At 62.2% G+C, this 42,678-nt stretch carries 24 protein-coding genes and 3 pseudogenes (1 of these 27 only partly in view); 14 read left to right on the forward strand and 13 right to left on the reverse strand.

Annotated elements, in window-relative coordinates; genetic code table 11:
* From FHY18_RS20790 to FHY18_RS20800, 3 genes are all read left to right on the forward strand, one after another.
* On the forward strand, positions 1-347 hold the end of the coding sequence (locus FHY18_RS20790) for an alpha/beta hydrolase (RefSeq protein WP_259159637.1). It extends 706 nt beyond the left edge of the window; 347 of the gene's 1,053 nt are visible here — the last part of the coding sequence; the start codon falls outside the window, past its left edge; it ends in the stop codon at positions 345-347.
* Positions 344-1,963 (forward strand): carboxylesterase/lipase family protein, encoded by a 1,620-nt coding sequence (locus FHY18_RS20795; RefSeq protein WP_259159639.1) that lies wholly within the window; start codon positions 344-346, stop codon positions 1,961-1,963. The genes FHY18_RS20790 and FHY18_RS20795 overlap by 4 nt, the downstream gene beginning before the upstream one ends.
* Positions 1,964-2,148: 185 nt before the next feature.
* Positions 2,149-3,129, forward strand: coding sequence for a rhamnogalacturonan acetylesterase (locus tag FHY18_RS20800; RefSeq protein WP_259159643.1), 981 nt, complete (start codon positions 2,149-2,151; stop codon positions 3,127-3,129).
* 498 nt (positions 3,130-3,627) lie between these two features.
* Here the strand turns inward: FHY18_RS20800 and FHY18_RS20805 are convergent, their stop codons facing one another.
* The 8 genes from FHY18_RS20805 to FHY18_RS20840 form a co-directional block, all read right to left on the reverse strand.
* On the reverse strand, positions 3,628-4,170 hold the full coding sequence (locus tag FHY18_RS20805; protein WP_259159646.1) for a hypothetical protein: 543 nt from the start codon (positions 4,168-4,170) through the stop codon (positions 3,628-3,630).
* 229 nt (positions 4,171-4,399) lie between these two features.
* Entirely contained in the window at positions 4,400-4,867 is a 468-nt protein-coding gene (locus FHY18_RS20810; protein ID WP_259159648.1) for a metallophosphoesterase family protein, read from the reverse strand.
* Positions 4,868-5,034: 167 nt separating this feature from the next.
* On the reverse strand, positions 5,035-6,588 hold the full coding sequence (locus FHY18_RS20815) for a PepSY-associated TM helix domain-containing protein (protein WP_259159650.1): 1,554 nt from the start codon (positions 6,586-6,588) through the stop codon (positions 5,035-5,037).
* Complete coding sequence (locus FHY18_RS20820) at positions 6,585-6,857, reverse strand: hypothetical protein (protein ID WP_259159652.1); 273 nt, start codon at positions 6,855-6,857, stop codon at positions 6,585-6,587. Before FHY18_RS20820 ends, FHY18_RS20815 begins: the two co-directional genes overlap by 4 nt.
* Positions 6,847-7,146 carry a hypothetical protein gene (locus FHY18_RS20825; protein WP_259159653.1) on the reverse strand — a complete coding sequence of 100 codons (300 nt, stop codon included), beginning with the start codon at positions 7,144-7,146 and terminating at the stop codon, positions 6,847-6,849. Before FHY18_RS20825 ends, FHY18_RS20820 begins: the two co-directional genes overlap by 11 nt.
* Positions 7,147-7,535: 389 nt before the next feature.
* The gene (gene glgB / locus FHY18_RS20830; RefSeq protein ID WP_259159654.1) at positions 7,536-9,719 is read right to left on the reverse strand and encodes a 1,4-alpha-glucan branching protein GlgB; all 2,184 of its coding nucleotides are present in this window, start codon (positions 9,717-9,719) and stop codon (positions 7,536-7,538) included.
* A gap of 11 nt (positions 9,720-9,730) precedes the next feature.
* Positions 9,731-13,081: a maltose alpha-D-glucosyltransferase gene (gene treS / locus FHY18_RS20835; RefSeq protein ID WP_259159655.1), complete on the reverse strand. Its 3,351-nt coding sequence runs from the start codon at positions 13,079-13,081 to the stop codon at positions 9,731-9,733.
* Positions 13,078-16,191, reverse strand: a complete 3,114-nt coding sequence (locus FHY18_RS20840) for a maltotransferase domain-containing protein (protein WP_259159656.1) — start codon at positions 16,189-16,191, stop codon at positions 13,078-13,080. Before FHY18_RS20840 ends, treS begins: the two co-directional genes overlap by 4 nt.
* Positions 16,192-17,083: 892 nt before the next feature.
* Between FHY18_RS20840 and FHY18_RS20845 the strand changes: the two genes are divergently transcribed.
* The 11 genes and pseudogenes from FHY18_RS20845 (at position 17,084) to FHY18_RS20895 (ending at position 37,595) form a co-directional block, all read left to right on the forward strand.
* Positions 17,084-18,826 (forward strand): ShlB/FhaC/HecB family hemolysin secretion/activation protein, encoded by a 1,743-nt coding sequence (locus FHY18_RS20845; RefSeq protein ID WP_259159657.1) that lies wholly within the window; start codon positions 17,084-17,086, stop codon positions 18,824-18,826.
* A gap of 22 nt (positions 18,827-18,848) precedes the next feature.
* Complete coding sequence (locus tag FHY18_RS20850; protein ID WP_259159659.1) at positions 18,849-31,559, forward strand: hemagglutinin repeat-containing protein; 12,711 nt, start codon at positions 18,849-18,851, stop codon at positions 31,557-31,559.
* Between the two features lie 11 nt (positions 31,560-31,570).
* Positions 31,571-31,969 (forward strand): hypothetical protein, encoded by a 399-nt coding sequence (locus FHY18_RS20855; RefSeq protein WP_259159661.1) that lies wholly within the window; start codon positions 31,571-31,573, stop codon positions 31,967-31,969.
* Between the two features lie 105 nt (positions 31,970-32,074).
* Positions 32,075-32,230, forward strand: coding sequence for a hypothetical protein (locus FHY18_RS20860; RefSeq protein ID WP_259159662.1), 156 nt, complete (start codon positions 32,075-32,077; stop codon positions 32,228-32,230).
* A gap of 35 nt (positions 32,231-32,265) precedes the next feature.
* Positions 32,266-33,308, forward strand: a pseudogene (locus FHY18_RS20865) (hemagglutinin repeat-containing protein).
* 41 nt (positions 33,309-33,349) lie between these two features.
* A protein-coding gene (locus tag FHY18_RS20870) for an IS3 family transposase (protein ID WP_259159664.1) occupies positions 33,350-34,458 on the forward strand; the annotation gives its coding sequence in 2 pieces (ribosomal slippage) (positions 33,350-33,611 and positions 33,611-34,458; 1,110 coding nt in all).
* Positions 34,455-35,027 (forward strand): hypothetical protein, encoded by a 573-nt coding sequence (locus FHY18_RS20875; RefSeq protein ID WP_259159665.1) that lies wholly within the window; start codon positions 34,455-34,457, stop codon positions 35,025-35,027. Before FHY18_RS20870 ends, FHY18_RS20875 begins: the two co-directional genes overlap by 4 nt.
* The gene (locus FHY18_RS20880) at positions 35,024-35,320 is read left to right on the forward strand and encodes a hypothetical protein (protein ID WP_259159668.1); all 297 of its coding nucleotides are present in this window, start codon (positions 35,024-35,026) and stop codon (positions 35,318-35,320) included. Before FHY18_RS20875 ends, FHY18_RS20880 begins: the two co-directional genes overlap by 4 nt.
* Before the next feature lie 329 nt (positions 35,321-35,649).
* Positions 35,650-35,936: pseudogene (locus tag FHY18_RS20885) on the forward strand (transposase); the annotation flags it as partial.
* Between the two features lie 194 nt (positions 35,937-36,130).
* Entirely contained in the window at positions 36,131-36,511 is a 381-nt protein-coding gene (gene cdiI / locus FHY18_RS20890) for a ribonuclease toxin immunity protein CdiI (protein WP_259159671.1), read from the forward strand.
* 508 nt (positions 36,512-37,019) lie between these two features.
* Positions 37,020-37,595: an immunity 42 family protein gene (locus tag FHY18_RS20895; RefSeq protein ID WP_259159673.1), complete on the forward strand. Its 576-nt coding sequence runs from the start codon at positions 37,020-37,022 to the stop codon at positions 37,593-37,595.
* A 511-nt stretch (positions 37,596-38,106) separates the two neighbouring features.
* Here FHY18_RS20895 and FHY18_RS20900 read toward each other — a convergent pair.
* From FHY18_RS20900 to FHY18_RS20920, 5 genes and pseudogenes are all read right to left on the reverse strand, one after another.
* Positions 38,107-38,370 carry a hypothetical protein gene (locus FHY18_RS20900; protein ID WP_259159675.1) on the reverse strand — a complete coding sequence of 88 codons (264 nt, stop codon included), beginning with the start codon at positions 38,368-38,370 and terminating at the stop codon, positions 38,107-38,109.
* Positions 38,371-38,472: 102 nt separating this feature from the next.
* Complete coding sequence (locus FHY18_RS20905) at positions 38,473-38,826, reverse strand: hypothetical protein (protein ID WP_259159676.1); 354 nt, start codon at positions 38,824-38,826, stop codon at positions 38,473-38,475.
* A 539-nt stretch (positions 38,827-39,365) separates the two neighbouring features.
* Positions 39,366-39,923, reverse strand: coding sequence for a hypothetical protein (locus tag FHY18_RS20910; protein ID WP_259159679.1), 558 nt, complete (start codon positions 39,921-39,923; stop codon positions 39,366-39,368).
* Positions 39,924-40,256: 333 nt separating this feature from the next.
* Positions 40,257-40,709 carry a hypothetical protein gene (locus FHY18_RS20915; protein ID WP_259159680.1) on the reverse strand — a complete coding sequence of 151 codons (453 nt, stop codon included), beginning with the start codon at positions 40,707-40,709 and terminating at the stop codon, positions 40,257-40,259.
* 1,390 nt (positions 40,710-42,099) lie between these two features.
* Positions 42,100-42,447 (reverse strand): annotated as a pseudogene (locus tag FHY18_RS20920) (SymE family type I addiction module toxin); the annotation flags it as partial.
* Positions 42,448-42,678 lie beyond the last annotated feature (231 nt).

Genomic DNA, 42,678 nt, shown 5'->3' on the forward strand with positions numbered 1-42,678 from the left:
CCAATGCGCATCTGGGTTCGCGCGAGCGCCTGCTCGGCAAGGCGCCCAGCGCTGCACAGGTCGGCGCGTATTCGCCGCAACGGCACGTGGATGCGCGCACGCCGCCGACGTTCTTGCTGCATGCGCAGGACGACACCGTGGTGTCGGTACGTAACAGCCTGCTGATGCACGACGCGCTGCTGCGCGCCGGCGTCCCTAGCGAACTGCATGTCTTTCCGCAGGGCGGGCACGGTTTCGGCACAGCGGCCACCAGCGGGTTGACCGTGGCGGCGTGGCCGCAGCTGGCACAGGCATGGATTGCGCACCTCGGCAAGGCACCGGCTGCCGCGCAGGACGCAGCGCGATGACCGCGCCATCCACGCCCGACGTGCGCCGACGCACGCTGTTGCGCAGTGGATTGCTCGCCAGTGCCGCCGCCGCGTTACCGGGTTTCGCCGGTGCCGTGCCGCCACCGCCGCGCGACGACAGCGCTCCGCTGGCCCAGGTGCGTAGCGGTGCATTGCGCGGCTATCGCGAGCAGGGCATCTGCGTGTTCAAGGGCATTCCCTATGGCGGCGACACCGCAGCGCGGCGCTTTCAGGCGCCGGTGCCGGAAACGCCCTGGCAGGGCGTGCGCGATGCCAGCGCTTTCGGCGCCGCTGCACCGCAGCCCAAGGCCAGCGAACCCACCAGCGAGGACTGCCTGTTCCTCAACGTGTGGACGCCCGCCCTGCGTGATGGCGGCAAGCGCCCGATCCTGTTCTATATCCACGGTGGCGGCTACACCACCGGCTCCGGTAGCGACCCGCTCTACGATGGCGTGCGCCTGTGCAAGCGCGGCGATGTGGTGGTGATCACCGTCAATCACCGGCTCAACCTGTTCGGTTACCTGTCGCTGGCGCAACTGGGCGACGCCAGCTTCGCCGACTCCGGCAATGCCGGGCAGCTGGACCTGATCCAGGCCTTGCAGTGGGTGCGCCAGCATGCGGGCGAATTCGGTGGCGATGCCGGCAATGTCACCGTGTTCGGCCAGTCCGGCGGCGGCGCCAAGATCGCCACGCTGATGGCCATGCCCGCCGCGCGCGGCCTGTTCCACCGCGCCTGGACCATGAGCGGGCAACAGGTCACCGTGGCAGGGCCGCGCGCGGCCACCCAGCGCGCGCAGCTGCTGCTGGACGCGCTGAAACTTGCGCCGGCCGATCTGGCGCGCCTGCGCAGCGTGCCGGTGGCGCAACTGTTGGCTGCCGCGCAGGTGCGCGACCCGTCGCGGGTGGAAAACAGCGCGCTGTACTTCGGCCCGGTGCTGGATGCGCGCAATGTGCCGGTGCATCCGTTCTGGCCTGACGCACCGCTGCAGTCGGCGACGATTCCGATGGTGATCGGCAACACCCGCGACGAGACGCGCGCGTTTCTCGGCAATGATGCGGCCAACTTCGCGCTGACCTGGGACACCTTGCCCCCCAAGCTGGAAGCGCAGCAATACGTGGATCTGTTGCCGCAGGTGGTGATTGCCGAATACCGCCGCCTGTATCCGCACTATTCGCCGTCGGAGGTGTTCTTCGCCGCCACCACCGCCGGCCGCTCGTGGCGCGGCGCGGTCGAAGAGGCCCAAGCGCGCGCACGCCAGGGCGCACCGACGTGGGTGTACCAGCTGGATTGGGGATCGCCACTGGATGCCGGCAAGTTCGGCGCCTTCCACACCCTGGATATTCCGCTGGTGTTCGACACCATTGCCCAGCCCGGCTCACGCACCGGCGATGGCCCCGCGGCGCAGCAGATGGCCGAGCAGATGAGCGCCGCCTTGCTCGCGTTTGCGCGCCACGGCGACCCCAATCAGCGCGGCCTGCCGCGCTGGAAGCCGTATTCGCTGGAACGTCGCGAGACGCTGTTGTTCGATGTGCCGAGCCGGCTGGCCAACGACCCGCGCGGCGGCGAACGACGGCTCTACCAACAAGCCCCCTTCATCCAGCGCGGGACGTTCTGACCACGTCTGTTCTGCGAAAACCAATGGACGTGCCGGATGGTCGCCACTCGCATGGGGAGGTTGTGCGTTGAAACGCAGGGAGTCGGTGATACATGCCGGTCCAGGCACCGGCCGCGCCCTGGCTGCGCTGCGCGGCTGCGTTTATTCGATCTTGCAGCAGTGTTGATTCGATCTTGAGGTGATCCATGCGTTGTGACTGCGTTGTTTCATCGCTGCTGCTGACTGCGCTGGCAGTGGCATGCCTTCCGTTCGCTGATGCCGCCGCTGCCGCGCTGGTCGACACGCCGCGCGCGTCTGCGGCATCCACCACCGATACCTCAAGAAACAAGGCACCAGCCGCGGCAGCCGCGTTTGCCGCCAGCAAGATCGTGCTGGTGGGCGACTCCACCACCGCCGTGCAGGGTGGTTGGGGGCCGAGTTTCTGCGCCCAGCATGTGACCTCGTTCCTGAGTTGCGTGAACCTGGCGCGCGGGGGCCGCAGCACCTCCAACTATCGCGCCGAAGGCTCGTGGGAGATTGCGCTCAAGGAGTTGCGCAGCGGTGGTTACCAGCAGGTGGTGGTGCTGATCCAGTTCGGCCACAACGACCAGCCCGGCAAGCCGGGGCGTTCGACCGACCTGGCGACCGAGTTTCCCGCCAACCTGCGCCGCTATGTTGCCGAGGCGCGTGCTGCCGGCGCCGTGCCGGTGCTGGTGACGCCGTTGACGCGCCGGCAGTTCGAACGCGGCCAGTTGCTGGACGACCTGGGCCCCTGGGCGGAGGCCACGCGTGCGGTGGCGCGCGAACTGCAGGTGCCGCTGATCGATCTGCACGCGCGCAGCCGCGCACTGGTGCAGGGCATGGGCCCGGTGCTGGCAATGCGCCTGGCGCAGCGCCCGGCCGATCCTGCGCAGGTGCTTGCCGCGCAAGCGGGCACCACCATCGGCAAGACGCCGGCGCAGACGGTTGCGCCATCTCCCGCATCCACCTCGCCGTCGAAGAACGCGCCCACCACCAACGCCGCTGCCACCGCGCAGGACAACGCCAGCGCCGAGCCGATGGGCCAGGCCAAACTCGCATTCGACTACACGCATCTCGGCCCGGACGGAGCGGACCTGTTTGCTGCGATCATGGCCGACGAACTGGCGCAGCGGCTACCTGCGCTGCGGCCGTTGCTGATTCCCTAGAGCCAAGCCGGCAAGGGCCAGACCGGCCAGAAGCCGGCGCGGGCGCGGGCGGCAAAGGACGATGGCCTCGAGTTGCATGTGACCAAGCTGCAAGAACCCAAGCAAGGAAGGCGTTGTCTTGGGCCGCGCTTGTGGGTTTGTCGAGCACCGCTTGGGATGGGTCAGTCGTTTCAGACGATTGCTACGCGACTACGAGCGACTGCCTGAAACCTTATGTCGGTATCTTCAGGATCCCCATGCTGGGAAATACAGCAACGCTCTTTCAACATTCATAACACGCTCCCGGAAGGATCTGAGCAACGCCCCCGTGAGCTTTCAACCGACAACTGAGACAATCTCCATCAAGCACAGTATGGTTTGTCAGCAGATCGAAGACAGGCTCCTGATCGCGGCGTCTGCCAGGGCTTCTTGCGCGGGAAACCGATGATTCTTCCTTAGATAAATCCATCTCCGCCATCAACCCTCACCGACTAGAGAATGGATTCCAAACCTGGCGTGCTACGGAAAACCGGAGAAACGCTGGTATACCCAGTAAAGCCTTGACGTCTCGGTGTCATAGGCCATGACGTTGATTGCCTTTAAAGAAGCTGGAGTGTTCGGACCAAGATCATCCGCTGGGTTCGGCACCAAGGCGAAGAAAAAGCGCGACGAATTTATTCCAGGTGCGACAGGACACCCCTGGAGGTCATCTGGCGGCATTTCGAATTTAAATACATCAAATTCATCATACGTGTCAGGACCTCGGTGCCAAATCCCGCGCGCCGCGCGACCTTGCCAGAACGCGTCCGGAATATTCGCCACATCGACAGCGTACAAGTAGTACATGTCTCCGAAAAAGTAATCGTTTTTCCCGCAGACCTGCGGTATCCCGCGCAAGGACGTGACCTGCCCAAGTCCACTGCGCTGCAACTGTTCGTGCATGCTGACGATGGCATCAAGGCGTTGCTGTAGTCCCAAGACCATCCACAGCTGCACACCCGCTGCTGCGACGATCCCGCATACCAGCACAAGACGTTTCAATAGCTTGATCAGACTGCGCATCGATCACCCGAGAGTCGATGGCATTACCATCGCATGGCAGCGCCCGCCACGCTAGCGACCGGGATTTCCAGCGGCGTCGAATTAGCTGGCAAGGTTGCGCTGGGGTCGCAGACCGTTGCTTGCGCCTGCGCGAGCACAGCATCTTCGGATAGCACAGCGGCAGGCCGGCGGAACGTGCGCGTGCTGCCAGGGCTCTCCAATCGCCACTCTATTGCAGTCGCCCATGGAATCAATGCGATTGGAACACCTGCAATGCCGCACGCGGCGGGCCATCGCCCAGCCACAGCGTGCCAATGCTGATCGGCAAGCTGAAGCGACGGGGACCGGCGCTACCGGGATTGATGTACAGCACACCGTCGTGCGTCCGTATCGATGGCTTGTGCGAATGCCCGCTGATGATCACATCTGCAGCAACATCCGCTGCCAGCGTTTTGAGATCGTGCAGCACATGGATCCGCACGCCTGCGATCAACAGGTCCAGCGTTTCCGGAAGCTGCGCTGCCCAGGGCTTGTTGTCGATATTGCCGGCGATCACATGCAGCGGTGCCAGTGCCTGCAGGGCGGTGAGGATCTCCGGCTTGCCCACATCGCCGGCATGGATGATCGTCGCGCAGCCCTGCAATGCAGCCACCGCCTCGGGCCGCAGCACGCCGTGCGTGTCGGAGATCAGGCCAATGCGTAAGGCTGAAGCCGTCATCGGTTATGGGTGAGGGTGGCGGGCGATGAGGATGCACTGCCGGGTGATGCCCTCGCGTCAACGTGCTACGGAGTCGAGGCGGCAGCACCTCCAGCAGCCCAACCCCGCCATGGCAGCTGCCGCCCGCACCGTGGCGTGCCGGGTATCAGTCGACTCAGGGCATAGCCTCAGTGCGGTGCACGCGCTTTCCAGGCCCAGACGCTGTTGGGATCGCCCTGCAGTCCGCGCCGTTTGCTTGCACGCGCCAATTGCCAGTATGTCCATGCCAACACCAGCGCAATCAGGTCCACGCCGAGTACCGTGGCGTCCTGCCATGGCAGTACCAGGCCGCGCGCGGAAACACAGCTGGCCAGCGGAATCAGCGCCGTCAGACCTGCGCAGACCAGCAGGACCTCGTGCGCACCACGTGCGGTGGGGCGGATCAGCGCCCACACCAATACGGCCGCAAAGACCGCGTAATAGACGTAACCCTCCTGTCCGGCCGGCAACAAACGCGCCGCGATGAACAACACCGAGATGCCGGCCACGCTGCCCAGACAGACACCGACCGTGAGCCGCGCCATCGCATGGGTGCGGCGTGGCTGCACGGGTTGGCGGCGCTTGCGCCGGGTTTCGATCCACAGCAGGTTGCCGCTGTAGAACAGGAAGGCACCGCCCAGGCCGAGCAGGAAGTACAGCCAGCGTACCGGCGCATGCCCGAAGTTGCCGAAGTGCAACGCCTGCAAGCCGCGTAACGCAGCGGTGCCGGGCGACATGGTGGCCGGTGCCAGCACGCGCAGCACCTGGCCCGTGGTGGCGTCCAGCGCCACACCGCCCAGCGTGTTGAGCCGGCGTTGGTCGTGATGGCCATAGACCTCCACCCGCGCATTGGCGTCGCCGGCATCGTGGAAGGCCAGAGACTCCGGCACGAAGCCCGGGCTGGCCGCGCGCGAAGCGTCGAGCAGGGTTGCGATCGGCAGCAGCGGTGCTGCGCGTCTGGCCGGCGCCACATGCGGTGCGAGCTCGAAATCCGGCTCCAGGATCTGCATCAGCTTGCCGTCGAACACCAGGAACTGAAATGGCGCCAGCAGCAATACGCCCAGGCACAGCACCGCGCCGGACCAGGCAAAGATCACATGGAACGGCAGCGACAGCATGCCCACCAGATTGTGCGCGTCCTGCCACAGGCGCTTGAGGTTGGCGCCGATGCGCAGTGCGAACAGGTCCTTGAAGAACACCGGCGCATACAGCACCACGCCGCTGACCAGCGCCAGCCCGTACAGCACGCTCACCACACCGAACAGATAGGTGCCGAAAACGCGTGGCAGGCCGGCGGTGAAGTGCAGGTCGTAGAGAAAATCGGCAAAGCCCACACGCTGCGGCAGCTCCAGCAGGCCGCCGTCCGGCGCGGCCTGGTACTGACGCATGCCACCGCTGGCATCGGCCTGCGCGCCATACCAGTACAAGCGCGGTATCGGCCCGTGCTCGCCGGGCAACAGCAGCAGGAACGATTCGGCCACCTGCGGGTGTGTGGCGATGACCGTGTCCAGCAAGGTCTGCGCAGCGGCAACCGGCTCGGCAGGCGCCTTGTCCGCAACCGCCGGCGCAGCCTGCCAGGCGCTGAGCTCATGGGTGAACACGGTGATCGCGCCGGCATAGAAGGCGATGAACAAGGCCATGCCGGCCAACAGACCCATCCAGCTGTGGACCGACAGAAACGCGCGCAAGGTCGATGCTTTCATGCGCCCGGCTCCGTCCAGCCCACTGCCTTGATGCCTGCAAGCGCGAGGTAGCACAGCAGCGTCAGCCCGCCGAGTACAACCCAGGCACGCGATGCGCTACGGAACACGAACGGCAAGGCCATCGCACCGATCCATACCGGAAACATCAGCAGCAGCCATGCCAGCGTGTAGCTTTGCTGCGGCCCCGGCAGCAACAAGGCGCACAGGCCGACCACGCCCACCGCAAGCGGCAGGCCCAGCACCACTGCAGCCAGCCACCTAGCCCCCATGGCGCACCTGCCTGCGTTGCGCACGCGCCTGCTGCCAGGCATCCAGAGACGGCAGCGCCACCGCCGCCAGCATCAGCGCCGTCGCCGCGGCGAAGATGCCGGCCCAGGTGCCCAACGCTTGCGTGGCGCAGCCCAGCGACAGCAGCAGCAATGCGCTGGCGCCGATGCGTAGTGCGCGCACGGACAGCCGGCGCTGCGGCCACAGGCGCTGATGCCTTGTTGCCATGTAGAACCCGAGCGCCGACGTCGCAGCGGTGAGCAGATAGCACAGTGTCAACAGGCCGCTCATGCCTGCGCCTGTGTCGAAGCGGAAAACGGCACCACCGCACCAAGCTGCACAGGCCGCGTGCCGACACCTTGCGCGCCGACACACGGTGAACGTGCAGGCCACACAAGTGCATGCGCGCACCCAGCGATGCGCACGGCATGGATAGAAGACTCAACCAGCGAAGCAACAACAGCAATCAAGACGCCCACGCACACACTCCCGTACAAGCGGTCGACGGAAGGCATGGCGGCGGCTGTGCCCGGCAGCCCTCCCCGGGCCACCTGATTCGCGGATGACAACCTCGCTGTGCCGCCCAGTGGCGCACGCAGCAAGGTGTTGGCCGTTCCAAGGCGCGCAATCTAGCAGGTGCCACAGCGCCGGACCAGCGGTCCGGCGCTGTGTGCGGTGCATCAGCCGTGCGGTGTGAGCACGATGACGCCCAGCGGCGGCAGCAGCAGCGGCAACGATTGCGCATGCCCATGCATGGATTGATGCTCGGCGGTCACCACACCGCCGTTGCCAAGATTGGCACCACCGTAGATGCCGGCATCGCTGTTGAACACTTCGCGCCACTGGCCGCCCTGCGGCGCGCCAATGCGGTAGCCGTGCTGCACCACCGGGGTGAAGTTGATCACCACCAGTACCGGGGCATCGCCGCGTTTGCCCTTGCGCAGGAACGCCACCACGCTGTTGGCCGCATCATCGCCCACCACCCACGCAAACCCGGCCGGATCGTCATCCTGCGCGTGCAGCGCGGGGTATTCGACATACAGCCTGTTCAAGTCACGCACCAGGGTCTGCACACCGCGATGGCGCGGGTCGTCGAGCAACTGCCAGGGGATGCCGCCGTCGTGATTCCATTCGGTGGGCTGGCCGAACTCGCAGCCCATGAACAGCAACTTGCGCCCCGGGTGGGTGAACATGAAACCCAGGTAGGCGCGCAGGTTGGCGAAGCGCTGCCAGTCGTCGCCCGGCATCCGCCCCAGTAACGAGCCCTTGCCGTGCACCACTTCGTCGTGCGAGATCGGCAGCACGAAGCGCTCCGAATACGCGTAGACCATGCTGAAGGTCAGCTCGCCGTGGTGGTAACGGCGGTAGATCGGATCCAGTGCGGCATAATGCAGGGTGTCGTGCATCCAGCCCATGTTCCACTTGTAGTGGAAGCCCAGGCCGCCGTGCGCCACATCGGCAGTGACGCCGGGGAACGCGGTGGATTCCTCGGCAATCATCACCGCACCCGGGGTGTGCTCGCGCACCACCTCGTTGAGCCGGCGCAGGAAGGCGATGGTCTCGTAGTTCTCGCGCCCGCCATGGATATTGGGCACCCACTCGCCGGCATTGCGGCTGTAGTCGCGGTACAGCATCGACGCCACCGCATCCACGCGCAGGCCATCGACATGGAAGCGTTGCAGGAACTCCAGCGCACTGGCGATCAGGAACCCGGACACCTCGCGCCGCCCGTGGTTGTAGATCAGCGTATTCCAGTCGCGATGGAAGCCCTCGCGCGGGTCGGCATGTTCGTACAGCGCGGTGCCGTCGAAGTGCGCCAGGCCATGCGCGTCGGTGGGAAAGTGCGCCGGCACCCAGTCGACGATCACGCCGATGCCTTCGCGGTGGCAGCGATCGACGAAGCGGGCGAAGCCATCCGGCGAGCCGAAGCGCGCGGTCGGCGCGAACAGGCCCAGCGGCTGGTAGCCCCACGAGCCGCCGAACGGATGCTCGGTCACCGGCATCAGCTCGACGTGGGTGAAGCCCATGTCCGCCACGTATGGGATCAGGCGGTCGGCCAGGCCATCCCAGTCCAGGTCCACGCCTTCCTCGCGCAACCAGGAACCGGCATGGATCTCGTAGATGCTCATCGGTGCGTCGTGCGCCTGGCGGCGCGCGCGCGTGGCCATCCAGCCGTCATCGCTCCACTGATGCGGGGTGGGATCGGCCACGATCGAGGCGGTGCCCGGCGCCAGCTCGGCACGACGCGCGACCGGGTCCGCCTTGGCCGGCAGCTCATGGCCATGCGGGCCGCGCAACTGGTACTTGTAGTGCGCACCAGGGCCGACGTCGGGCACGAACAGCTCCCACACGCCGGACTGGTGCCGCAGCCGCATCGGATGGCGGCGTGCGTCCCAACTGTTGAAATCGCCCACCACCGCCACGCGCGAGGCATTGGGTGCCCACACCGCAAAGCGCGTACCGCGCACGCCGTCCACCTCCACCACGTTCGCGCCCAGTGCATCGGCCAGCTGCAGGTGGTGGCCTTCGCTGATCAGGTGCAGGTCGAAGTCGCTGAGTTGCGGCCCGAACGCATACGGGTCGGCGGTGTCCTGCTCGCCGCCGGGCCAGCCGATACGCAGCCGATACGCACCCTGCGCCGGCAATTCGCCGGCAAACAAGCCGGCTTCCGGGCCAGCCTCCAGGGCGATCGTCTGCCCGTCATCCAGGACGGCGCTCACCCGCTCGGCGCCCGGCAGGTAGGTGCGCAACACCCGCCCTGCGTCGGTCGGGTGGGCGCCCAGTACAGCGAAGGCGTCGCCATGGCGTGCTTCGGCCAGGGCGCGTACCACGCCGGGATCCCATCGATTGGTCACTGCTGTCATCACTCCACTCATCATGTGTCTCCTGCACCGGCGCGTGCGCGTTGCAGGATGCGTCGCAAGCCTTCGATCGGCACCATCAACCAGCCCGGGCGATTGGCCGCTTCATAGCGCACTTCGTAACAGGCCTTCTCCACCAGGAACAGCAAGGTGGCCGCGTTGAACGCCGCCGGCGCAATCCACGGATGGGCGCTGGCGTCGAGCACGGCATGGTAAGCGTCCAGGAAGGCCTGTGTGGAGCGGCGGCGGAACTGCACCAGAAATTCATCCAGATGCGTGTCCACCCCGACGCCCGCGCGTGCGGCGGTACCTTCCTCGCCGCGTGCCGAGACTTCGCTGGCGTAATCGAGCGAGCGCAGGAAGCCGGCCACATCGCGCAGCGGGCTGGCCTTGGCGCGCCGTTCGGACAGCGGCTTGGCCGGCTCGCCCTCGAAATCGATCAGCACCACATCGTCGAAGGCCACCAGGATCTGACCCAGGTGGAAATCGCCATGCACGCGGGTCAGCAAGGAACCGGCCAGCACGCTCGGCGCCTGGGCGAGCAGGGCATCCAGCTGCGGGCGTTCGGCGAGCACCGCTTCCAGTGCCTCACGCTCGCCCGGTTCTTCGCTGCCGGACAAGCGCGCGTTGACCATCTCCCACATCTCTTCGACCTGCCGCGCCACACCGGCCACCACGTCGTTGGCAGTGGGCAGATCGATCCGCTGCGGTGCAAAGTCCGCATCGTCTGTCTGCCGCGACAGCGCTTCGTGCAACTCCGCCAGGCGCTTGCCGACCACCGCCGCAAACGCGTCGTAGCCGGCAATGGCTTCGGCGCGCGACTCGTCGGTTTGCGCGGTGGCGTATTCGTCGAAACTGCGCGCCAGATGGTCCAGCGTCCAACGCCAGGCATCGCCCTGATTGCGGATGAAGCCCTGCAGCAATGCAATCGTAGTCACAGTGCCCTGTCCGTCGACGCGGCTGACGCTGCCCAGCAGCGGCGCCGCATTGGCGTAGCCCAGCTCGGTCAGGCGGCGGCCGATTTCGATTTCCGGGTTCGCACCGATCGCCACATGCCGCAGCAGCTTGAACACCGCCTTGTCGGCGACCACCAGCGAGCTGTTGCTCTGTTCGGCCGACAACCAGCGAATGTCCGGATCGGCCGGGATCTCCAGCCTGGCCAGCGCGGGCGTGGCTTCGAATCGCACCTGGCCTTGCTGCGAGGGATCGTCGCCATCGCAGAAGTCCAGCGTCGCATCGGTCCGCAAGGCATCGATCACCCCACGCACCATCGGCTTGAGCGCAAACGCGTCGGTGAGATAGCCCACCTCGCGCCCTTGCCGCACGCGCGCCAGGGCCAGCTGCTCGGCCAGGGTGCTGGGCTGGTCGCGCTCCCACACGATGCCGATCGGCAGCATGTACGAGGCGTGGTGGCCGTCTTCCAGCTCCACGTCCAGCTCCAGCAGGCTCATCGGCTCATCGCCCGGCAGGGGAGTGCGGCGCGAAATGCGCACGCTGCGCAGCGCCTGATCCTTGGCCGAGAACCAGCGCCGCGCCGACAGCCACGCCGGCAGGATTTCGCCTTCCAGGGTGGGCAGATGCGGCAGCAATGCATTGCTTTCGTCGGTGTCGCTGCGCAATACCAGCGTGCGGTAATCCGGCAATGGAACCGGGCTGGGCACGTGCCAGTCCGGCAAGGTGCCTTCGCTGACCAGCTGGAACGCGTAGAAACCGAACGGCGGCACTGTGAGCAGGTAGGTCAGCCGGCCGATCGGCGGGAAGCTGCCGCCGCCGATGATGTCCACCGGTACGCGGCCTTCGAACTCGGACAGATCCAGCTCCACCGCCTGCAACGTGTGCGACAGGTTGGCCACGCACAGCACGGTTTCGTCCTGATGACAGCGCAGGTACGCCAGCATGCGGCGATTGCCCGGGTACAAAAAGCGCAGCGTGCCGCGACCGAAGGCCCGGTAGCGCTTGCGCACGCTGAGCACGCGGCGGGTCCAGGTCAGCAGCGAATGCTGGTCGCGGATCTGCGCTTCCACATTGACGGCCTGGAAGCCGTACAGCGGGTCCATCACCGGCGGCAACACCAGCTGCGCCGGGTCGGCGCGCGAGAAACCGCCGTTGCGATCGATCGACCACTGCATCGGCGTGCGCACGCCATCGCGGTCGCCCAGATGGATGTTGTCACCCATGCCGATCTCGTCACCGTAATACAGCACCGGCGTGCCGGGCATGGTCAGCAACAGGGAGGTCATCAATTCGATGCGGCGACGGTCGCGCTCCAGCAGCGGCGCCAGACGGCGACGGATGCCGAGGTTGATGCGCGCGCGGCGATCGGAGGCATAGGTCTGCCACAGATAATCGCGCTCCGAATCGGTGACCATTTCCAGCGTCAGCTCATCGTGGTTGCGCAGGAAGATTGCCCACTGGCAGCTCTCCGGAATCTCCGGGGTCTGGCGCATGATGTCGGTGATCGGGAAGCGGTCTTCGCGCGCGATCGCCATATACATGCGCGGCATCAGCGGGAAGTGGAACGCCATATGGCATTCGTCGGCGTTCTGGCCGAAGTATTGCTGCGTATCTTCCGGCCACATGTTGGCTTCGGCCAGCAGCATGCGGTCCGGGTATTCGGCATCCAGGGTGGCGCGGATCTTGCGCAGGATGGCGTGGGTCTCGGGGAGGTTTTCGTTGGAAGTGCCCGAACGCTCGATCAGGTACGGCACCGCGTCCAGGCGCAAGCCATCCACGCCGCGATCCAGCCAGAAGCGCATCACCTCCAGCACCGCTTCCAGCACCGCGGGGTTGTCGAAGTTGAGGTCCGGCTGATGCGAGTAGAAGCGATGCCAGAAGTACTGCCCGGCCACCGGATCCCAGGTCCAGTTGGACTTTTCGGTATCGCAAAAGATGATCCGCGTGCCTTCGTATTCCTGGTCGGTATCGGACCATACGTAGAAGTCGCGCTCGGGCGAGCCGGCCGGTGCATTGCGTGCGCGCTGGAACCACGGGTGCTGATCGGAGGTGTGGTTGATCACCAGCTCGGTGACGATGCGGATGCCGCGCGCATGCGCCTGCGCCACCAGCTGCTCGAAATCTTCGATGCTGCCGTAGTCCGGATGCACCGCCATGTATTCGGCGATGTCGTAGCCGTCGTCGCGGCGCGGGCTGGGGTAGAACGGCAGCAACCAGATGGTGTCCACGCCCAGCTCGGCGATGTAGTCCAGCTTGGAGATCAGGCCCGGAAAATCGCCGATGCCATCGTCGTTGGAGTCGAAGAACGACTTGACGTGCACCTGGTAGATGATCGCGTCCTTGTACCAGAGCTGGTCGGCGACCACCGCCGACTGTTCTGCGTCGGCTTGTAAAGCGGGAACTGCATTCATGCGACCTCTCCTGCGCGGATGCGCCATAACGCGAACGGTCGCGTTGCCTCTACACGGATGTGCTGGTATTTGCCTTGCCACTCGAAGCGGTGCCCGTCCCACAGATCTTCCACGGCAACGGTGGCGTGATCGGGCAGGCCCAGCTCCCACAACGGGATTTCGATATCCGCGTCCTGGCCCGCCTGCGGGTCCAGGTTGATCGCCACCAGCACCATGCTGCGGCTGCGCGACAGGTAACCGGCGTCCAGGAACTTGCCGAAGTACAGCACCTGATCGTTGTGCGCCTGATAGAAACGCGTGCCCAGATGCGACTGCAATTCCGGGTGCATGCGCCGCAGCTGGTTGAAGCGGGTGATCTCGTCCACGATGTCGCCGGGCGCGCGCTCGGGCCAGGCACGCAGCTGGAACTTCTCCGAATCCAGGTACTCTTCCTTGCCCGGCGCCAGCGGCGTGGCCTCGCATAGCTCGAAGCCCTGGTACATGCCCCACAGCCCCGACAACGTGGTTGCCAGCGCGGTGCGGATCAGGTGGCCGTTGCGCCCGCTGGTCTGCAGGAACAGTGGATTGATGTCCGGCGTATTGACGAAGAAGTGCGGGCGGAAGCATTCGCGTGGCACGCCCTGGTTCAACTCTTCCACATACTCCTGCAGCTCGTGCTTGTGGTTGCGCCAGGTGAAGTAGGTATAGGACTGCGAGAAGCCGCACTTGGCCAGCCGGTACATCATCTTCGGCCGGGTGAAGGCCTCTGACAGGAACACCACGTCCGGCCGGCGCCCGCGGACGTCGGCAATCAGCCACTCCCAGAACGGGAACGGCTTGGTATGCGGGTTGTCCACGCGGAACAGGGTGATGCCTTCATTGACCCAGAACAGCACCGCATCGCGCAGCGTGTTCCACAGGTCCGGTACCGCACCGCTGGCGTAGAAATCGACGTTGACGATGTCCTGGTATTTTTTCGGCGGATTTTCCGCATACGGGATGGAGCCATCCGCACGCCAGGTGAACCAGTCCTTGTGGTCCTTCAACCACGGATGATCCGGCGCGCATTGGATGGCGAAGTCCAACGCCACTTCCAGGCCATGCGCACGCGCGGCCTGGATCAGGCGACGAAACCCGTCCAGCCCACCGAGCTCGGCATGCACCTCGGTGTGGCCGCCATCGGTGGCGCCGATCGCATACGGGCTGCCCGGCTCGCCATCGACCGCAGTGACCGAGTTGTTGCGGCCCTTGCGGTTGTTCAACCCGATCGGGTGAATCGGTGGCATGTAAAGCACATCGAAGTTCATCGCGCGGATATGCGCCAGCCGCCCGATCACATCGTCGAAGCTGCCGTGCCGCTGCGGGTCACCGCTTTGCGAGCGCGGAAACAGTTCGTACCAGCTGGCAAAATGCGCCGCGCGCCGCTCGGATTCCACCCGGTAGGTCACCGGTGTCTCGGAGCGGAACGGCTTGTCGTCGGCCAGGGCCATCGCTTGCGCGGTATCCGGCTCCAGCACGATGGCCAACTGTTGCAGCGGCTCGCGCTGCGCACCGATGCGGGTGAGGATGGCCTGCAGGCGATCGGCCAACGCACCGCTGCTGCGTGCGTGCGCGGCCTGCACCACGGCCACCGCCTCCTGCACGTCTACCGGCAGCACCGTGTTGGCCGCACGCTTCTTTTCCAGATCCGCATGCAGGGTGGCGAATACATCGCGCCAGCCTTCTACACGGAATTCGTAGGTGCCGATGCGCTCGAGCGGAAACTCCGCGCGCCAGCGATCGTTGCCCAGCGCGCGCATTGGCGCAATGGACCAGGTCTTTGCATCGGCCGGCCGCCACAGCACCGCGACCGCGATACGGTCGTGCCCGTCGCAGAAGGCATCGGCTTCCACGCAGATGCGGTCGCCCACGGTGCGCTTGACCGGGAAGCGACCGTTGTCGACCGACGGCGTCACCGACTCGATGCACACCCGTGGCCAGGTGGCCGCGGTCTGCGCGCGCGGGCGCATCCGCGGCACCGCCAGCACATGCCGTGCCGGCACGCTGCGATAGACCCGCACTTCGCCGGGTTCCAGTGCGTCGAGCGTTGCGCCGGACAAGGTGCGGCCATCCTCGGCCAGCAGCGCCTCGGCATCGCCCAGCAGTCGCAACAGGTCCGATGCCGGAACCGGCACCACATGCCGGGTGTCGCCATTGATCAATAGCAAGGAGGGCAGACCGCCCAGTGGCTCCACCGCAACGGCGGTCAGGCCGGTGGATTCGCGCAGCAGCGGACGCAGCCGCAGGCCGGCGTGGCTGGTCGGCAGGCCGTCGGACACGCTGATCGGCGGCGGCAAGGTCTCCAGATGCGCCTCGTCGAGCAACCACGCCCCACCCAGGGCACGCGCCAGCTGCCAGTGCTGCTCGGGCGAAGCCCCACGCTTGCCATCGGCCGCATCGAGCACCGCAACGACCTGCGACGCCAACGCACGCAGCGCCGTGTCTTCATCGAAGAACCAGCTGCCGCGCCCGTCCCACCACGCCAGCGACGAAAACGCCGCATCGAAACCGGCACCGGACAACTGCTGCAAGGCGTCCAGGCCCAGGCCCGGGGTCCACGCTGCAAACACCACCTCCGGCGCCTGCGCATGCACACGTGCGATCAGCTCGCGCCAGCGCTGTGCCGGCACCTGATGCGGCTGCAGCAACCGAAAGCCGCCCACGCCCTGCCCCACCCACTCCAGCAGGCGCGCGCTCCACCATTCCACCAATGCCGCACCTTCCTGCGCGTAGGCAAAGCGCGCCTCGGCGACCTCCGGGGTGGCACGCGGCTGGCGCGGGTCAGGTACTGCCGTGCTGCGCGCACGAAACCACTGCGGGTTATCGCGCACCACCGCGCTGGCGCCGCCGATTTCATCCAGGCGCACATCGATCAGCAACGTCACACCCGCACGATGCGCCGCCTGCGCCGTCTCGCGCAGACGGCCGTCTTGCGCGTCGGCACCGGCCGCCGGCTCGATCAAGCGCCCCTGGGCATCGCGCGCGAGCGGCGCCGCCATCACTACGTAATCGCAGCCCGCCTCGCGGGCCGCACCACAGCGCTGCTCCAGCCCGACAGACGAAGACGCATCGTTGAGAACACAGATCCGCATGGCGCCCCCTCAGCAGACAGCGGCGCGCGAACGCACCGTGACGATGGAAGCCATGCCGCACGCGCCGTGCCGCCGCGTTGCAGCGCCGTACCGATGTAGCGCCGATCCAATATCCGCCTGGATCACGCCGAGCCGCCTCGACCCCTGCCGGATCGACGCCCGACCGACCCTGCTACCTGTGACTGCACTCATGCGCAACTCCGCAACGATTCTTGACCCATGCAGTCAAGCACCTTCGTTGCGAATACCGTGTGTCGGTGGAGTTGACGAAAATCAAACAAGCGCAGCGGTGAAGCAAGGCGGGCGCAAGAGCGAGCAGTGGCTGAGGTCGGGTAAGTCACAGAACGTGGCGCAAGACATGTCTTGGGACATACCTGTTGTGTCATGTGCACGACACCATCAACACAGCGTTTGAACCACGTCGATGCCTTGCGAGTGTCGTCCTGGCCTTGCCGCAGACCCTGGCCAGATATTCAAAGCGGTGGGGGCGCCATCACGGCCGACGTGATCCGGCCCGATCTCGTCGAACGTAGCGCAGATCAACAAACATTCCAGGCATCGCAGCCAGAATTTCAAGCGATTCAATCCGGGCGTCGAATGACCGCTGGCGTGCAGAAGGAAAACAGCTGGACCCAGCGGCTTTATTTGAATAACCGCCTTCCATAGCTTAATCAAATGAATCCTTAAACCAGTATTTCTGGCAAACAGGGATCCACCGTAACGAAGCTATATCTTTCATTTCAATAAATGAATTATTCGTGCTCGTATAACACCCGGCGATAGAAGGTCAGGATTTTTCCTACAGGCAAGCTCTTCCGCCTGCATTAAAATATCGTTAGGGGCGACGCGAAAGCGTCGGTAGGTCGTTATCGAGTCGGGCGGTTATCTGCACATGGATTCAGGCACAAAAGGAAGGGCACGCATGCGTGCCACGTGGTGCATTGCGCTTTTTGCGGGCACGGCAGCCCAGGTTTCTGCGCAACAGATCGCCGATCCCGCCGCGCAGGAGTTGTTGCGACAGCAGGAGCGCGAGCGTGTGCTCCGCGAGCAGCAGGAGGCGCGGCCGGATGTGCGCCTGGAACGTACCCCGGACGATGGTGTGGAGCGGCTTCCCACCCATGAGTCGCCATGCTTCCGGATCGGGCGCATCGTGCTCGATGGGCAGGATGCGGATGAATTTCGTTGGTCGCTGAAAGCCGCCGATCCCCGGCAAGATCCCGCCACAGGCCGCTGCCTGGGCACCGATGGCATCAACCTGGTGATGAAACGCGTGCAGAACGCGGTCATCGCACGCGGCTATGTGACCACGCGTGTACTTGCCGCGCCGCAGGATCTCACCGGCGGCACCCTGACGTTGTCGCTGGTCCCCGGACGCGTGCATTCCGCTCGCTTCAGCGACCCGGCGTCCGCACGCGCCGCGATCGCCAATGCCGTGCCTGCACGCAGTGGCGATCTGTTGAACCTGCGCGACATCGAGCAGGGCCTGGAGAACTTCCAGCGTGTGCCGACGGTGGTCGCCGACATTCAGATCGCACCTGCCCAGGGCCAGGGAACCGGCCCTGGAGAGAGCGATCTGGCCATCTCATGGCAACAGCGCTCACGTGTACGCGCCAACCTGAGCCTGGACGATGCCGGTAGCGATGCCACCGGCAAACTCCAGGCCAACGGTACGCTGTCGCTCGACAATCCGCTGGGCCTCAACGAGTTGTTCTACGTCAGCCTCGGCAAGGGCGTGTTCAACGGTGCCGGCAAGGACACCGATAGCTGGACGGTGCATTACGACGTGCCCTACGACTACTGGCTGTTCGGCGTCACCGCCAGCGCATACGACTACAGCCAGGCGGTGGCCGGCGCGACCGAAACCTACGATTACAGCGGGCGCAGTCGCAATGCCGAAGCGCGCATCGATCGCCTGCTGTTTCGCAATGCCACGGTCAAGGTCGGGGCATATGGGCGCGGCTGGTGGCGGCAGTCCACCAGCGCCATCGACGATACCGAGATCGAAGTGCAGCGGCGGCGCACCGCTGGCTGGGAGTTGGGCCTGAATCATCGCCAGTTCCTCGGCAAGGTCACCCTGGACGCGAGCGTCGCCTATCGGCGCGGTACCGGTGCGTTCGATGCATTGCGCGCGCCGGAAGAACTCGCCAACGCCTTCGATCCTTCGATTCCGCTCGAAGGCACCTCGCGCCTGAAACTCATCGTCGCCGATGCCCAACTGGCGGTGCCGTTCCAGCTTGGTTCGCAACGCCTGCGCTACAGCGCCTCCTGGCGCGCGCAGTGGAACCGCACCCCACTGGCACCGCAGGACCGTTTTGCGATCGGTGGGCGCTTTACCGTGCGCGGGTTCGATGGCGAGTTGACGCTCAGCGGCGACCGTGGCTGGTCGCTGCGCAATGACCTCAGCCTGGCGCTCGGCGGCGGGCTCGAAGCGTATCTGGGCGCCGATTACGGGCACATCGGTGGGCAGTCCGCGCGCTTTCAGAGCGGCGACCATCTGGCCGGCATGAGCCTGGGCCTGCGCGGCGGTTGGCAGCACGTGTCGCTGGACGGCTTTGTCGGTTCTGCAGTGGAAAAGCCCGCGAACTTCCCGACCGACTACACCACCTTCGGTTTCAGCCTGTCCTGGCGCTACTGAACATTCCACAAGGATTAGTGACATGAATCGCATCTATCGCCTGGTCTTCAACCGCGCCCTGCGCGTGTGGCAAGTGGCATCCGAATTGGTACGTGCTCCCGGTGGCAGCAAGGGTGCCGCTACCGCGCGTGTGCACAGGCGCACGATGGAGCCGCTGCAGTTTGCGCTGTTATGCGCCCTTGGCCTGGTGAGTGTGGTCGACATCGCTCAGGCGCAGTCGGCTGGCCGTATCGTGGCCGATTCAGCTGCGCCAGGCGGCGAACGCCCGACGGTGCTGACCGCTCCCAATGGCGTGCCGATGGTCAACATCACCACGCCGTCGGCAGCGGGCGTCTCGCGTAACCGCTACTCGCAGTTCGACGTCGGCCGCGAAGGCGCCATCCTCAACAATGCGCGCGGGCAAACCCAGACCCAGTTAGGCGGCTGGGTGCAGGGCAATCCGTGGCTTGCCACCGGCAGCGCCAGGGTGATTCTCAATGAGGTCAACGGGCCAGCGAGCCGGCTCAACGGGTACGTGGAAGTCGCCGGACCCCGTGCGGAGGTGATCATTGCCAATCCGTCCGGCATCCAGGTCGACGGCGGCGGGTTCCTCAACGCCAGCCGGGTGACGCTGACCACCGGCACGCCCATCCTCTCCGGCGGGGCGCTGGAAGGCTACCGCGTGACCGGCGGCGCCATCCAGGTAGGCGGCGCCGGCCTGGATACCAGCGGCGCGGATTTCACCGATCTGATTACCCGCTCGTTGCAGGTCAATGCGGGCATCTGGGCCAATCAGTTGCAGGCCAGCCTGGGCAACAACGTGGTCAGCGCCGATCAAACGCGTGTCGCGCCACAAGCCGCTACCGGTCAGGCACCGACCTTCGCACTGGACGTCGGCGCGCTGGGCGGCATGTTTGCCAACAAGATCTGGCTGGTTGGCAACGAACAGGGGCTCGGTGTGCGCAATGCCGGCAACATCGGCGCACAGGCCGGCGAACTCGTTGTCACGGTGGACGGCCGGCTGGAAAACACCGGTGCATTGCAATCGCGCCAAGACACCCGTATCACCGCCACGGGCGGTATCGCCAATGCAGGCACGTTGAGCGCCACGCGCGAATTGCGCGCCTCTACAGCGGCCGATCTGAACAACAGCGGCGGCGTACTCAATGCGCAACGGCTGCAGATCGATGCAGCTGCATTACGCAACCAGAACGGCACGATCGAGCAGACCGGCGTGCAGGCACTGGCGTTGAATGCCGGTAGTGTGCGTAACCGTGCCGATGGCAGCATCGGTGCAATCGCCGCGGTCGCGCCAAGCGACGGCGCAACGCCCGGCACCGGCAACGGCGGCAACGGCGGCAACGGCGGCAACGGCAATCAGAACACCGGCGGCATTGATGGTGAAAACGGTGGCACGACGCCTCCCGTCAGCGGGCCGGCACCCGGCGTCGCGCCGCTTGCCGCAGGCGCAGTGACTATCTCCGGGGTGATGGACAACGATGGCGGCCGCATCAACGGCGGCGGCACAGTGTCGCTGTCGGTTGCAAATGGGCTGGACAACAGCGGCGGGCGGCTGGGCGTGTCCGCACTCACTGCGCGCGGCGATCTGGGCAACCGCGCCGGCACGCTCGCGGTCTACGGCGATGCCGACCTGCAGCTTGGCGCGTTGGCCAATGACCAGGGTCGCTTCACGGTGGCCAATACGCTCGGCCTGGATGCACAGTCGTTGAGCAACCGCGGCGGTGAGCTGCGCCATGCCGGTAGTGGGACGGCCGCCTGGCAGGTGCGCGGGCTGCTGGATAACCAGGGCGGCGTGCTCTCCAGCAATGCCGCAGCGCTGCAACTCAGCGCGCAAGCAGTGGTCAATGCGCAGGGCCGCATCGAACATGCCGGGACGCAAGGTCTGACGTTGTCGGCGCAGGACTGGTCCGGTGCCGGCGGCAGCATCGCTACACCGGGTGCGCTCACCTGGCGCGCAGGTGCAGTGGATCATCGCAATGCCACGGTGAGTACCACACAGCTCGACTTGCAAGCGACCAGCATCGATAACCGCGGCGGCGCGCTGCTCTCGACCGGCAACCAGCAGGCGGCCTTGCAGGTGCGCGACCGCCTCGACAACGGCGATGGCGGCACCATCGCCGGCAATGGCGATCTACGCATTCGCGCTGGCACGCTAGGCAATGCGGGCGGCCAGATTCAACAGGCCGGCAATGGCATGCTGGCCATCGATGCCACTGCACTGGAGGGTCGCGCAGGACGCCTGATCAGCAATGGTGCGCTGGCAATCAATGGTGGGCGCATCGATCTTGCACAGGGCATCACGTCCGCCCAGCAGATTGGCATCGATGCGGATGCGCTCAGTACCGCGGGCGGTCGTGTGACATCACTGGGCGATCAAGCGCTACGGCTCACCGTGCGCGATGGCCTGGACAACCGCGATGGCAATCTCGCCAGCAATGCAGGCATTACGATCGCCGCAGGCGCTGTCGATAATCAGCGTGGCGCGCTCCTGGCGGCGGGCAGCGAAGCCGTCACGCTGGTGGTGGGGGGCGCATTGGACAACAGCGCCGGAACCATTTCCGGCAATGGCGCGGTGCAGCTGCAAGCCGGCAGCGTGATCAATCGCGGCGGCACGGTCGTTGCAGCCAATGGCGCTGCATTGCAGGTCAATGCAGGCAACCTGCTGGACAACAGCCAGGGTGGCCGCCTTGCGGCCAGCGGCGATCTCATCGCGCGCGCGTCCACGTTGGATAACCGTGCCGGCGCGATCGAACACGCCGGTACCGGCACCTTGAACGTTGAGGCCAACGCACTCCAGGGCGCAGGCGGCAAATTGCTCAGCCTGGGGGCCCTGCAGCTGGATGGCGGCGACATCGATCTGGGCGCCGGCAGCACCACCCAGGCCGAGCGCATCGTCGTCGATGCCGGCAGCCTCAGCACCGCAGGCGGCCAGCTGAGTGCGACCGGTACCGATACGTTGCGCCTGACCCTCACCGGTGCGCTCAACAACGATGGCGGCACGATCGCCGGCAACGGCGCGTTCGCCGTGCAGGCCGCGGCCCTGTCCAACCGCGGCGGAAGCCTGGTCGCCGCTGGCAGCGCCAGCGGCCGTCTCGACATCAGCGGGCAACTGGACAACGCGAACGGCCGCATTGCCAGCAACGGCAATGCTCTGCACATTAGTGCAAATCAGCTGATCAATCAGGACGGAACGCTCAGCCACTCCGGCAGCGGCGGCCTGGAGATCGCCGTCACACGGCTGGACGGCAGCAAGGGCACCATCGTGACCGGCGGCGCGTTGTCGGTGGCGGCAACCGCGATCGATCACCGTGACGCAACCATCGGCGCAGACAGCGTGCAGCTGCAGGCGCAGACCCTGGACAACCGCGGCGGACGCATTGTCGCCAGTGGCAGCACTGCGAGCGCCCTCCACGCCGATACATTGAACAATGCCGGCGGCACCGTTGCAGGCAATGGCGATTTGTCGCTCACCAGCGATCTGCTGGACAACACACAAGGCACGATCCAGCACGCAGGCAGCGGCCAGCTGCAGATCGACGCACAGACACTTGCCGGTAACGCCGGCAAGCTGATCAGCAACGGCACCTTGCACGTGACCGGCCAGAGCACCGATCTACGCAATGCCATCACCTCTGCTCGCACCATTGCGGTGGACACCGGCAACCTCACCACCGCAGGCGGCCAACTGTCGGCAAGCGGTGACCAACAGCTGCGGCTGAGCATTGGCAACACGCTGGACAACACCGGCGGCACGATCGGCGGCAACGGTGTGCTGGCGCTTGGTGCACAGACGCTCATCAATACCCAAGGGACGCTGCAGGCCGCAGCTACGGGGCAGTCCACGCTGAGCATTGCCCAGGCCTTGCACAACCAGCGGGGCAAGATCCTGCTGGCCGGTGACGGGCACGTCACCGCTGCAAGCATCGACAACCAGGCCGGTACCTTGCACGCGGCCGGCGGCATGTTGCAGGTGGACGTGGATGGACTGCTCGACAATCGCGCACAGGGCGTGGTGTCCAGTGCAGCCCAACTCGTTCTGGAAGCCGCCACCCTCGACAACGCGGCCGGCAACGTCATCGCCGGCACCGACCTCACGCTCGTTACCGCTAACGCAATCGGCAACAACGGCGGAGCCATCCAGGCGACCAACGCACTGCGCCTGGAATCGGCCGGTCTTTCCAATCGCGCAGGCAACATCATTGGCGGCAGCGCGCTGGTCGACACGCGGGCGCAACTGCTGGACAACGCCGGCGGCACCATCGGCAGCCAGGTCGGCACGCTGGATATCCGCAGCGGCGCGCTCAACAACGCCGGGGGTCGCCTGCAGTCGCAGGCAACCTTGTTGCTGCAGACCAATGGCCAAACGATTACCAATACCGGCTCCGGCGCCAATGGCGGCATTCTCGCCAGCGGCCGCCTGCAAGTGGATGGCGGTGCATTGGATAACCGCGGTGGCGCGGTGTTTGCGCAAGGCGATGCGCGCCTGACGGTGACCAGCGTCGATAACAGCGCCGCCGGCGCCTTGAGCGCCGCGGGCAATTTCGCGCTCACCGGCACCACCATGAATAACGTCGGTGGCCGACTGCAGGCCGGGCAGAACGTCGACCTTGGCTTGAACGGTGCGCTCGACAACCAATCGGGCCTGGTCGCTGCAGGCAGCGTGCTGACCTTGAATGCGTCCACCGTCGATAACCGCAATACGCGCAGCAGTGGCGCACTGGGTCTGCAAGCCAGGCAGTTGCAGCTGCAGGCGCAATCGCTGGACAACCGCCAAGGGCAGGTCATCACCGACGCGGCAGGCAACCTGCAACTGACGTCATCGCTCAACAATGCAGGCGGCCAGATTTCCTCTGGCGGCAGTCTGGACATGCGGGCCGATGCCGTCGCCAACAGCGCCGGCCTGCTGCGGTCGGACGGCAACCAGAGCGTGACCGCGCGCAACCTCAGCGGCGACGGGCAACTGCAGTCGCAGAGCAATCTCACCCTCAGCCTGCGTGAGGGGTTGACCAATACGGGGGAGATGGTCGCCAACGGCACCCTGACCATTCAGACCGATGGCGACCTTTCCAACCAGGGCACCCTGCGCGCCGGCAACCTGGACCTGACCGCGCGCAATGTGGACAACGCCGTCAACGGGCAGATCACCGGCCAGGGCATCACCCACATCGCCACCGGCGGTCAGCTGGTCAACCGCGGCTTGATCGACGGTGCGGTTACCCATCTGCAAGCGGCAACGCTGGACAACGTCGGCACCGGACGCGTGTATGGCGACCACGTCGCGATCGCCGCAGGCACCTTGCAAAACCGTGCCGAGACCATTGCCGGCGTCACCCGTGTGGCCACCGTGGCCGCACGCGAGCGCCTGGACCTGGGTGTCGGTCAACTGACCAATACCGATCGCGGCCTGATCTACAGCGATGGCAATGCCGCCATCGGCGGCGCGCTGGATAGCAATCGCCTCGCCACCGGCACCGCACGTCGGGTCGACAATCTCGGCTCCACCATCGAGGTGGCCGGCGATCTCGATCTGCAAGCCACCACCATCAACAACATCCGCCAGAATGTGGTGGTCACCCAGACCACCACCACGCTGGCCCCGGTGCGTCTGGATCAGCCGACCTGGCGCAACAATGGCGAGAACGACACCTCCAACATCCGCTCGACGAGCAACTATGCCGCGTCCGAGGTGTACTACCTCAACCCGCAAGACATCCTCGAAGACACCCCCTACATCACCCCGGATGGCTATCAGGTGCGCCGCGCGGTCATCCGCGTCACGCCGCAGACGAGCGCCTACTTCTTCGCGCGCGGCGGCATGTATCAAGCCACCGGCGAGCGATCGCGCATGGATCCTCAATCGGGCACGCTGACCATTTACTACACCGGCAGGCAGGACAATCAGGTCAATCCGGACCAGGTGTCAGCGGGCGCGGACGACCCCTTCCGCGAGCTGTCGCAGATTCAACCCGGCTCACCGGCATTCCGCTACAACAGCGATACCTTGCGCTATTCAAACGCCTACGGCACCTGCACCACCAATTGCGTGCAGCTGTGGGCGCAGTTCGCCTACACCGATCCCGACCACATCCTGATGAACCCCCAGGGCACCGGCGGCGGCAAGCTCGGCGACAACGAGCGTTATCGCATGGCGACGCGCACGGTGGTCGAAGACGTGCTGCAACCCGGCGCGGGGCCAGAAGCGGTCATCCATGCCGGCGGCACGATGCGCATCGGTACCGATAGCTTGCGTAATGAATACGCCCGCATTGCCGCAGGCGGCAATTTGTCCATCGCCGGGCTCACTCAGAACGCGGACGTGACCAACCTGGCCTACACGCTGTTCCGCACCCACAGCTTCAGCAACGTCACCACTGCGTACAACGGCACGACCCGCAGCTGGAGCAATCCAGCGATCTCCGAGCAGATCGGCCAGATCGGCAGTGCCATCACCAGCGGCGGCACGCTGAGCATCGATGTCGGCGACCTGAGCAACCTCAATCAGGGGCGCGATGCACCCAACGTGCGCGATGGTGCCGCGGTGGCCAACCTCAACATCCGTGGATCGCAGGCAGCGCCGACCGGCACCGGCATGGGTGGCATTGCCGGCCCGGGGGGCGTGGCCACCAATGCCGCCGACCGTGCGCTGGCTGCGGCAACGCAGGCCGCAGGACAAAGTGGTGCCGGCAGCGTCGGTGGCGTAGGGAGCAGCGGCCCGGTGACAGGCGCACGCGTGGTCGATGCCGCCGGCGGCTCGCCGGACCGCATCGCCATGGGCACGCCCGATACACGCGCCCCCACCGGAAGCCTGTTCACGCTCAGGCCCGCCAGCGGCACCTACCTGGTCGAGACCGACCCGCAGTTCACCGACTACCGCAGCTGGCTCGGATCGGACTATCTGCTCGACCAGATGGGCTACTCCGCCGATAGCCTGCAAAAACGTCTGGGCGATGGCTACTACGAGCAGAAGCTGGTGCGCGAGCAGATCGGCCAGCTCACCGGCCGTCGTTTTCTCGACGGCTACAAGAGCGACGAAGCGCAGTACCAGGCATTGCTGGATGCCGGCGCCACCGTGGGCAAGGCCTGGATCCTGCGTCCAGGTGTTGCGCTGACCGATGCGCAGATGGCCCAGCTCACCAGCGACATCGTCTGGCTGGTGGAGCAGACCGTGACCCTGCCCGACGGCAGCACCACCACTGCCTTGGTGCCACAGGTCTATCTGCGTCTGCGCCCCGGCGATCTGCAGTCCGGCGGCGCACTGCTGGCCGGCGCCAATGTCGACGTCAGCCTGACCGGCGGCCTGAAGAACACCGGCACCATCGCCGGCCGCCAGCTGGTGTCCATCGATGCCGGGCGCATCGAGCACCTGGGCGGCAGCATCAGCGGCAACCAGGTGGGGCTGCGCTCGGCCAGCGACATCCGCATCGAAGGCGCCAGCGTCACCGCCGTAGATGCGCTGAGCGTGCAGGCGGTCGGCGATGTCACGGTGGCCTCCACCGTGGAAACCCTGCAAGGCGGCGGCTTCCACCAGTACAGCACCACCCAGCTCGAGCGCGTCGCCGGCCTGTACGTCACCGGCGCCAACGGCAGCGGTGTGCTGTCGGTGGTGGCTGGCCGCGACGTCAACCTGCAGGCTGCGCAGATACGCAACGCCGGCACCGATGGCCTCACCCAGCTGGTGGCCGGCAACAACCTCAACGTCGGCACCCAAACGCTCTCGCGCAGCACCGACACCACCGCCAACGACCGCAATTTCCAGCGCAGCAGCGAGACTACCCACGCCGGCACGACCATCCAGGGCGCAGGCGACGTGGTGCTGGCAGCGGGCAACGATCTGAATCTAACCGCGGCGCAGGTGGGCGCAGGCAAGGCCATGGCCTTGCAGGCCGGGCGCGACATCAACAGCGTCGCGGCCGTGGACAACAGCGCCAGCGACCGCAGCACCGTCACCAAGAGCAACTCGCTGGCCACCTCCAACTACGACGAAACCGTACGCGGCACCCAGCTCGGCGCCGGCGGCGACATCGTGATGCAGGCTGGCCGCGACCTCACGTTGGCCTCGACCGCAGTCGCCAGCCAGACCGGCGGCATCGCGCTGGCGGCAGGCAACGACATCAAGCTGCTGGCCACGCAGGAGCAGCATGACGCGGTGGTGGATAAGGAAACGCGCAAGAAGAGCACCTTCTCCAATGAGAAGACCACCACGCACGACGAATGGCACGACAGTCTCGCCATCGGTTCCTCGCTGAGCGGCAAGACCGTCAACATGGTCGCGGGCAACGACTTGGCCGTTGTGGGCTCGACGGTGCTTGCTGAGGACAATGTGCGTCTCGCCGCAGGCAACAACGTCACCATCGAATCGGCACAGGACACCAGCAGTGAAGCGCACAGCGTTCGCCAGAAGAAATCAGGGCTGACCGGCGCAAGTGGCGGTGGTGTCGCGAGCGTGGGCTATTCCAAGTCCAGCAGCGATAGCCAGGAGTCCACACGTACCGTCACCCAGGTCGCCTCGTCGGTGGGTTCGACCGAGGGCAATCTGGTGATCAGCGCAGGCAATCAGTTGACCATCGCTGCCTCCGACATCGGTGCCGGTAAGGACGTGACCCTGGCGGCCAAGGACATCGCCCTGCTGGCGCGTCAGGACACAGTCGATCATCAGGCCAGCCAATCAAGCAAGTCCAGCGGCTTCTCGGTGGGCGTGACCTACGACCCGGGCGCGTCGTACCGCAGCGCCCGCGATTCGACCACCAAGAACATGGTCGATACCGGTTCGACCATGAGCAAGATCAGCCGCGATGCCGAAGGCGCCGCAGCCGGTACCATGGCCGCGATCACCCCGGTGGTCATCCAGGCCAGCAGCCATCGCTCCAACGCGTCGCAGACTGAAAGCACCAGCGATGCGCGCGTCAGCCAGCTGGCGGCGGGGGGCAATCTCACGCTGCTCGCCAGCGACGGCTCGATCACCAGCCAGGGCACCCAGATGTCGGCCGAAGGCAACGCGGTGTTGCTGGCGAGCAAGGACATCGTATTCGACGTTGCGCACAACACCCAGTCCAGCGGCAACGCCAGCACTGGCAAAGGCTGGGGCTTCAACAATGCCGCCGGCTTGCCGTACGGCAATTACAACCAGCAAGGCACCGGCAACGGCCAGACCGACACCATCACCGGTACGCAGTTGTCGGTGGGTGGCAACGCCAGCCTGACCACCACGCAGGGCGACATCTCCCTCACTGCAAGCAATATCGCGGCACAGGGCGATGTGAGCATACGTGCGGCCGGCGACCTGACCATCCAGAGCGGGCAGGACCTGCTGGGCAATGCCAACCAGTCCACCAGCAAGGGCATCGGCACGGTGGTCATCTCCGACACCGAGCGCTTTGCCGGCTACAACAAGAAGAACCACACCGACGACAACGCGCAGGTGGCGCAGGTGGCCAGCAACGTCGGCAGCCTGGGCGGCAATGTCAGCCTGACGGCTGGCGGTGCGTACACGCAATCGGCCAGCAATGTGGTCGCGGCCAAGGACGTGGACATCACTGCTGCCTCGATCCACTTGCTGACCGCCAACACCAGCAGCTCCGCTTCGCAGCAGGACGACGATCTCAAGATCGGTGCCTTTGCACGTATCAAGTCGCCGCTGATCGATCTGATCAACAACGTGGACGATGCGCGCAAGTCCGATGGACGCTTGGGTACGATGCAGGGGATGGCTGCGGCGGCGAACGCCTATCAGTCGGCCAGTGCGATCAGCAGCATGGCCGGTGGCGCAGGTAGCGGCTCGCTACTCAGCGTGGAAGCCGGCGTCGGATTTGCAACCAGCGAGAGCAGCTTCAACAGCAATAGCCAGATCTCGCAAGGCTCCACCATCACCGGTGGTGGCAACGTGCGCCTGAAAACCACCGAAGGCGACCTGCATATCGTGCAGGGCAACCTCAAGGCCGGCGACACGCTGAGCCTGGACTCGGCACGCGATCTGGTGCTGGAAGCAGGTAGCTCCAGCAATACGGAGCAGAGCAAGGGCAGCAATGCCGGCTTCGAGGTGGGTGTGGGCGCTTCGGTGGGCGCACAAACCGGCGTATACGCCTACGTACAAGCCAGTGCGGGTAGCCACAAGTCGAACGTGGACGGCAGCACCTGGCAGAACACGCAGCTGGCCGGCCAGAACATCGTCCTCAAATCAGAGGGCGACACCACACTGCGTGGTGCTGTGGTCAAAGGCGACCGGATCGATGCACAGATTGGTGGCGACCTCACCATCGAATCGCTGCAAGACAAGCTGGATATCCAGTCCAAGGAAAGCAGCGTCGGTGGCCGGGTGCAGGTCTCAGCGGGTACCGCTTGGGATGCCAGCGGGTACGCAAGCGGCGCCAAGGCCAACGGCAACTACCTGGGTGTCGTCGAACAGTCGGGCCTATTTGCAGGCAGTGGCGGTTACCACGTCACTGCCGGCAACGTAAACCTGATCGGCGGCGCGATCGCCAGTACCAATGCCGGTGCCAGCGAACTGACGGCCGACTCGCTGACGTTCACCGATCTGAAAAACCAGATGGACTACAGCGCCTCGTCGGGCAGTATCAGCGGCGGGTTCGGCAGTACCGGCAACCAAACCGATGCCAACGGCAACCCGATCCAGCGGACAGCTGGTGAACAGTCCAGCGACATCGGCAACAACATCGCCAGTGGCAACTACGGCAAGGCCAACACCGGTAGCTTCATGCCGGGTGTGCCGATGAGCGAAAGCGGCAGCGACACCAGCTATACACGCGCCACGCTGACCGAAGGCACCATCAAGATCGGCGGCAAGACGACCACGGCCGCAGCGACGGGCATCAATACCGATGCCAGTGCCGCGCATGAAGCTGTTGCCACCTTGCCGGACGTGCGCAAGATCCTGGGCGAGCAGCAGGCGATGTCGGCCGCGGCCGGCACGGTCATCGCAACAGGCCGACAGATCGGCCAGGACATTGCTGCTGCCGCTGAGAGCAAGGCGCGGACCATCGAAGCACAATACAAAGAGGGCCTCGAAACCGACGACGAAAAGAACCGTTTTTCAGCCTTGACGCCTGCTCAGCGGGAAAGCGAACTGCTACAGAAGGTTCCCGATTACCGGGCGGCCTACGAGTCAAAGCAGCAATGGGGCACGGGCGGCGACTATAGCCGTGCGTTGCAGGCGGTCACCACGGTGTTGGTTGGCAGTGTCGCCGGTCAAGGCGCTGGCCAGTTGGCAGGCAATGCGTTGGCCCCATACGCCGCACAGTTGGTCGGCAAGACGTTCGACCAGAACCACGGAAGTGATCCGAATGCCGTGCTACAGGGCTTGTCGCATGCGGTCCTGGGCGCAGTGCTGGCACAAGTCAACGGTACGTCTATGGCGGGCGGTGCGCTGGCCGGCGCTGGTGGTGAGGTTGCGGCGCAATACCTGACCAAAGCCCTGTACGGCGACGATCCGCAAGCCTACGGCCCGGATGGCAAGTTTGATCCGAATCGGTTGCCGGAAGCGGACAAGCAGATGATCGTCTCGCTTTCGCAGGCTGTCGGTGCCATTGCGGGTGGGATCACTGGTGGGAGTTTGGCTGACTCAGCTGCGACAGCAAATATTGCTAAGAACGCAATAGAAAACAACTACCTTAGTCATCCACAACGCGACCAGAAGGCACGCGAACTGGAAGCATGTAAAACAGAGAAGTGCCGGGAAGGCGTCGAGCAAAAATGGGACGATACAAGTCTTGCGCAAAGCCACGAGATGAAGGACAGATACTTCAGTGCGTTGACTCCAGAGCAGCAATCCCAGCTGTTGAACCTTAAGCCTGGTACTAAGGAATATGACGCTATCCTTGCAAAAGGCGTTATGCAGGCAGCATCAAAAGTCTCTCCCGGATTATCATCAATTTACAATAATAGCTTTGAGCTACTGACAGAAACGGACTGGCAGGGCTGGAAAGCTAATTATCCGGCTGGTGGAATTTCTCTTGAGGCTCGTAATAGGCTAGACACAGCGATGTTAGGAATTTTCGGATCGCCTGCGATTTTGACAGCTAAGTTTGGCGGTACTCCCGAGCAGGTTGCAGCAGCAAACCAATTCGGCCTCAGCGTGTTTGATATGGCGGGCGTGGTTGAAGTTTTCGGGCCAAGGACGACGCGAACAGTTAAAGATCCCTCACCCGAGACACCAGTTGCGCGAAACATTAAAGATCCACCTCCGCCAAATAACGCAGTTAAGGAGCAGCCGCAGACTAATTCGGTCGTAACGCCGCCCCGGAAACCTGCAGCTCCTGATGAGGCCATCCCACCTCAACAGCATCCTGATTCGATCAGTAATGATATTCAAGATATACCAAATCTTACGGAGCGAGGAACATTAACAAATTTGATGCCATCGGATCTGGCGGTTGCTCAGAAGCCAATTCGCACATTAATTCAAGATACTTCCGGGCGCTACTGGCTGAAGACCGAGCAGGGACGTCTGATAACGCCATCGGGGAGCTATGATTTTGTTACTATGCCAGACGGTACGATAAGAGTTGCGCGACCTGGTCCGAACCCAGATCTTTCGAGTCATCTCGGCATTAGTGGTGGTGGTGAGGTTAAGTATGCTGGATCGATAAGATTTGGAAATAATGACGGCCCTAATCGAGGTAATATTTCTGAGTGGAAAAATAACTCAGGCCACTACAAGCCTCCTGCAAGCATGAGTGATAATGCGGGGCTGCCGTCAGATAAATTTAATCCAAAATAGAGTGATTCGTGATGGACGAAAAAATTAAGGCGCTTTGTGATGAATTCCTTAAGATGGAATCGCAAGATGCTGTTGAATGGCTAATCAGTCAATTCCCCGCCGGCAGTCAGAATAGTGGCTATGCGTTCCAATTGATTGGCCACAGATCTTGGCGCCGAGCGGATCAGAAGGTCTTAGCAAGACATTACTTTAGCACTATTCCATTTGCAAGCGCCCGTGGGTATGAGGTCTTTGCTTCTTTTATGTCCATTAGCTCTCTCTTATCCTGCCTGAATCCTTACATCCCTAAAGAGCGTATTAAGTTAGATCTTATGAAATACCACTTGCTGCCAGTGCTGTTGAAATCAGCAAAAAATGAACGTGATCGCGTTTTGGTTACTAAATTCATTGAGGAACTAGATAAGATTTAACGAGCATTCTCAAGTGCGGCCAAGGAAGCTCCAAGAACGGGGTCAGTTGTATTAATAAGTCAACCTGACCCTGCGGTCGGCGCCGGCCAGGCCGCCAGCAGCGTCATGAACGCCGACACCGCCAAGGGTGCGGCACAAGCGGCCAACGTCAGCATCGCGGTCACCGTGGGCGGCAGCCAGAGCGAGAGCGAGAGCGAGACCAAGCAGCGCAGCTCCACCTCCAAGGGCTCCACCCTGCAGGCCGGCGGCAACGTCACCTGATCGCCACCGGTGGCGGCGAAGACAGCAACATCCTGGTGCGCGGCAGCGACATCAAGGCCGGCAACAACCTGCTGCTGGCGGCCGACAACAACATCACCCTGGAGGCTGCGCAGGACACCTTCGAGCAGCACAGCACCAGCAAGAGCAAGAGTGCAGCGATCGGCGTAGCGATCACTTACGGTGCAGACGGCTTCGCCGCCGGTGTTACCGCCAGCGCCAGCGGCTCGCGCGGTAAGGCAGATGGCATGGACGTCACCCAGCGCAACAGCCACCTGTCGGCCGGCAATACCGCCACCCTCATCAGCGGCAACGACACCAACCTGAAGGGCGCGGTGCTCTCGGCCACAGCGTGCTGGCCGACATCGGCGGCGACCTCACCATCGAGAGCGTGCAGGACACCAGCACCTACGCCAGCAAGGACAAGGCGGTGGGCGGCAGCGTGACCTTCGGGGTGGGCTTCAGTGCCAGCGCCAGCTATAGCAGCAACAAGGTCAACGGCGACTTCGCCAGCGTCACCGAGCAAAGCGGCATCCAAGCCGGCGATGGGGGCTTCAACATCCGCGTGGGCGGCAACACCGACCTGAAGGGCGGCGTGATCGCCAGCACCCAGGCGGCGGTGGATGCCGGCGTCAATCGCCTGCAGACCGGCACGCTGACGGTGAGCGACATCACCAACACGAGTAGCTACGAAGCCAAGGGCATCAGTCTCTCGGGCGGCTACGCTGCCGGTGGCAGCAACGGCAAGGATGGGGCCAAGACCGAGACCCAGACGCCACCGACGACCAACAACGGCAGCAATTGGTCTTGGCAAAACCAAGGTAGCGGCGCGCAAGGCGCAAGCGCTGGCTACTCCAGCAAGAGCGGCAGCGAAACCTCGCTGACCACAAGCGGCATCAGCGGCGGCACGCTGGTCATCACCGACCAGGCCGGCCAACAAGCCAAGACCGGGCAAAGCGTCAGCGACATGCTGGCATCCCTCAATCGCGACGTGCTCACCGGCGACAGCGCCAACGGCCTGGTGAAAGGCTGGGACGGGCAGAAGTTGTGTCGACTCCCCGTAAAATTGATCCATCCATAGTTAGAGGTCTCCGGGCACACTAGCCACCGAGGAGACCAACGATGCGCAAAAGCAAATTCACCGAGAGCCAGATCGTTACGACGTTGAAGCAGGTTGAGGCCGGAAGACAGGTCAAGGATGTTTGCCGTGAGTTGGGCATTTCTGATGCGACGTACTACGTCTGGAAGTCCAAGTACGGTGGCATGGAAGCCTCCGACGTGCAGCGGCTGCGTGATGTTGAAGCCGAGCACGCCAAACTCAAGCGAATGTATGCCGAGTTGGCGATGGAGAACCATGCGTTGAAGGATCTGATCGCAAAAAAGCTGTAGACCCGGCGCATAAGCGCCCGCTCCTTGCCTGGCTCGTCGAGCAGCATGGCTGGAGCGAGCGCCGGGCCTGTGCGGTCGTTGGCGTGGCGCGCTCGACAGCGCGCTATCGGCGTCGTCCCGATCGCGACGAGGAGGTCATTGCGCTGTTGTCCGAATTGGCCGAGCGTTTTCCCGAGCGTGGTTTTGGAAAGCTGTTTCAGATCATCCGCCGTCGCGGACATGCGTGGAATCACAAGAGGGTCTGGCGCGTGTATTGCCTGATGAAGCTCAATCAGCGTCGTTGCAGCAGGCGCCGGGTCCCCACGCGCCATCCACAACCGTTGGCATGCGGAGCACGTCCCAATGCCGGATGGTCGATCGACTTCATGTCCGATGCGCTGTGGGATGGTCGACGCTTCCGCACGTTCAATGTCATCGACGATTTCAGTCGGGAAGCCTTGGCAATCGAAGTGGACTTGAATCTTCCGGCCGCCCGCGTCATCCGCACCTTGGAACGCATCGCAGCCTGGCGCGGCTATCCCGCTAAGCTTCGCCTGGACAACGGACCGGAATTTGTCGCGTTGGCCTTGGCCGAGTGGGCCGAGCGCAAAGGCATCGCATTGGATTTCATCGAGCCGGGGCGTCCGATGCAAAACGGTTTCATCGAACGCTTCAACGGCAGCTACCGGCGCGGCGTGCTGGACATGCACATCTTCCGCACACTGAGCGAGGTTCGCGAACAGACCGAACACTGGCTGGCCGACTACAACCAGCAGATCCCGCACGACAGCCTGGGCGGGCTAACGCCCGCCGAGTTCCGTGATCAACATCAACCGCAGACCTCTAGTTTTGGCTGGCATTGAATTACGGGGAGTCGACATATGGGCTTACGCAGCTTGGAGCGGGAATAAAAGTTGGAAAAATAGGCACGGACTTCACGGGGGATCGCCCTCAAAGCAATAGCATTGGGGTTAATAAAGAGACTCCACCTAATAACTCATCTTCTGGTGGCTCGGCGAATGGCGGTAATGCTGCCAATGAAGAATTAGCTAACGAATTATCAAGACCTCCAAATCCGACCCAAAATTACGCGGGATTCAAGGTTGGCATTGATGCTAACGAGATTGCATCAATAAATTCATCTTTTGGAGGCTCCATTTCTTATAGAGATGTTGACACAGCGCTTAAGAACGCAAATAATTATGATGGCTTCTACAATAAAACAGCTTCAATAATTAGGGATATTGCGGGCGGGCATTTGTTTGATAACGGAAATAAAAGAACAGCTGTAGAAGTTGTTGAACGATTGATTGCAAGAAACCAAGTCGACGGGCCGCCCAATGAAGTTGTACGGAGCGTTGTAAGAAGAATTGCTAATGGCGAATTGAAGAATGTCGATGATATTTCAAAAGCTTTAAGGGGCATGAAATGAATAGTGACCGTGAATGCGCAAATAAATATGCCGAGCAATTAGGCCTGCCTTCCATTGAAACTTTGACTGCCGATGATTTCATTGTTTCCATGAGCTTGATTTCATCAGAATTCCGCGGGTTTTTTATAATTAAATTTGATGGCGAAAGAGTGGCTGGACAGTATACATTTGCATTGAATTTAATCGAAGAAAAAGGGATATCCATAAGAAAAGATGTTGACAGCATCGTTGACGGAGTTGAATTTATATTTTCTGAATTATACAAAAATAATATTATTATGGGCAATTTATAATGTCGCCCCCCCTCAATTCAATGCCAGCTAAAATTAGACATAAGAACGGGGTCAGGTGTAGTTAATACGTCAATCTGGCCCTGCGTTCGGCCGAGGGCAATGCCGTGCTGCTCGCCAGTAAGGACATCGTGTTTGACGTTGCGCACAACACCCAATCCAGCGGCCTTGCCAGTACCGGCAAGGGCTGGGGCTTCAACAATGCCGCCGGCTTGCCGTACGGCAATTACAACCAGCAAGGCACCGGCAACGGCCAGACCGACACCATCACCGGCACCCAGTTGTCGGTGGGCGGCAACGCCAGCCTGACCACTACGCAGGGCGACATCTCCGTGGCGTTGGCCTTAGCTGAGTGGGTCGAGCGCAAGGGGATTGCCCTGGATTCATCGAGCCGGGGCGTCCGATGCAAAACGTTTCATCGAACGCTTCAACGGCAGCTACAGGCGCGGCGTGCTGGACATGCATAGCTTCCGCACGCTGAACGAGGTCCGCCGAACAGACCGAACATTGGCTGGCCGAGTACAACCAACAGATCCCGCACGATAGCCTGGGCGAACTAAGGCCCGTTGGGTTCCGTGATCAACATCAACCGCAGACCTCTAATTTTAGCTGGCATTGAATTGCGGGGAGTCGACAAAAGAATGGTTGATTTAGCTCAACAAGCAGCTGCTATAGGATATAAAAAATTCATGTCTCAAGGACTTTCTGTCTATGATTCGTCTTCCGGGGGGTAATTTCCGGATTTATCTCGATCCGGTGACTGGATTGGTGCGCAATGTTCATCCGAAGTAATATACGATACAGGTGATTAATATGGATTATCTCTACGGTCAGCCGTATGATTTTTCGGATAAAAGATGGATCCTGAAAGGTTATTTTGATATAATCCATAGTCAGGGCAGCCTGATTGAGGCAGCCAGTCTCTTGGTCAAGAAGTGGGGATTTTCTACTGATGGAGCGTACTGCCGATTCCCTGACGAAAATAGTTTATTTGAAGAGGATCGCTTTATTGGTGTTGAATTTTGTCTCGATAACTTTTTTACTGAGGACAGTGTTTTGATTGTTAGTGAACGAGAGTTTTTTGAGTTTCTAGCAAAATCTCTAGAAATTTACGACAGACTCCATCCATCCGAATCAGCCAAAGTCTTTCCCATCATTGACCAGGCGAGAATAATGCAAGAAATTAGTAATTGAATTTATTTAGAGAAAGGGGTCAGGTGTAATTAATAAGTCAATCTGACCCTGCGCTCTGCCGAAAGCAACGCCTTGTTGCTCGCCAGCAAGTGTCGACTCCCATCTCGTCGCGCTCTTACAGTTCAGTATCGCCACTGTCTGCGCGCACCGCGTCTTCGTTTCGGTGCAGCAACTTGTACGCCTGCATATGTCCGCAACGTTGTCTGCCGTATCCACTCCGATGTGCCCTTCATTCCCAAGTAGTACTAATTTATTTCTCTATGTGCTTCATTTCCGGATCGCACTCATAATCGTAACTTTTGGCCGAAATGGGCTGTGATCGTGGCGCCAAAGACCTCCCGACGCATTCCCTCACGCTTGCCGTTGCGCTCCTCACCATCAAAAGGTAGTTTCATTGTCGTACCGTTGTGCTATGTGCGATTGTCGCACGATTAGGTGGGGCCATTCAAATTTTAATAGTGATTTAAGAAAAACACCCAAAGCGTACCTGTTAAAGGATGGTAAAAAAATGATTTTCGGAGACCTCCACGAGTTCGCGATTCTTGCGATCCCTGTAAATGAATGGACTGACCAAGGGAGCTATGTTAATGGACTTTTTCACTTCATCATCAATGGGCACTTTTTACCAGAGAAAGCTAGGGTTGCCACGCTGGGTGGCGACGCAGTCTGTTTCGATGCCGATCACCCCTTCATATCTTTTCCCGAAGATGAAAAATTATTTAACGGCCCTCCAGAAATTGCATTTAATAAAATGATGCGTTTAGTGCTTCCTCAGGAACCCGGCCCGACTGGCAATTACCCATCTCCAGACGAGCGATATAAGGCATCAACTTATAATTTGGAAGACGGCGGATCTTATGTTTTTTCTGTTTCCTTTGGCGATAAGGTTAGGATACTCGGCGCACAGGTAAGCCATCAAATTCCTGACGCGGAAGGCGTGTTGCAGTGGGAGGAGATAGCACCGCCATCTATACATCAAGTCTATTTGTCCAAAAATGATACTTCGGACATTATGAGACGACTGACGTCATATCTGAGCAAACAAACGATTGGCGAAGCGCCAAAACAAGAGGCAAAGAGATAGTGCATTGGCTCTCTTGCGCTCAAGGTGCTTGGCCGAGACAATGTGCGTAATGGGCGGCCGATTGGCTGGTTTATATGAGCCCCCAGGGAAACGCACTTCGAAATAGATCTGCGGTAGTAAAACATTTCACGAGGCATGGACGGTTGTGGCTATTCCGGTGGCAGTACCACTTGCCATGGCCAAAGCGCTTCCACCCGATGTCTGGAACGCAGTTTCAAAACTTGTATCGGGGTCTCTATGATCATACTTCGCTCAATCTTTATTTTGATAATCCTCCAGATCTCTGGTTGCGTGATTGGAAACGGACGCATATGCGGACCACAGACACCATTTGTGCTGTGCGATAAGGAGGCGGAGAAGGCGTTATATCATCCTACTCCCCTTAGAGATTACTGGAGCAATACAGAAATACAGACCGGCGATCTAAAGAAAGCTTGGTTAGAGTGCGGTGGAGATGAGCGTGGCAGTTACATCGATGTACAACGAGCGCCCAATGAAAGCAACTCTGATTTTAGCGCAAGAGGTAGGGAGGTATTTTATTCTTTGCAACGCTGCATGATGATGAAGAACTATCGTTACGATGGACCTTGCGAGCCGTCAGTTTGGAGAGCTGCGCCAGCATGTCAGGCACGATTATCTGGTGCTCAATAGCGTCGTAGGGAACAGGGTCAGAATTGCGCTCGCGCCATTGAGCCAGAGTCAGTGCGAAAGATTCGAGGCCATCTTCCGGGTGGAGCTTGTTCGGATAGCCGCGCCAGCCCGAGTTACGTTCCAACGTGGGATGACCAGAACAGTCGGAGGGAAAGCCAGTTAGACCGGTTCCAGAAGGGAGCGATCCAACATGCGTGCGCGCGTGGATCCGTCTCGTACTCACTGCTCAGGCTTCGCTTCCATCAGCGAGATACAGAATCTCGCCCTCCGGATCGAAGACATGTACACCGTACTGCTTGGCCATGTCGCGCAGCTGCTGAAATCGCTCTTCATCGAACGCATCGAGTTCGAACACCATCTCAAGAATGGCTCCGGCCGGGCGATTGTGCGTGAAGTCTTCATACCATATGTCGCCCTTCGAGCCATCTTCCGGCCAGACCTGTAGCAGGTATGCAAAGAAAGCGGCAATGCGTTCGGTCGGTGCTTCACTACTGTCATGTGTGCTCTCGACAAAACCCGCTGCGGCCACTGCATTGCTGAGCTGCTGGCTATCGATCGCGTACAGGATTGCTTCGCTCATTTCCGTTCCTATGGGTCAACGTCATCGGTTGTTTTTGCTTCACACCATCAGTTGAACTGATTTTGGTAAGCGTCAACGTGGTGCGGGAATAGCTCGGCGTACAGCGGATATCCAATTCCGAGCGCGGCGACTTCCAGACCTTCTGCTCCAAACTCAGAAGAGCAGTCGGTAATGGAAACGGCCAGGCACTGGATCAGTTGCTTGGTGCTGGCGACTCTGACCGCAAGATCGAACCCGCCACCTCACGCCCTGCGTACTGGGTGATGGCCGGTTGCACAGCGCTATAAGTAGCGATTGGTATGAATCTGCCGAACGCAGCCCCCATGGGCGGGTCTCCCGACTCAAAGGCGGTGTGCCCGATCAGCACGGAGTTTGCGAGGATGTCGAAGCGATGCATATTGCGCAGCCTTACCTCTGTTCTAGGTTTCGCTTTGGGACATCCGGAAATGATGTCAGGTTGACTTCTTAAGTGAGCCCGACCCCGCTCTTCGTTTGACCATGGGCCATACTTTATCGAAGGCAGCTGACATTGAGAATCCTTAGGACTGCGGCTCATAGCGCCGCTTGAACCAAGCGTCGATGGCAGCTTCGACATTGGGACAGCTTAGTTTGGCCGCAGTCACGAGGTCCTCGCCCGTTTGTGGACAGGTGATGCCAAGCTCGGCTTCAAGCCAGGCGCGGAAGTTAGCCGCTGATTCCGGTTCGACTGGCGGCTGGCTCAGGTCATCGAAGCCAAGCTCGTTGTAGCCGACTCCAAACACGCGAAGAAACTCACGAAAGTTCTTTGCCAGCACAAAATTGTCGCTGCCTTCCGATCCCAGATGAACGATCGGGGCTGAGGTCGCATCCAGGCCGTCGCATAACCAGAAGGCGAGGATCGATCCGTCTGGGCCTGCGCCGAAGTAGGCAAACTGCGATGCCATTGCATCATCGTCGTCGAACCAGGCTCGTACCCCGCCAAAATCGTCTGGCCTTATCTTCATACAGCCGCTGATGGGATAGCCGGTCTTGTCCAGATAGTCGCAAACCATGCGTAACTCCATGGGCAAGACGGTTCCTGCGGGAACGTTTGCGGCAATGCGTTGGAACTTGGTCATCCTAGGTGTCCTTCAGCTGCGTAGCTGCGTAGCTGCGTGGCAGGATGCTCACCCGACTCCGTCACCGTAGTCAATCTGCAGATCTCCGATCTCCAGATCCGCATTGCTTGCGCGCGCTTATGGTGTCCAACCCAACATCTGGTCAAATGTAGCAGCTACTCCGCAAAACCAGATGCCTGCCAGTCACTTCCGTCTCAAACGCATGCAACGATTCGGGAGGCCGCAGTGCGCGGCGCAGTTCGACAAAACCGAAGTCACGGGCTTGCTCAGGAACACTCAAGTAGTGAACGCGGAAACGGGATCGGGTCGAATTTTTAAGTGAACCTCACCTTGTTATTCCGAAGTCTGCCCAGCCCCGTTTTTATACGTCTCGAGCGTGCAGCCTTCCATGCGTTGGCCTTTCAACACCTCCAGGTGATCGCAGACGATCGTGACCTGCGCGTCCGGCATGACCGGATCCAGCTTCGCCTGCTCTTCCTTGTAGAACGTCGCCAGATAAGACTCGTGCTTCGGGTCCGGCTTCATGAGAATGGCCGGGCCGACAATTTCCTTCGATCCGTCTGCATGGGTCTGTTGCTGCTCCATGACACTGGTGGCAACACCTGTGAGCCGGAACAGCTTCCCGCCGAATCGCTGCTTGAAGTTCCCGTCGGTGAGCCTGGCTTCCAGCAAGCCTTCATATTCGACATCAACGACCGGCATCTTCGCGCGGGCTGCAGGGTCCAGATCATGCATGTGGCTCATATAGCGCATAGCCATACAACCGAACACGGCGAGGACGATCACGCCAATGGAATGCAGTGTGGACCGCTCCATGCGCGGGGCAGCCCGCGTGTTTATACCGTGCTACATGCGCATGTAGTCGTCGACACTCATGCCTGGCGGAATGCCGCGTAAGCCTGGTGCCGTGCCGTGACGATCCTGTCCGGGCTCGCCCGGGTGATTCGAGTTGTCCATGGTCCCCTCCCCTGTGACCGAATCATAGCAATGGATGAGGCCGGATAGGTGGCGCCTAGACCGCCTTGAGATGGGTCAATAGGCGCCGTACGCTTTCCCTGTCGTGCCCATCATTGACCGACAGCTCAGTTGAATGAATTATCACGGCACCCTGCCAGCGAACAGAGGTTCGCCAGGCAGCAGAGTCAGGTTCACTTATTACGTGAACCTGACCGCTTACATCAGCTAATGAACCCGACCCTGCTACTCAACCCGACCTAACCTGATCCCGTTTCTCCCCCCGCTTGTCTTTGAAAAGTGCAGTCAACTTCACTTATAAAAAAACGGCCCTCCCCATCGCAATCAGTCAAACCATACTCCGCTTTGCATTACACAGGCACGTTGAGGCGGCTGAAATCGCCAGGCGCGTATTGAGCCCAGTAAGACCTCATCGTACTCAGCTCTAGACAAAGGGCCTTCGCCCTGAAGATGGACGTCGGAAAACGATATACGGGGATCTGTAACCCTTCCATCCCTGTCGATCTCGAAAACTAGATCCACTCGCCCAAGGGGTTTCTTCGATAAGCGCGGCAACTCAGGTGGCACTAATTCTCCCACTTGTCTCAAGTTCGGATCACATGAGGGAAGCGCTGCATCTTTTACGCAAGCAGCGATAAGTAGCGCAGGCACTAAAGCCAGGGGCAAATTTTGAATTAACTTCATACGGTTCGATTCATGAGATTTTTTACCAGCAGTCTCAGCTAGTACTACCTATCGACATGTCAATGACAGTACAGGACGAATACACCCATATCCTTTCAGGAACCAATCGGTAGCACGCCGCGGCGTGCCAGCATGAGGATCAGGGACGTCAGCGTTGCCAGTGACGTCAGCCCGATGCCAACCCAATAGCCGGCCGGATCGTCACGCCGATGTGGACTAGGCAGCCCTATTCGCGTCATGGTGTGCCCGGTGACCAGCTGCAGGGCCAGGAACACCAGGCAGAACACAACAAATAGCACGTCCGCATACTGCTCAGCTCTTCCCAGTGCGCTCAGGCCGACCGCTGCGAGAACGGCCGCGAGTGCGAACGATACATAGAGCCGGTTCGACCTGCCAGCATAGCGATCCATTGCACTTGACCATGAAGACCGTCCAGGCGCGGCATCATGCAATCCTCGGATAGGCGCTCGTGATAGTCAATTTTTCGGGCATTACCTGCATCAGAACCTTGCTCCCCCTCATCGACCACGCTGACGACGAGCTCGCCGTTGCGTAGGCGGATGTGGAGTTTGCTGCCGATGGTGAAGCCGAGTTGTTCCAGCCAGCGGCCGCGCAGGCGCAGCGTGGGGATGCGTTGGTGGCTGTCGGGGTAGTAGCCGTAGCCGACGGTGCAGTGTTGCGGCGCGCGCGGGTGGCCGGGGCGGCGCGGCTTGTTGGGATCGGAGCGGGGCTCGGGAATGGGGGTGCGCTCGACGTACAGTGGTGGCTTGAGCGTGGGATCGAGCGAGTGCCAGCCGACCTCGGTGGGTGGTGGCACCGTGGCGCGCTTGCGCGCTGGCTTAGGACTGGACGTGGATCGACGCATGGCAAAGCCCTCCTTGACGAACAGGCCCCGCCGCCGGGTGGCGACGGGATGTCGGGAGGTTAGAAACCGCACGTAGCCGGCGGGCGTATTTCTCCGAAGACTAGGGAACGGGGTCAGGTTGACTCATTAAGTGAGCCTGAGCCACCCCTGATAACTCGGACACCTGAAAGCGAGGACAATCCTCGCACGGAGGTGTTCGATGCAGAAGCGGCAGCGGTTCACGGCGGAGTT

The organism is Xanthomonas sp. 3793, assembly GCF_024806835.1.
In the GTDB taxonomy this organism is placed as follows: domain Bacteria; phylum Pseudomonadota; class Gammaproteobacteria; order Xanthomonadales; family Xanthomonadaceae; genus Xanthomonas; species Xanthomonas arboricola_F.

Excerpts from the sequence above, each read along its gene's own strand:
- glgB (WP_259159654.1), bottom strand. The coding sequence starts at position 9,719 with ATGACAGCAGTGACCAATCGATGGGATCCCGGCGTGGTACGCGCCCTG.
- FHY18_RS20815 (WP_259159650.1), bottom strand. The coding sequence starts at position 6,588 with ATGAAAGCATCGACCTTGCGCGCGTTTCTGTCGGTCCACAGCTGGATG.
- FHY18_RS20845 (WP_259159657.1), top strand. The coding sequence starts at position 17,084 with ATGGATTCAGGCACAAAAGGAAGGGCACGCATGCGTGCCACGTGGTGC.
- FHY18_RS20795 (WP_259159639.1), top strand. The coding sequence starts at position 344 with ATGACCGCGCCATCCACGCCCGACGTGCGCCGACGCACGCTGTTGCGC.
- FHY18_RS20800 (WP_259159643.1), top strand. The coding sequence starts at position 2,149 with ATGCGTTGTGACTGCGTTGTTTCATCGCTGCTGCTGACTGCGCTGGCA.
- FHY18_RS20880 (WP_259159668.1), top strand. The coding sequence starts at position 35,024 with ATGAATAGTGACCGTGAATGCGCAAATAAATATGCCGAGCAATTAGGC.
- FHY18_RS20905 (WP_259159676.1), bottom strand. The coding sequence starts at position 38,826 with ATGAGCGAAGCAATCCTGTACGCGATCGATAGCCAGCAGCTCAGCAAT.
- FHY18_RS20850 (WP_259159659.1), top strand. The coding sequence starts at position 18,849 with ATGAATCGCATCTATCGCCTGGTCTTCAACCGCGCCCTGCGCGTGTGG.
- FHY18_RS20855 (WP_259159661.1), top strand. The coding sequence starts at position 31,571 with ATGGACGAAAAAATTAAGGCGCTTTGTGATGAATTCCTTAAGATGGAA.
- FHY18_RS20840 (WP_259159656.1), bottom strand. The coding sequence starts at position 16,191 with ATGCGGATCTGTGTTCTCAACGATGCGTCTTCGTCTGTCGGGCTGGAG.
- FHY18_RS20910 (WP_259159679.1), bottom strand. The coding sequence starts at position 39,923 with ATGACCAAGTTCCAACGCATTGCCGCAAACGTTCCCGCAGGAACCGTC.
- FHY18_RS20860 (WP_259159662.1), top strand. The coding sequence starts at position 32,075 with ATGAACGCCGACACCGCCAAGGGTGCGGCACAAGCGGCCAACGTCAGC.
- FHY18_RS20825 (WP_259159653.1), bottom strand. The coding sequence starts at position 7,146 with ATGAGCGGCCTGTTGACACTGTGCTATCTGCTCACCGCTGCGACGTCG.
- FHY18_RS20805 (WP_259159646.1), bottom strand. The coding sequence starts at position 4,170 with ATGCGCAGTCTGATCAAGCTATTGAAACGTCTTGTGCTGGTATGCGGG.
- treS (WP_259159655.1), bottom strand. The coding sequence starts at position 13,081 with ATGAATGCAGTTCCCGCTTTACAAGCCGACGCAGAACAGTCGGCGGTG.
- cdiI (WP_259159671.1), top strand. The coding sequence starts at position 36,131 with ATGGATTATCTCTACGGTCAGCCGTATGATTTTTCGGATAAAAGATGG.
- FHY18_RS20820 (WP_259159652.1), bottom strand. The coding sequence starts at position 6,857 with ATGGGGGCTAGGTGGCTGGCTGCAGTGGTGCTGGGCCTGCCGCTTGCG.
- FHY18_RS20810 (WP_259159648.1), bottom strand. The coding sequence starts at position 4,867 with ATGACGGCTTCAGCCTTACGCATTGGCCTGATCTCCGACACGCACGGC.
- FHY18_RS20895 (WP_259159673.1), top strand. The coding sequence starts at position 37,020 with ATGATTTTCGGAGACCTCCACGAGTTCGCGATTCTTGCGATCCCTGTA.